Source organism: Streptomyces sp. NBC_00385 (genome assembly GCF_035917155.1).
Taxonomy (GTDB): Bacteria; Actinomycetota; Actinomycetes; order Streptomycetales; family Streptomycetaceae; genus Streptomyces; species Streptomyces poriferorum.
Genome location: NZ_CP107951.1, coordinates 8375774 through 8433444, shown reverse-complemented (window position 1 = coordinate 8433444; position 57671 = coordinate 8375774). Strand labels below are relative to the sequence as shown.

The following is a 57671-nucleotide window of genomic DNA, read 5'->3' as shown; positions in this document are numbered from 1 at the left end:
GATGTGGCGGTGACCGACAGCCTCTTCACGGCCGGGCGCCGGGGCACGGGAGCGACCCTGTTCGTCGAGAAGATCGCCGGGGCCGCGGCGCAGGAGGGCGCGCCGCTGGACCGGGTGGCGGCCTTCGCGCGGCAGGTCAACGAGGCGTCGCGGAGCTTCGGCGTGGCACTGACCTCGGTCACCACGCCCGCCAAGGGCTCCCCCACCTTCGATCTCCCGCCGGGCGAACTCGAACTCGGGGTGGGGATCCACGGCGAGCCGGGACGCGAGCGGCGCCCGATGATGACCTCGCGGGAGATCGCCGACTTCGCGGTCGACGCGGTGCTGGAGGACCTGCGGCCGCGGGGCCCGGTCATCGCGCTCGTCAACGGGATGGGCGCGACACCGCTGCTGGAGCTGTACGGATTCAACGCCGAGGTGCAGCGGGTGCTCTCCGAGCGCGGCGTGGTGGTGGCCCGTACCCTCGTGGGCAACTATGTGACCTCGCTCGACATGGCGGGCTGTTCGGTGACGCTCTGCCAGGTCGACGAGGAGCTGGCACGGCTCTGGGACGCGCCGGTGCAGACACCCGCACTGCGCTGGGGCCGCTGACCCGCCCGCCCCCTCGCGGGGATGCCGATTACCCGACACACCGAGGAGCGCATGTGCTCGACGCCGAATTCTTCCACCGCTGGATGTCCACGACCGCTGCCTCGGTCGAACGGGAGGCGGCCCGTCTGACCGAGCTCGACTCCGCGATCGGGGACGCCGACCACGGCAGCAATCTGCAGCGCGGGTTCACCGCGGTCTCGGCCGCACTGGACAAGGAGCCGCCGCAGACCCCCGGCGCCGTACTGATGCTGGCCGGGCGGCAGTTGATCTCGACCGTCGGTGGCGCGTCGGGACCCCTGTACGGGACGTTGCTGAGGCGTACGGGCAAGGCGCTGGGTGACGCGCCCGCCGTCACCGCCGGGGAGCTGGCGCGCGCGCTCGGGGAGGGGGTGGCGGCGGTGGCCCAGCTGGGCGGGGCACAGGCCGGTGACAAGACGATGCTCGACGCGCTGCTGCCTGCCGTCGAGGCGCTCACGACGTCGTTCGAGGCAGGAGCGGACGCCGCCCGGGCGGGCGCGCTGGCGACCGTACCCCTGCAGGCGCGCAAGGGCCGGGCCAGCTACCTGGGTGAGCGGAGTATCGGGCATCAGGATCCGGGGGCCACGTCGGCCGCGCTGCTGATCGCCGCGCTCGCGGAGACGGCCGCCGCCGCGGGAGGTGACGCATGAGCGCGGACAAGCAGGTCGGGATCGTGCTGGTGTCGCACAGCGGAGCAGTGGCCGAGGCGGTCGCCGAGCTGGCGAAGGGGCTCGCGGCCGGCGGTGCCACCGCGCCGGTGGCCGCGGCCGGCGGCAACTCCGCGGGCGGGCTCGGGACCAGTGCGGAGCTCATCGCGGAGGCGGCCCGGACCGTGGACGGCGGTGCGGGGGTCGCGGTCCTCGTCGACCTGGGCAGTGCCGTGCTGACGGTGAAGGCGATGCTGGCCGAGGGCGATGAGCTCCCGGACGGGGCACGCCTGGTGGACGCGCCGTTCGTGGAGGGGGCGGTGGCCGCCGTGGTCACGGCGTCGGCCGGCGGCGACCTGGACGCGGTGGCGGCCGCTGCCTCGGAGGCGTACGGCTACCGCAAGGTCTAGGACGGCCTGTCGTCCGGGTGCTCACCGGCCGCCATGCCCACACTTGACGGCATGACACCCCGCGAACCCGGCAGGCGCAGTGCCGGTCTCCTCCTGTTCCGCCACCGCGGCACCGGCTTCGAAGTCCTCATCGGGCACATGGGCGGGCCGTTCTGGGCACGCCGGGAGAGTGCGGCCTGGTCGGTGCCCAAGGGCGAGTACGGCCCCGAGGAGGGAGCGGAGGCGGCGGCCCGGCGGGAGTTCCAGGAGGAGTTCGGGCACCCGGCGCCGGACGGCGCGTGGCTGTCGCTGGGTGAGTCACGGCAGGCCGGCGGGAAGACCGTGACGGTGTGGGCCGTGGAGGGCGACCTCGATCCGGCGGCGGCGGTCCCTGGGACGTTCACGATGGAGTGGCCCCGGGGTTCCGGTGTGCGGCGGGAGTTCCCGGAGATCGACCGGTTCGCCTGGTGTACACCGGAGGCGGCGGCCGAGCGGCTGGTCAAGGGGCAGCGGATCTTCGTTGACCGGCTGCGGGACCAGCTGGCCGGCGGGCAGGGCCCCGCCGTGCCCGACGACGGGGCCTGAGAGCCGCACCCGTCCGTCGTCGCGCGTGGCCGTGGTCAGGCGCGGGCGGCGGGCCCGCCTGCGTGGAGCTCCAGCCGGTCGCCCGTGAAGCGGCTCCGGAAGCTGCGGTCGTGCGAGACGACCACGACGGCTCCCTCGTAGGCCGCCAGCGCCGCCTCCAGTTCCTCGACCAGGGCCAGGGCGATGTGGTTGGTCGGTTCGTCCAGCACCAGCAGGTCGGCGGGGCGGGTGACCAGCCGGGCCAGCGCCAGCCTGCGCTGCTGTCCGGCGGAGAGCGCGGAGACCGGGACGGACAGGTCCTCCTCCCGGAACAGACCGAGCGCGAGGAGCATGTCGGTGTACTCGTCCGCATGACCGGGCCGCCCTGCCGCGAACGTCGCCAGCAGGGTGCGGCGGGTCGGCCGGGCGGGGAGTTCCTGAGGGAGGTAGCCGATCCGGGCCCGGCGGCGCACCGTGCCCGTGTCGGGGGCGAGGTCACCTGCGAGGACCCTGAGAAGCGTCGACTTTCCGGCCCCGTTGGGCCCGGTGACGAGCAGGCGCTGCCCGCTGTCCACCCGCAGCGCGGACACGTTCAGCCGGTCGCCCACCGCCACGGAAGCGAGCTCCACCAGTGGCCCGGGCTGCCTGTCGCCGCCGGAGGCCAGGGTCGGTCCGGCGGCGAACCGCAGCGGCTGGGGCGGTGCCGGTACGGGCTCCCTGCGCAGCCCCTCCAGCCGGGTTCTGGCCGCTCTGACCTGGCCGGACAGCTTCGCCTCGTGCGAGCGGCGGTGCTTGCCCCAGCCCTCCCCCGGGTCCTTGCCGGTGGCGGCGAGCCGTTGTCCCGCCGCGTTCACGAGTTCTTCGGTACGGGCCAGTTCGTCCAGCCACTCCTGGTGGTCCTGCGCCCAGCGGCGGCGGGCGGCGGCTCTTGTCGTGCGGTAGCCGTCCCAGCCGTCGCCGTACCGGACGACGCTGCGCAGATCCCGGTCGACCTCGACGATGACGGTGGTGGTCCGTTCCAGGAACGCGCGGTCGTGGGTGATCACGACGAGGGTGCCGCGGTGGGAGCGCAGCTGGTCCTCCAGCCAGGTGACGGCCCGGAGGTCGAGGTGGTTGGTCGGTTCGTCGAGGAGCAGCAGTTCGGGGCCGGACGCCAGGACGCAGGCGAGCGCGAGCCTGGACTGTTCGCCTCCGGAGAGGCTGCCGAGCGTGCGCTCCCGGGTGAGGTGCCCGAGTCCGAGGCCGTGCAGTGCGGCCTCGGTGCGGGCATCGGCCCGGTATCCGTCGCGCTCCTCGTACTCCGTCAGCAGGTCTCCGTACGCGGTCAGTCGCGCGTCGTCGTCGCCGCCGGGGGCGGCGAGTGCCGCTTCGGCGGCGCGGATCCGCCGCTCCAGTGCGCGCAGTTCGGCGAGGGCCGCGTCGACGGCGTCCTGGACGGTGCGGGTGGGGTCGAGGTCGAGCGTCTGGGAGAGGTAGCCGGTGCCGCCGTGGAAGCGGACGGTGAGCTCGCCGCTGTCGGGCGTCTCGGCACCTGCGATCAGCCGCAGGAGGGTCGACTTCCCGGATCCGTTCTCGCCGATGACACCGACGTGGTCGCCGGGGCGGACGGTGAGCGAGACCTGGTCGAGGACGGCGCGGTCCCCGTAGGCCTTGGAGACGTCCTTGAGGGTCAGCTGGGCGCGGTCGTACGGGAGGGGCATGGCGGTGGTTCCCTGGGGTCACGTGCCTCGCCGGCCCGGGACGGGGCGCGGCGGGCTGGGCTTCCGGACGGTCAGAAGAGGGCGGCACGCGGCCTGCCCGGGCGTCACGGGATGACGGCCCGGCGGAGTGCGGCGGCTGCCCCGGCCGGAGTCAGCGGAAGAAGTAGTACGAACCCATGAGGCGAGTGTAACGGGGGTGGCGCGGGGCCTTCCAGGTGTCCGGGGTGGCGCGGGCCCTTCCATGTGTGATGTGGCGTCGGGCGCGGCGGCGTACGGCGGACCGTCATACCCAGGTCTGGCAGGAGAGTCCGGTCCCCGGTCCGATGCCCCGGGCCGGGTGCACCGGGCGGCTGCCGGCGAAGCTCCGGGCGCGTGATCGTGCGCAGCTGGTGATCGTGGCCTGCGAGACCGGCCTGGTGGGCGGATGCCGGGCCCGTGAGCGGGGCCGCGCGTCACCGCTGTCGCAGGCGGATGACGGCGAGGCCGCCGTCGAGGTCGACGGTGGAGCGGTGCGGCGGGGCGCCGTCCTGCTCGTCGTCGCGCAGCAGCAGCGCGCTCCGGCGTTCCTTGAGCTCGCTCTGCTTGCCGGGTGAGAACGTCGCGTGCAGCTGCTCGAACCCGGTCGCCGAGATCTGGCCCTGCCGGGCACTGTTGCGCCACGGCAGCAGACCGGCGCGTCCTGCCCGGAGCATCAGCTGGTCCAGGAGAGCGACGACGGTCAGGCCGATGACCAGTACGGGCAGCGTCATCAGGGCAGCGAATTCCATGCGGGCAGTGTCCCGCCGTGCGGTGCGGGGTGCATCGGTCGCGGGTATGACGATGCGGGCCGGCGCACGGTGTGTGCGACGGCCCGCATGGTCACGGAAGGGCAGCCGGTGTCGGTCAGCCGTGGGGAAGGATGACCGCCCGGCCGTTGATCCGTCCGTCGTGCAGCCGCTCGTACGCCAGCGGCGCCTCGTCGAGTGAGAACGTCTCGACGTGGACCTTCACCGCTCCCGCGTGGGCCAGGTCGAGGACTTCGGCCAGCTCGGAGCGGGATCCCCAGTAGGGGGCGGTCACCGTCGTACTGAACGGCAGGGAGCCGAAGCCCACCGGCAGGCTTCCGCCGCCGATGCCGACGATGGTGACGTCGGAGTCGATGGAGGCACAGGCGCCGGCCGTGGCGACGGTCGGGGGCGCTCCGACGAAGTCGAGGACGACCTGGGCGCCGATTCCGCCGGTCAGTTCGCGGATCCGGTCCGCGGCGTGCTGGTCGGACAGGACGGTCTCGTGTGCTCCGACCTCGCGGGCCAGGGCGAGCTTGTCGTCCGTGACGTCGAGGGCGATGACCCGGACCGCCGTCATGGCGCGCAGGAGCTGGATGGCGACGTGACCGAGGCCGCCGGTACCGATGACGACGGCGGTCGCGCCGGGGACCAGCTTCGGCAGGGAGCGCTTGATCGCGTGGTACGGGGTGAGGCCGGCGTCGGTGAGCGGTACGGCCTGCACGGGGTCGAGGTCACCGAGCGGGACGAGGTGGCGCGGGTCGTCGACGATCATGTACTCGGCCATGGCCCCGGGCGACCCCAGCCCGGGCGGGTTGATGCCGAGCTCCTTGGCGCGCAGGCAGTAGTTCTCCTTGCCCTCGGCGCACTTGACGCACGTGCCGCAGCCCCAGGGGCCGTAGACGGCCACGGACTCGCCGACCTCGAGACCGCCGACGCCGTCTCCGAGAGCGGCGACGGTGCCCACGCCCTCGTGGCCCAGGGTGAGCGGCAGCGGGTAGGGGAACTGGTCGGCGGGCCAGCTCATCACCGCGATGTCCGAGTGGCAGACGCCTGCCGCGGTGACCTTCAGCAGCACCTGTCCGGGGCCGGGTTCCGGGTCGGGAACGGTGACGACCTCGGGTGCGGCGCCGACTTCGCGGTACTGAACGGCTTTCATGGGGTCCTCCTTGACCTCTCCTGCTCTATTTCTCGCCCCCCTGTCCCCCGTCCGCCACTCAGGAGGCGGAGTAGCCGCCGTCCACCAGGTGGTAGCTGCCGTGGATGAAGGAGGCGCGGTCGGAGAGCAGGAAGGCGGCGAGCTCCGCCACCTCCTCCGCCGTGCCGAGGCGCCCCGCCGGGTGCAGCGAGATCAGGTGGTCGCGGGCCGGGCCCTCGGTGTTGCGCAGCAGAGGGGTGTCGATGAAGCCGGGGCCGACCGCGTTGACGCGCACGTTCTGTGCGGCGTACTCGAGGGCCGCCGTCTTGGTGAGGCCGACGACCCCGTGCTTGGCCGCGACGTACGCGGGTGAGCCCGCGAAGCCGTTGGTACCGAGGATCGACGACATGTTGACGATCGCGCCGCCGCCCGCGGCGACGATGGCGGGGAGTTCGTAGCGCATCGAGTAGAAGACGCCGCTCAGGTTGGTGGCGACGACCCGGTTCCAGTCCTCGACGGCGTACTCGCCGGTCGGGCTGCTCGGTCCGCCGATGCCGGCGTTGTTCACAGCGAGGTGCAGGGCACCGAAGGTGTCGACGGCGAACCGCACACCCGCTTCCACGGAGGCGGGGTCGGTGACGTCCATCGCCACGGCTGCGGCCTTGGCTCCGGCGCTCTCCAGCTCGGCGACGGCCTTGCGGGCGCTCTTCTCGTCGTAGTCGGCCACGACGACGGACGCGCCGGAGGCGGCGAGCCGGTGGGCCAGCGCCAGGCCGATGCCGGACGCCCCTCCGGTGACGAGGGCGGTGCGGCCGGCGAATTCCTGGTCGGCGGGGATGGGGGTGGTGCTCATGGTGTTCCGTTTCCTTCCGTGGTGCTGTGTGACGCCGGTCCGGCGGGCTCCTGGACGAGCTCTCCCGAAAGGGCGCCGAATGCCTGCTCGACCAGTCGGGGCAACTCGTCGGGGCAGCCCCCGCGCACCCAGGCGGCCTGGGCGGCGAGCAGCGCTCCGGCTCCGGCGGCGACCGTCACGGCGGGGCGGATGTCCTGCCGCGGGTCGACTCCGAGCCGGGCGGCGACGATGGCGACCGAGTCCTCCTGGGCGTCCACCCGGATGTGGTGGAACGCCGCGTAGAGGGTCGGTTCCCGCTCGGCGAGGACCAGCAGTTCGAAGATCCTCGGGCGGCGGTGCCAAGCCTCCGCTTCGGGGTCCACCAGCCAGTCCAGGACGGCCCGGCGGTACGCGGTGAGCGGGGGTTCGCCGGCGGGCCGGGCCCGCAGCGCGTCGTTGATCCGGTCGCCGTCACCCCGGACGGAGTCCAGGACGGCGGCTTCCTTGCTTGTGAAGTACCGGCTGAAGGTGCGGCGGTCGACATCGGCGCGTTCCGCGATCTCCTCGACCGTGACATCCCGCAGGCCCTTGTCGAGCACGAGCTCGAACGCGGCCTGGGCCAGTGTGTCCCGGGTCCGGCGCGCCTTGCGGCTCCGCCTCTCCGGGGTCTTCCGTTCCCGGTTCATGTCTGCACCGTACACCTAAAAATGTCCCGACGCGACATACGTCTCGTCGGGACATTAATGGTGGATCCTGCCTGCATGTTCGGGGGACGATGCGGCGCCGCTAACGGCCGCTGGACACCTCTGCGGCTCGCCTCGCGCCGCGGTCCGAGTCCTCGGGCCGCAACGGGCCGTCGGACGGCTCCCGCCGCACGGCGAGCACGGCGATGTCGTCACGCCGCACGCCGCCGGAGAACTCCTCCAGGTCGCGGTGGAGCGCGTCCAGCAGTTCCCGGGGTCCGTGGTGGGCCCAGTGCCCCAGCCGGGTGTCCAGCGGGTAGAAGGCTCCCGCCGTATCACGGGCCTCCGTCACTCCGTCGGTGAACATCAGCAGCGTCGAACCGGCCGGGAAGTCCAGCCACTCGGTGACACGTGCCTCGCTGCTGAGCTCGGCCAGGCCCAGCGGCACCGAGGTACGCCGCAGCGGGACGGGGCAGGCCACACCGTCATGCAACAGGCGGGGCGGCAGATGTCCGCAGTTGACGGCCTGGACGCGTCCCTCACCGTCGAAGCCGAGCACCAGCGCGGTGACGAAGCGCTCGATCTCGCCGGTCTGCGCGGAGAAGGCGTTGTGCCGGGCGACGGCGTCCTCCAGGGCGTCGACGACCCCGGTCAGGCTGGGCTCGCGGATGGCCGCCTCACGGAACGCGCCGAGCACGGCGAAGCCGGCCCCGATCGCGGCGAGCCCCTTGCCCTGGACGTCCCCGATGATCACCCGGGTTCCGTAGGGCGACGACACTGCCTCGTAGATGTCTCCGCCGACCAGGCGGTCCTCCTCGATCGGCGCGTAGGTGCCGTGGGCGACGACCTGGTCGGTCACGATCGGCAGCGGGCGCAGGATCTGGCGCTGCAGCGCGACGGCGGCGGACCGCAGCCTGGCTATCTCGGTGGCGTGGCGGATGCGCAGTGCGCAGGCGCCGACGCCGAGGAAACAGGCCAGCACCGTGAAGACGAGGCTGCTGGTGACGTCCCAGAACGTCCCGCCCGTGACCAGGCGCGAGGTGACGACCACCACCATGATCCACGAGGCCACGCCCACGGTCTGCCGGATCGTCCCGAACACGGAGACGAGGGCGGGCACGACGACCAGCAGCGGCACGATGCGCAGCTCGTCGCCGGACCCCATGTCGAGAAGGACGATCACGGCGGTCAGCAACGCCAGGCCGCCGAACAGCGCCCCGTTGCCGACCCTCGGCGCCCGAACGGCCGCCTCGCCCGCCTCCGCGCCCTTGAGCTCCGCTCCACGCGTCGCCGTCAGCTGCTGGAGCCCGATCGCCACGGCCATCTCCTCCCGGGGTCAGCCGGCCCGGCGCCGGCGTTCCGCACCAGTGCACCCGAGACGCGACGGGTGGCACACGAGGCTTACGGCCTCACACGCCGCGCCGAAGGTCCCGAGAACCGTGCCGGCAGGGGCCTTCGGCCCGCAGTTCACGGGCCGGAGGCGAGGGCACGGGCCTTCCGCGCCCGGATGTCCCGGGACCACTCGGGATCAGCGCGTGGCCGCCTCACGGACGTCGTCCCGGTCGGTGCCCGGCACGCGTACCGGCGGGTTCCCCGGGACGAGGGCCGAGAGGAACGGCGTGCGGCGGCGGAGGGCGAAGCCCAGCGACTCGTAGAGCCGGACTGCGTTGGTGTTGGACGCGGCGGCGTGCAGGAAGGGTGTTTCGCCGCGCGCCCGGATCTCGTGGGCGACGGCCCGCACGAGTCCGCCGGCGAGTCCCTGCCCGCGGACCGACTCGTCCGTGCAGACGCCGCTGATCTCGCTCCAGCCGGGCGGGCGCATGCGCTCACCGGCCATGGCGACGAGCACTCCGTCGCGCCGCACACCGAGGTAGGTGCCGAGCTCGATCGTGCGGGTCTCGAAGGGGCCGGGGCGGGTCCGTGCGACCAGGTCCAGCATCTCCGGCACATCGGCGGGGCCGAGCCGGACGGCCTCCGCGCAGGGGGCCGCCTCGACCGCCACGTCGACCAGCTGGACGCCCTCGGCGTCGAAGACGACCTCCCAGTCCTCCGGCGGCCGCTCACGGAAGGCGGTGACGGTGACGATGCCACCGGGTCCGGCGAGCACGGCCGCATCGGCCCAGTCGGCGGCCTCGGGCCGGTCCGGAAGGGCGAGCCAGGGGGTGACGGACGGCGGATAGCGCAGGATGCGGCCGCGGCGCTCGGCGAAGTGGGCGTGCGGCCCCCGCAGCGCCGATCCCACCGGGTCGTCGAGGGGGTGCAGAGCGCTGTCGGAGGCCGGGGACGCGGTCATGCGGTCACCTCGATCACGGTCTTCCCGAGGGCATGGCCCTCCTCCACCGCACGCAGCGCCTCGCGCGCCGCCGTGAGCGGGTGGGTCCGCGTGACGTGCGTGCGCAGGGCGCCGGAGACGACGAGGGCAGCCACCGCGTCGAGCACCGCGGCGGTGCGGGCCCGTTCGACGGGCGCCCCGCCGAGCTCGGCCACCAGCGGCTTGTCGCCGGCGCTGATCAGCCGGGCCGGGTCCGCGAGCAGCGAGGCCGCTTCGCGCAGGGTGTCGCCGCCGGCCAGGTCGAAGACCGCGTCGATGCCGCCGGGTGCCGCCGCCCGTACCCGCTCGGCGAGTCCCGTGCCGGATTCCACGTGGACCGCGCCGAGCGACTCGACGAACCCCTTCTTGGCCGCACTCGCGACGCCGATGACCTGGACGCCCGCGTGGTGTGCGAGCTGCACCGCGGCGCTTCCCACCCCTCCGCCGGCTCCTGTGACCAGCAGCGCGACCCCCGGGGCGAGGCCGAGCTGGCGCACCCCGTCATAGGCCGTGGCCGCCGCGACCGGCAGCACCGCCGCGTCGGTGAACGGGAGGGAGGCCGGCTTGTGGGCGGTGACGGCAACGGGCAGCAGGGTGTGCTCGGCGTACCCGCCCGTCACCGGGTTGCCGAAGACCTCGTCCCCGACCGCGAATCCCTCGACGCCCGGGCCGGTCGCCTCGACGACCCCCGCGGCCTCGCTGCCGAAGACCGTGGGAAACGACTGCGGCACGCTGCCGGGCCGGGTGTACCCGGTGCGCAGTTTCCAGTCCACCGGGTTGACCCCGGCCGCCCGGACGGCCACGAGCAGCTCCCCTGGACCGGGCGTGGGCGTGTCCTGTTCGACGAGGGCCTCCACCTCCGGTCCGCCGTTGCGGGTGAACACGTACGCCTTGGACATCGGCTCCCTCTCCGTTCATGGCCGGGGCATCCGGGCCGGACGCCGGTTGCCCCAGCAGCAGGAAGTCCGTTCGCCACGCACGTATTCCCCGCTGCGGGGTTCACGGGTCGACCAGGGAATCCGCCCATCGAGAACAAGGCGAGCTGTTCACCCCCTTATGCGGCATAAGCACCCCCCGCCCGTCCATCCCTTGGACGGTCATTAGGCACCCTTTGACGCGCTCAAAGCCCTTCGGATACTGTCCACGCCCAGTTGGGCATCAACAGTGGACAAAGTGAGATGGGTGGTTCCCGATGACCTCGGAACCGGGTGGCAACCTCAGCCGACGCCGACTGCTGCGCCTCACCGGCGCCGGCCTGGGTGTCCTCGCCGCGTCCGGTGTGCTCGCCGCGTGTGCGCCCCCGCCCGCGAAGGAGTCAGGTGACGGCGCGACGGACTCGGGTGCCGGTGCGCAGGGGGCGGACGTGCCGATCGACTCGCTCACACTCGCCCTGCCCTCCTCCCTCTCCACCCTCGACGTGGGCCGTGAGTCCGGCGTCCTCAACTACCTGGTCGCCGTGCTCGCCCAGGAGTCCCTGCTCTCGGTCGATCCGTCCGGGAAGCTCGGTCCCGGGCTCGCGTCGTCCTGGAAGCAGCCCGACGCCAGGACGTACGTGTACACGCTGCGCCGCGGCGTCACGTTCACCGACGGCACCCCGTGCACCGCGGACGACGTGGTGGCGTCGATCGACGCGATCCGGGACCCGAAGAACGGCTCCGCCCTCGGCTACGCGTACGCGGGCGTCGAGTCCGTGAAGTCCACCGGCGACCACGAGGTCACCATCCGGCTGAAGGCCCCGGACGCCATGTTCGCCTGGACGACGACCGCCGGCGGGCTCCTCGTCAGCAGCCGCACCTTCCTCACCCGTAACAAGGGCCGGATCGGCACGGCGAAGACGCTGCTGCTCGGCACCGGCCCGTACCGGATCACCGAGTTCGCCGCCGACGACCATGTCCTGCTGGAGCGCAACGACGCGTGGTGGGGCGAGAAGCCCGCCGTGCGGAAGCTGAAGCTCTCCTTCGTCCCCGACGCCGGCACACGGCTGGTCGCGATGAAGTCCGGTGCGGTGGACGGCGCCCTCGGCCTCGCCTCGGACGAGGCCCGCGGCTGGGAGTCGACCGCACGCGTCACGTACACCGCCGACCGGTCCGTGGTGTCGCTGGCGTTCGACACCGCGAAGGCGCCGTTCGACGACCTCCATGTCCGCCGTGCCATCGCCCACGCGGCCGACCGCGAAGGCATGGTCGAGGGCATCCTGCACGGCAAGGCCGAGGTCGCCGACGCGCTGCCGTCCCGCGAGATGTGGGGCGACCTGATGCCGGCGTCCGAGGTCGGATCCGGCTACGACGCCATCCCCGCGCTGTCCTTCGACCTGGACGCCGCACGGGCCGAACTGGACAAGTCGTCGGCGAAGGACGGCTTCACGGCCGAACTCCACTACCCCAACAGCGGTCCTCAGCTGGGCAAGGCGGCACTCGCGCTTGCCGCTTCGCTCAAGAAGATCGGGATCATGCTGAACGTCAAGGAGATCACCCTGGAGCAGTGGGTGGCGGAGCTCGGCTCCGGCAAGCAGCCGCTGCAGTTCCTGTGGTACTTCCCCGTCACGGGCGACCCGGCCGAACTGGCCGACCCGTACCTCAACGCGGCGGCCACCTCGACGGACATCGCGCACTACGACAACGGCGCGGTCAACACGGCACTGGACACGGCGAAGTCCGCCACGGACAAGGACGTGCGTGCCCGGGAGCTGATGAAGGCCGTGCAGACCGCCGGCGCCGACCTGCCGTACCTCCCGCTGTGGTGGGCCCGGACCGCGTCCGCGTTCTCCAAGGAGTTCGTGCTGCTGGACCAGGGCCCGTTCGCGTTCATCGGCCCGTGGGCGACCCGGATCCGCAAGTCCGCCTGACCGCCACACCTTCGAGGAACGGAAACCCATGCCCAGTACCGCTGCGATCGTCGTGCGGCGCGTCCGCGAGGCGATGCTGCGCCTGGTCCACCCGGTGGAGGCCCGGATCAGCCCGGACGGCCGCGCGGTCGCCGTGGCGGCGGCGGGCCCCGAGCGGGCCGAGCTGGTCCTTGCCCCGGTCCCCGCCGCACTGACCGGCCGGGCCGCGGACGCGCCGGCCCCCGTGCTGCGCGCGCCGTCGGGACCGGCCACGCCGACGGACCGTCACAGCCCGCGCTGGCTGCCCGACTCCCGCACCCTGCTGCACATCGCCGAGAGCCACGGCCCGTCCGGGGCCGAGGTACGGCTCGCGGCCCTGGACACACGCACCGGAACGGTACGCACCGTCGTCCGGGCACCCGGCGCCGTGGAGGAGCTCCTGGTCTCCGACGACGGGAGCCAGGCACTGCTGCTCTGCGCGGCGGACGGCGCGGAGCGTGACGGCATGCACCTCGGTCTGCCGGTGCGGCTCGGGGCCGTACCGGCGCCGGAACGCTTCGCCCCGGGTACCGGCCGCCGTTCCCTGCATCTCGTCGGCCTCGCCGACGGCTCGCTGCGCGAGGCCGGGCCCGCGGGGCTCACGGTGTGGAACGTCGCCTGGCGCGGCGGTGCGACCGCCGTCGCCACGGTCTGCGAGGACACCCTGCCGGCCGGGTACTACGGTGCCCGGTTCGCCGCCCTGGATCTCGATGCCCGCACGTCCAGGACCGTGTACACGCCCCAGGGCCAGCTGGGCGCCCCGGCGCTCGCCGCCGACGGCCGGTCGGCGGCGGTCTGCGAAGGCATCTCCATCGTCGCCGGACGCCCGGTCGTGGTCGGCCTGGCCACGGGGAACACCACCGTGGTGGCCGGCGTCGAGGACGCGACCTGGCTGCGGTTCGACGACACCTCGCCCGGCGGCCTGTGGTTCGCGGGCTGGGACGGGACGGGGTCCCGTGTCGGGCACACCGGTCACCCCGAGGTCGTCCGCTGGTCGGGGCCTGCGACCCTCGGCGGGGCCTGCTACCAGCCCGGGCTGTCGCTCAGCCGCGACGGGCTGCTGGCCGCGACCGTACTCGACGCACCGGGCCGTCCGCCCGAGGCCGTCGTCGCCCGCACCGAGGGACCGGCTGCCTGGAACTGGACACCGGTCACCGCGCTCAACACCCCCGCGGACCCCGAACTCGCCGGTCTCCGTACCGAACAGACCCACTGGTCCGCGTCCGACGGCCGCACCGTACAGGGACTCGTCCTCTCCCGGGGCGACAGCACCGGCCCCCGCCCCCTCGCCGTCCTCGCGCACGGCGGTCCCGCCTGGCTCTGGTCCGCCGGGTACGCGCCGGGCGACGTGCTGGGGCTGGCGCCCGCCCTGGCCGCCGCCGGGTACCTGGTACTGCTGCCCAACCCCCGCGGGAGCAGCGGCCGCGGGCTCGAACACGCCCGCGCCGTGGTCGGCGACGTCGGCGGCGCCGACCTGGACGACGTGCTGTCCGGTGTGCGCCACCTGACCGACGCCGGTCTCGCCGACCCGGACCGCACCGCGGTTCTGGGCCACAGCTACGGCGGATTCCTCGCCGCCCAGGCCGCGGCACGCACCGATGCGTTCCGGGCCGCTGTCGTCGTCTCGGCGCCCACCGACTGGCTGAGCTTCACACACACCAGCAACATCGGCGGCGGCTACGACCGGACGTACGCGATCGGCGGCCCGGACGCCCCGCAGGAGCTGATCCGGCGCTCGCCGGTCTTCGCCCGCGGCGGCAGCGGCACGCCGACGCTCATCGTCCACGGCTCCGCGGACCGGGTCACACCGGTCGGGCAGGCCCAGGAGCTGTACCGGTCGCTGCTGCGCACCGGCCGCGCCCCCGTCGAGCTGTACGTGTACCCGGACGAGGGCCACGAGTTCACCGACGGCGGGCATCTCCTCGACGCCGCGGCCCGGGTCGAACAATGGCTCGCCACCCACCTGGCGCCGCGTGCCGCGGCCGCCCACCCGACCGCCGTGCCGGGGGACGCTTCCCCCGAGCCGATCCCCGGCACGGCCTTCCCGGCGGGGCCGGAGGACGTCACCCTCCTGACACCCTCCGGTCCCGCCATCCCCCGCCCGGCTTCCGCCGGCCCCGCCGGAGGCGAGCGATGACGGCCACCACCCGGTCGCGGCTGAGCGCCGCGCTCCCCGCCGGGCTCGTCGTGCGCCGCCTCGGCGGAACCCTGGGGCTGCTGTTCGTCCTGTCCGTCGCCGTGTTCGCCCTGCTCCAGGCCGCGCCGGGCGACCCCGCCCAGACGCTGCTGGGTCCGCGCAGCGCCACCCCCGAGGCTCTGGCGGCCGTCCGGGCCCGCCACCATCTCGACAGCCCGATGGCCGTGCAGTACTGGTACTGGCTGAGTGACGCCGTCCGGCTCGACCTCGGTACGTCGATCCGCACCGGCGAGAGCGTCGCCGCCGCACTGGGCGACCGCCTGCTGCTCACCGGGCAGCTGGTCGGCCTCGGCTTCACCGTGGCGCTGATCCTCGGGATTCCGCTGGGCGTCCTGGCCGGCCTGCGCAACCGGCGCGTCACCGACCGGGCCGTGCAGAGCCTCGGCGTGGTGGCGCTGTCCACCCCGGCGTTCGCGGGCGGACTGGTGCTCATCTACTTGTTCTCGCTGATGCTCGGCTGGTTCCCGGCGTACGGACCGGGCGAGGGCGCTGGCACGGACCGGCTGACGCACCTGGTGCTGCCCGCCCTGGCGCTCGGACTCGCCGTGACCGCCGTCCTGCTGAAACTGACCCGGGCGGCGGTGATCCGGGAACTCGGCCGGGAACACGTCACGTTCGCCCGCGCCCGGGGGGTGCGGGAGCGGGACATCCTGCTGCGGTACGTGCTGCGCGGCACCGTCGTCCCTGTCCTCACCGGCATCGGGCTGATCCTCGCCTACCTCCTGGCGGGAACGGTCATGGTGGAGCAGGTCTTCGCGCTGCCGGGGCTCGGCTCCCTGCTCGTCGACTCGGTCACCTTCCGGGACGTGCCGGTCGTCCAGGCCGAGGCGCTGCTCATCGCCGCCCTCGTCTGTCTGGCCAACCTGGTCACCGATCTCGTACAGCCGCTGCTGGATCCGCAGTTGCGGAGCGCACCGGCGGCCAGGACCCCGACCACGGCGAAGGTGTCCGCCTCCGCCCTGCCGTCCGGCGCCCATGAGGAGGAGAACGCGTGAAATCCCGTACCGTCCGCAGGTTCTCCCCGCTCACGGTGTGCTGCGCCGTCCTGCTGGTGCTGTTCGCACTGGCCGCGGCCGTCGGCCAGCTGGTCCTGCCGGACTGGGACGCCCAGGATCTCGCCACGGGCGCGGCCATGCCAGGTGGCGGGCATCTGCTCGGCACCGACGAACTCGGCCGCGACATCGCCCGGATGGTGGTCGCCGGTGCCCGGTCCACCCTGGCCGGTGCGGCCCTGGTAGCGGTCGGGTCGATGGTCATCGGCAACGTCCTCGGTCTGCTGGCCGGCTACCGCGGCGGCTGGATCGACACCGTCGTGCGACGCTGGGCCGACCTGCTGCTGGCGCTGCCCGCGCTCCTGGTGACGATCGTCGTGGCCGGGATCGGTGGGGGCGGCTACGCGCTCGCCGTCGGTGTGCTCGTCGTGCTGACGTCGCCCGCCGACATCCGCCTCGTCCGGTCCGCCGTGCTGGAGCAGCGGCACCGCGCGTACGTCGAGGCGGCACAGACCCTGGGCCTCTCCCCCTTCACGGTGATGACCCGGCACATCTGGCCCAATGTGCTGCCCGTCGTGGTGGCGAACACGCTGCTGAACTTCGCCGGGGCGATCGTGGCGCTGAGCTCCCTGTCCTTCCTCGGCCTCGGTGTCCCGCCGGGTGCCCCGGACTGGGGCCGGATGCTCTCCGAGAACCGCACCCTGCTGTACGACAACCCGTCCGCGGCCCTGGCTCCTGCCGTACTCATCGTCGCGGCGGCCGTGGCACTCAACCTCCTCGGCGACCGGCTGTTCGAGGCGTTCTCCGACCGTGGGAGGTCCTGATGACAGCGCGTGCGGCCATGGCCGGCCCTACCGCCACCGCTCCACCGGCCACCGGCCGCCTGCTGGCCGTCGACGGCCTCCGGGTGGCGGCGACGGCCGGGCCGGGCGGGCCGGTCCCGATCCTGGAGGGCATCTCGCTGGACGTGGGCCGGGGCGAGTGCATCGGCATCGTCGGCGAGTCCGGCAGCGGCAAGTCCCTGGCCATGCGGGCCGTGGCGGGGCTGCTGCCGTCCGGGACCGGGGTGACGGGTGGCTCCGTACGCATCGACGGCCGGGAGGTCCTCGGTCTTTCGCCGCGCGAACACCACGCGTTGCGGGGGCGGCGCGTCACGCTGCTGATGCAGGATCCGTTCACCATGCTCCATCCGCAGCTCACCTGCGGACGTCAGATCGCGGACGGTCTGCGCGACCTCGACGGCGGACGGAACCTGCGCCGGGCGAAGGCGGCCCGGCGCGCCGAAGTGGAGCGGCGGCTGGCCGAGGTCGGCCTCGGCCCCGATGTCGCCGACCGCTGTCCGCACGAACTGTCGGGCGGGATGCGTCAGCGCGTCGCGGCGGCCGCGGCGCTCGCGGGCGATCCCGAACTGCTGATCGCGGACGAGCCGACCACGGCGCTGGACGCCGCCAGCCAGGGTGCCGTACTGGATCTGCTGCGTGGCCTGCAGCGGAGCCGGCACATGGGGCTGGTCCTCATCACGCACGATCTGCGGGTCGCGTTCTCCGCCTGCGACCGGGTGTACGTGCTGTACGCGGGCCAGGTCCTGGAACACGGCAGCTCGCAGGAGCTGGAGTCCGGACCGCTGCATCCGTACACCGCGGGCCTGCTGGCCTCCGAACCGTCGGTGCACGAGCGGTTCGCGGAACTTCCGGCCATCCCCGGCTCCGTGCCCGCCCCGGGTTCCCGGGGACCGGGCTGCCCCTTCGCCGGCCGCTGTGCCCACGCGGACCCGGTGTGCCGCACCGAACCGGTCGAGCTGCTGCCGCCGGTGGGGGCCGGGACGGCGGACGGAACGGGCCGGTCGTCGGCCTGTGTGCGGCTGCCCGAGATCGGCGGCGCGCTCGTCGCACCATCGGCGCGCACGGTGGCGGAGCCGGCGGCGGTGCCCGGTCGGGGAACCGGCGGGGAACCGGCCCCGGACGCGGCGCTCGTGGCCACGTCCGTCGACCGCACGTTCCGCTCGTCGGCCGGGGACCACACCGCACTCCTCGATGTCAGCCTCACCGTTCCGCGCAACACGGTCGTCGCCCTGGTCGGCGAGTCCGGCTCGGGCAAGACGACGCTCGCCAGGATCGCGGTCGGCCTGGAGACCTTCGACCGGGGCGCGGTGTCCGTGGGCGGGATCACCCTGCCCCCGGGGCGTCGTCCCACCACGGCTGACCGGCGGCGTCTGGCGGAACAGGTACAGATCGTGTTCCAGGACCCGTACTCCTCGCTCAACCCGCTGCGCACCGTGGGCGCGACGCTGCGCGAGGCCCTGGCCGCCACCGCGGGCGGGCGCGGGCGGGGCGACGCGCCCGGGGTGGACGACCTGCTCGCACAGGTCGGGCTGCCCGGGGCGTACGCGTCGCGTCGTCCGGCCGCGCTCTCCGGAGGCGAGCGTCAACGGGTCGCCCTGGCACGCGCCCTGGCCGCCCGGCCCCGGCTGCTGATCTGCGACGAAGCGGTGGCGGCGCTCGATGTGTCGGTCCAGGCCCAGTTGCTCAACCTGCTGGTCACGCTTCAGCGCGAGGAGGGCTTCGCGGTGCTGTTCATCACCCACGACCTGGGCGTGGTGCGGCAGATCGCGGACCTGGTGGCCGTGATGCACCGGGGGCGGATCGTCGAGCAGGGGGTCGCCGCCCAGGTCCTGGACGACCCGCGGCACCCCTGGACCCGCCGCATGATCGACGCGGTTCCCGGGGACGCCGGAGACAGTCGTCACCCCTGACCGGACCGCGCCGGCGCGGGTAGAGTGTGCCGCTGACCTGCGCGTACCACCGAGAGCGAGGAGGAACGGTGTCCGAGACGACCACCGACGCCGGACCGCCCCCGGCCGCGCGCCCGCCGGAGGCGGGGAAGTCCGCCTCCGGTGTGCGGGCTTCCCTGGCCGGAAATCTCAACCGTCGTCGGCTCGCCAGGGGTTGGAGCCTGCGTGAGCTGTCGGCCGCGACCGGCGTCAGCAAGGGGCTGCTGTCCCAGATAGAGCGGGCGGAGGCCAATCCGACCGTTGACGTGCTGGTCCGGATCGCCGACGTGCTGGGCACCAACTGCACGGATCTGCTGCGCCAGCCGCTGCTGGAGCCGGAGATCATCCGGGCCTCCTCGCTGGACGAGCCCGAGGACGAGACCTCGGTCAGCCTGCTGTACTCCGGTCACGAGCAGGGCCGTCTGGAGATCTACCGGACCAGGCTCCACCCGCACGCGCAGAGCCAGGTCAGTTCGCACGGCGCGGATTCGGTGGAGTACGTGCTGGTGATGTCCGGTCAGGTGACGCTGGTGGTGAACGACGTTCCGTACCTCCTGGAGGCAGGGGACACCGCCCGTTTCTCGGCGCAGTGCAGCCACTACTACACCACCGAGGACTCCCCCGCGGTCACCCACACGGTCGTCGGATATCCGCGCGACTGACGACCCCGCCCAGGGCCGGGACCGCCTCGGCGCACCGTCGATTTCGACTCAACTACCGCCGGATACGCGTCGGCCCGTCCCCTGGCGGCCGCGGCTGTGGCACTCTGGTGATGACCGCCCCACCGGGCTCCCCCGTACCGGTGGGGCGGTTCTGCGTGCCGGGACGCCGAGCCCCGCCCAGGAGGCAGAAGGGCCGTCGGCTTCCGGCCATTGACGTCAAGTCACTGATCAAATTCCGTTTGTGCGCATGGGAACCACCTGACGGGGCAAGCGTCTACACCTGATGGCCTACCACCAGGGGAGCGTGACGAGATGACGACGCACACTGCGCGGACTGCCGGTGCGGAGCGAGCGGAGAGTGCACGGTCGGCACCGGCCGGCCAGGGAGCAGCCGTGCAGGCTCTCGCCGGGCAGGACGAACTCACGGGCACCGGGCCTGCCCCCATGGATCTCGGCGACCTGCCGTGGATCGAGGACGCGGGCAAGGTGGCGCCCGCCGACGCACGGGAACTCTCCCGGCTGTTCTTCGACCGCCTCCAGGTGCTGGAGGAGGGGACGCACGCCCATCAGTACGCGCGGAACACGCTCATCGAGATGAACCTCTCCCTCGTGCGTTTCGCCGCCGGCCGGTTCAGGAACCGGGGCAGCGGCGACATGGAGGACATCGTCCAGGTCGGCACGATCGGGCTGATCAAGGCCATCGACCGGTTCGACCTGTCCCGCGAGGTCGAGTTCACCTCCTTCGCGGTTCCGTACATCACGGGGGAGATCAAACGATTCTTCCGTGACACCAGCTGGGCGGTCCATGTTCCGCGCCGGCTCCAGGAGTTGCGGGTCGACATCGCCAAGACCAAGGAGGCCCTGGCCGGCGAGCTCGACCGCGACCCCACCGTTCCCGAGCTCGCCGAGCACCTGGGGCTGAGCGAGGACGAGATCACCGAGGGCATCGTGGCGGCCAACGGGTACACCGCGGGTTCGCTGGACATGCCGGCCGCCGCGGCCGACTCGGGGAACCACAGCACGACGGGGCGGACCTTCGCCGATGTGCTGGGCGGCCCGGATCCGGCCATGGAGACGGTCGAGAACCTGCACGCCCTGGCACCGCTGCTGGGCGATCTGGACAAGCGTGAGCGTCGCATCATCGACATGCGGTTCGGCCAGGAGATGACGCAGTCGCAGATCGGCGCCGAGCTCGGCATCTCGCAGATGCACGTCTCCCGGCTGATCAGCCGGATTCTGCACCGGCTCCGTGACGGGATGACCATCGAGGAATGAGCGTGACGTGTGGGCTCCGGGCCGCCTCGGCGGCCCGGAGCCCACACGTGTGTCCGGACGCAGTCCTCGCCGGGACCTGCCGTCGCGGCCGTCCGAACATTGCGGCCCGATGAAATCCACACCCCCGGGAGCACCACCGGCCCCCTCCCCCGGCCCGGCGAGCCGGATCTCCCCGGTGCCGCGTCCGCGCAGGTCGAAGCCGTGCCGGGGGCCCGCGCCGCGCTGCGCACGTCGGCCGGTCCGGTCCTCGTACGTTCCCGGCAGGTCCTGGGGCCCTGCGGGAGTGCGTTGACGCCCCGATGGGCCGCTGACACGCTCACCCGCATGCCCGCGAACCCGGCCTCCTCGCGGCGGCACATGGGTCCGGGACGCCGCGCACACCCGCGTCCCTGATCCCCTCTGCCGCCCCGCTCTCCTCTCGCCCCTGGAGTCGTCCATGAGATCCGTTCCGCCGTCCGAGGCCTCCTACGACCGGATGCGGCTGCGCCAGTGGGCGCGCGGTACCGCGCGCTCCGCGGGGATCGAGCGCCGTGATCTGCTGCGGCTGGTCGCGGCGGCTTCGGTGGCGGCCCCGCTCGCCGGGCTCGCCGCTCCCGCGCACGCGGCGTCCGCTGCCGCCGCCCCCGGCATCGTGAAGCCGCTGCCGCCCGAGGTGTTCACGGTGCGCGGCACCAACGCGGAGACGAACTTCGCCGCGCTGCGCTCGACCGGGCTGCTCACCCCGGCCGAGCGGTTCTTCGTACGCAACCACACGGTGACGCCGCGGATCGAGGCGGCCGGCTGGCGGCTCAGGGTGTGGGGCGACGGACTCGGCGGCCCCGCGGTGGAGTTCACGTACGACGAGCTGCGCGCGCTGCCGTCGGTGACCCGTACCGCGTTCGTCGAGTGCGCGGGCAACGCCCGCAGCTACTACACGGCACAGCAGGGGCAGCAGGTCAGCGGTACCGCCTGGACCCTGGGGGCGATCGGCACTGCGCGCTGGCGCGGAGTGCGGCTCGCCGACGTACTGCGCCGCGCGGGCATCACCCGGCACGCCGTCGACGTGCTGCCGCGGGGCCTCGACGACGAGGTGGTCAGCGACGGAATCAACCTCGGGCATGTGCGGCGGCCGCTGCCGGTGGCGAAGGCACTGGACGACGTGCTCCTCGCGTACGAGATGAACGGCGAACCGCTGCCGCCCGATCACGGCCATCCGGTGCGGCTGATCGTGCCGTCCTGGATCGGGATCGCGAACATCAAGTGGGTCGGCGACATCGAGGTGAGCGCCCGGCCCCTGGTCTCCCCGTGGAACACGGGCCTCTACCGGCTGTTCGGCCCCGGCTACCCGGCCGAGGGCAGTGCACCGCTGACCCGGCAGACGCTGAAGAGCGCCTTCGAGCTGGCACCGGATGCCGAGTTCCCCGCCCATCGTCGCCAGGTACTGACCGGACGGTCGTGGTCGGGCGGGGCGCCTGTGCGCACGGTCGAGATCAGCACGGACGGGGGAACGCGGTGGCGCCGGGCGCGGCTGCGTGACGAACCGCGGAGCGGCAGCTGGGTGCGCTGGTCGGCCGACTGGGTGCCCGGGGCACGTGGCCCGGCCGTCCTGCTGGCGCGGGCGACGGACCGGTCGGGCCGCGTCCAGCCGGACGTCACCGCGCACAACACACAGGGCTATCTGTTCGACGCGGTGGTCCGGCACCAGGTGCGGGTCGTCTGACGGGCACCGGCACCGGGCACGCGCGTGATCAGTCGCCGTCCTTCTCCGCGGGGCGCCCGGCGTAGTAGGTGGCGATCATGTCCTCCCCGCCGTGCCCGGCCGCCTCGGCGCGTTCGAAGCGGGCGGCCGACGCCTTCGTCAGGTCCAGCCGGACGCCGGAGTGTTCGGCGGCTTCGAGGATGAGGCGGGTGTCCTTGAGGGCCGTGGACAGGGCGAAGCTCGGGGTGAGGTCGCCGGAGAGGACGGCGGCGGATTTGCCGTGCAGGTAGGCGGAGTCGAGCGGCCCGCCCTTCATCACGTCCAGGAACGTCTGCGGGTCCACCCCGAGCCCCTCGGCGAGGTTGAGGCATTCCGCGACGCCGCCCACCATGTTGATCACCCAGGTGTTGACGACGAGCTTGAGCCGGGAGGCCGCTCCCGGCTCCTCGGCGACCCAGACGGTGCGCTGCCCGATCGCGTCGAGCGCCGGTCCGGTCACCTCGCGGGCGGCAGCGGGCCCGGAGACGAACACGGTCAGCGCGCCCTGCTCAGCGGGCTGCCTGGTGCCGGAGACCGGGGCGTCGAGGTAGACGAGGCCGAGGTCCGCCGCGCGCTGCGCCAGTTCGGCGGTGGCGTCAGGACCGACGGTGGAGCTCTGCAGGAGGACCTGGCCCCGGTGCACCCCGTCGGAGGCTGCGGTGAGCGCGGCGGCGACGGCGGTGCTGTCGTTGAGCGCGGTGAGGATGATGTCGGCGCCGCGTACGGCTTCCGCCGCGGTGTCCGCGACGGTGGCGCCGTCGGCGGCGAGCGGTACCGCCCTGGCGTGCGTACGGTTCCAGACGCGGACGTCGAGACCGGCCCTGAGCAGGCTCCTGGCCATACCCGAACCCATGATTCCGGTGCCGAGGACGGCGACGGCCGGCCGCTCGCGGACTGTGTCGGCTGCTGAGGTCATGAGTACTTTTCCCTTCGTCGGGCGCGCGGAGACCGGCCCGCGGCACTTCGGATGGTCAGGATTGCCGCAGCGCTCCTTCGAGAACCGCGGCGTGCACGGCCCTGGCGAGTCGTGCGCCCCAGCGGGAGCGGGGCCCCGCGAACGGTTCACCGGCTCCCGTGTCCGGGGAGGGGGCGGGTACGGCGACGCAGACGGAGTCGGTGGGCGTGCCGGAGCAGTCGAGTCCGGCGTCCAGGAGGGCCTGCACCTTGGCCTCGGTGGCGGTGGCGACGGCGTTGACGAGCGCGGCGTCGGTCAGCGGGGCGGGGAGTGTGACGACGATGTTGACCGTCCCCGGCGGCTGCGGTCCCCCGCGTCCCCCGGCCGCTGCCGCCGCCCAGCCCCGTACGCCGAGACCACAGGTGGCGGTCGCGGTGACGCCCTCGTCGGCGGCGACGGTGTACGCGGTGACGTCGGCGGCCGTCATCAGCCCGGCGCCGGGTCCGGTGAGGCGTTCGGCGGCCGCGATCTCGGCGAGGTGGCGGTCGGGGTCCATACGCGGATAGCCGCCGGGCACCTGCGCGTTGAGGATCCAGTCGCGCGGGCCGATGCCGCCGCCGAGTACCGCGCTGCTGCACACCCGCCACCCGGGTCCCAGCCGCCACACGAGGTGGTGCAGTTCCAGGCCGTCCTCGCGCCGGGCCAGCAGTTCACCGCGCTGTTCGGGCAGCCGGATACGTACGGAACGGATGGGATACCCCCGGTGGTGCGGCAGGACGGTGATCGGCGTGTGGTCCGTCGATCATAGGCACCGGGCCTGGCTCCCCCGGGGGCGCCATGCCCGGTGCCGGGGGTCAGGCCTCGCCGCGGGCCATGGAGATCAGCCGGTCCAGTACGGCCGCGTCGGCCCGGACGCCGTCGTGGGCGTAGGCGTCGGTGACCCAGGTCCGCAGTCCGCGTACGGCACCGGCGGTGGCCAGGGCCTGCTTCCGGTCGACGTACATGTCGTCGTGGTAGACGGCGGCCACGACGGGGACGTCGTTGGCGGCGAGCCGGTCCAGGTCGTACAGGGCCGGCCAGTCGGTACGGGCGGCGAGCGCCTCGGCGGCGGCCCGCAGCGGTACGAGCGCCGGGTCCTCCTCGAACTGCCAGGGGTAGACCATCTCACCGGTGAACCGGAGCGGGCCGCCGCCGGTGGCGTCGAAGGCCGGGAACTCCTGGCGGATCCGGTGTGCGGACCAGTCGGTGGGGCGCCCGCCCTGGGCGTAGATCGGCTCGTGGAGCGCGGCGTACAGGGGGCGTTCGGCGAAGGACACGGCGGCATCGACGCCGCGCAGGAAGGTGTCGGTGAGTTCCGGTCCGTCGGCGCCCTCGGTGAAGGCGGTCTCCAGGAGGTAGTGCAGCGAGTCGAACTTGGCCGCGGTGCCGAAGGTGATGCCGAGGCTCTGGAAGCGGCGCACGGTGAGGCGTTCTCCGGCCGGCATCCGGACGTCGTGCGTGTCCAGGTGCGCGGCGACGGCCTCGGCGAGGGCCTGGTCGCCGGGGTAGCGCGCGAAGTAGCGCTCGTTGTGGGCGAGGGTGCGGGCGTACGCGGCGCGGTAGACGTCGTCTGCGTGGCCGGTGAGCGTCGGCAGTCCGCCGGTGATGTACGCCTGGGTGAGGCCTTCGGGGGCGAGCGAGAGATAGGTGAGGGTGGAGAATCCGCCGAAGCTCTGGCCGAGGACACTCCACGGCTCCTCGCCCTGGAGGTGGCGGCGCAGGTGTTCGGCGTCGCGCACGATCGAGTCGGCGCGGAAGTGCGCGAGGTAGTCGGCGGCGGCCTCGGAGTCCGTGCCGAAGCGGGCCAGGGTGGCCCGGTCGGCGGGGGTGGAACGGCCGGTGCCCCGCTGGTCCAGGAGGACGACGCGGTAGTCGGCGAGGGCGCGGCGCAGCCAGGCACCCGCGGCGTTGGGGCGCTCGGCGCGGCCACCGGGGCCGCCCTGGAGCCAGAGCAGGCGGGGCAGGTCCTCGTGCTCGCGTCCCTCGGCGACGACCTCGCGGGCGAACAGACGGATGGCGGGGCCGTCCGGGGTGTGGTGGTCGAGCGGCACGTCGAGGGTGTGGTCGGTGCAGACCAGGCCGCCGTGGCGGTAGGAGACGGGGGCGGGGGTGGTCATGGGCGCTCCTTGCGCGTCTCGGTGCGGTTGACGGGTGCCGGGCGGGCCCGCACCGGGAAGGTGCGGGCCCGCCCGGTGGCCGGCTCAGTAGCCGGCGACGCCCAGGTCGCGGCAGATCCCGACGAGCTCGGGGTGCACGTAGCGCCCGTTCTCCTCGATGGCGACGCCGTCCAGGTAGATGGACGGGCCGAGGACGCTGCCGTCGGTGTGGGCGGCGGCGACCCACGGTTCGCCGCCGATCCAGGCGCCCTTGGTGCCGATGCCGAGTTCGACGCAGCCGAAGACGCGCTCGTCCTCGACGATGCGGCCGGTCGGGGCGAGGACGCCGGGGTTGAAGCCGAGCGACCAGTGCGCGATGCGGAACATGTTCGGGTCGTCGAAGGACTCCATCCAGCGGCGGAAGGTGTCCGCGTCGGCGTCGCCCTCGATCTTGGTGACGACACCCTTCTCGACGGTGCAGCGGACCGGGGAGCGCAGCAGGCCGAGCTCGTCCGGCGGCCACAGGGCGCCGTCGAAGACGAGGACACCGTCCTGGGTCTCTTCGAGGGGGTTCCAGGAGATCTGGCCGGAGAGCATCACGGTCTCGCCGGGCTTCTCGGCGGGCTTGCCTCGCAGGTTGATCGGCCGGTCGCCGTTGCGGCCGACGAGGTCGGTGCCGTTGGCGGAGGTGATCCGGACCTCGTCGGCGGCCTCCAGGAGGGCGACGAGTGCCTTGCCGAGGCGGATGACGCCCTGGAAGTCCGGTCGGCCGACGGTGGCGACCAGCATCTGGACGTCCATCGCGGTCAGGTTGGTGTAGCGGCAGCCGTTCGCCATCGCGGTGCGGAAGGCGTCGGAGTGCATCAGGTACGAGACGGCGAACTCGATCCACACGTCGGCGTCGGCGATGGCACCGGCGACGGGCCGGGGCGGCTCCATGGAGGCGCCGGGCAGCGTCTCGTACCAGACGACGACGGGGTGCGCTCCGGCAGCGGCGACCGCCTGGGCGGTGGCCTCGATCACGCGGCGGTCGCTGCTGGTGTCGCCGGTGAGGACGACATGCTCGCCGCGCTTGACCAGCATGACCTCCTCGACGAGCTTGCGGGCGGCCAGGGCGAGTTCGAAGCTGAGGTACTCGGGGCGCGGTTCGAGCCTGCTGTACATGTCCACGGGGTGGTTCTCCTTGCCATGCGGGTGGTGCTGAGTGGTGCGGGGTGTGGTTCAGGGGGCGGCAGCCGTCAGGTCTTGAGGATCTGGGCCGAGTCGCCGAGCGAGCTGCCCGCGATGAGTCCGGCGCCGACCAGGTTGAGTTCCTCGTCGGCGGCGGGACCGCGCAGCTTCCGGTAGCCGACCCGGACGACGAGGGCGCCGAGGACGAGCCAGCAGGCTTGCGGGGTGAGGATGAGCAGACCGGTGGCGAGCATGACGCCCATCTGCCGCCGGGTGCCGCCGAGCAGTTGGATGGCCGCGCCGGGAATGGCCCAGAGCAGCATGGTGCGTACCGCGTCCGGGTCGCTGAGCCCGCTCTTGATGGTGTCGGCGTACACCTTGGCGACGGGTGGGATGAGTCCCTGTCCGAAGTAGGAGCGCCAGGCGAGGGCGACGACGACGAGGGCGACGGCGAATCCGATGAGGGCGGCCATGAACTGCTGGCGGCGGCCTTCGCGCTCGAACGCGTCCCAGGGACGGTGCTCGCGCCGCAGCAGCCAGCCGGCCTTGAGGTCGTAGCCCATGTCGGCGAAGGCGGGGCCGGTGGCGGACACGTATCCGACCAGCAGGGCGAGCGGCACGGACGGGATGCCGATGGCGAGGCCCAGGATGAGGAAGATCAGGGTGACGGCGAAGGACGGGAACCAGCCGGACTGCATGGCGGCCAGGCCGACGATCAGTTCGTGGACCAGGGCCGCGAAGGCGGCGAACAGGACCCAGCCGACGATGCCGAGGGGGCTCATGTCCCCGATCAGGCCGCCGAGGACGGCGAGGACGACCGCTCCCCCGGTGAAGAGCGCGAAGCCGCGGATCAGGGAGGTCCGCAGGGCCCGTTCGTCGACGGTGTAGGCGGTGGTCGGGTCCGTGTCCTGGACGGTCGCGACGCTGGAGGCCTCCGCGGCGGCTTCCTTCCGCTTGCGTTCGCGTCGGCCTATGAGCAGGTGGACGGCCTGGCCGAGTGCGACGATCCCGGCGCCGACCATGACGCCGTGCGGGATGTAGCCGGCGCCGAGATCGGTGTGGAAGACGTCGGGGCTGTACTGGCGCAGCATCAGGCCGATGCCGAACATCATCAGCGCCCAGACGTTGCCGAGGAAGGCCACACCGGCGGCGGAGAGCGGCAGGCTGAAGAGCGTCCCGGCGAGTCCGACCGCGGTGCCGCCGGCCAGGATCAGGGCGCGGCGTCCTCCCCGGTCGCCGGCCTTGATCGTCTCGGCGGCGGCGGTGCCGGGCGGCCAGGCGGCGTCGGCCGGCAGCAGCCGGGAGCCGAAGGCCCGGTAGAGGACCCAGGCGTCCACGAGGAGGCCGATGAAGGCGCCGGCGAGCATCGGCCAGACCAGGTCCTCGCGGCCGAAGACGTACGGGACGGCTACGGAGGTGAGCAGCGCGTTCGCCGAGGCGAAGGTCGCGGCGGAGATGGCGCTCTGGGCCAGGTTCTGGCGGTGTACGGAACGCATCCGGCGCAGGAAGCCGAGGGGAATGCGTCCGATCAGCATGGCGACGAGTGCACCGACGACCGAGGTGTTGGCGGAGATTCCCAGCTTGGAGACGAGATCGATGCCGATGACGGCGCCGACGGCGGAGAGCACGACGAGGATGACCAGCAGGACGGGTTCCGTCGCCCTCGGATGCGACCGGGGCTCTTCGGGACCCGGCGGCGGCGGGGCAGGGTGCGGCGCGGAGACGTGGTGCGCCATGGGGCACCCCCTTCGGTGAGCAGGGCGGGGATCTCGGTGTGTCCCCGGTGGGTGGGCGGCCGGGCGGGGCCGGGGCAGGCCGGCGGCGCGGGAGGGCCGCGGTGGGGCGGGTTGGTTCGGGGCGCGCGGGCTCAGCCGCCGAGGGCGGCGGTGATCTCCGCCGCTCCGGCGCGTACCAGCGTCACGAGGGTGTCGGCGGCCCGCTCCACGCGGTGGGACGGGCCGATGACGGTGAGGGAGGCGGGGACGCCGTCCCCCTGGAAGACGGGGGCGGAGACCGCGGTCACCGCTTCGTCGTACTCGCCGTGGCTGATGCAGTAGCCGTCGGCGCGGACCTGCGCGTAGCAGGCGAGCAGGGCGTCCAGGTCCGTGATGGTGCGGTCGTTGAAGCGCGTCAGTCCGGTGGCGCCGAACATCTGCCGGATCTCGCGCTCGGGGTGGTACGCGAAGATCGTGTGCCCGGACGCTCCGGCGTGGCCGGGCATGACCGCGCCGATGATCGCGGTGTAGCGGACGGGCCCGGTGCCGTCGACGGCGGCTTCGCAGCGGTAGCTGCCGCCGTGCGGGACGTTGAGGACGATGCTCTCGCCGGTCTCGCGGAGCAGCCGGGCGAGTATCGGGCGGGAGATCGAGGACAGTACTCCGCTGTGCTCGCTGACCCGGGCCAGCCGGGACAGGGCGGGACCCGGGCGGTAGCGGCGGCTGTTGTCGTCGCAGAGCAGGAAGCCGCGCGCGCTCAGGGTGGTGAGCAGGCGCTGCACGACGGCCTTGTCCCAGCCGTGGTGGCGGGCCAGTTCGCTGACGCCCCATTCGGGGCGCTGCTCGGTGAACGTGAGCAGCACGAGCAGGGCCCGGTCCACGGTCTGCAGCACGGCGGGGGCCTGCTGTCCGGCCGGAGCCGGAGTGGTGGTGTCCGTGCCGTGCTCAGCCATGGGCCGGGCCTCCTTCGTCCACGTCATCGATCTTCCGGTGCGGAAATCGCAACGCCGTTGCGATTTCTGGCGAAAGGATGCGGGCACCCCCAGCGGGTGTCAAGGGTTTCCCGGAAATTCGCCCCCGGTGGGAACGGCCTGTTCAGAGGCGGTGGAGTGCGGGCGCCCGACGAGGGCGGGTCCGATGCCGGGTGAAGGCGGAGAACGCGGTCCGTTCCGGGTGCCGCACGGTGCGGCCGTTCCGCCCGGCCCTCCGGTGGGCGGGCCCACGTGACCTCCCCGCCCCCGTTCACTCGATTGGCCTAATCGGGCCGGCAGCCCCACAGCCGCATCGCACGGGGCCTGCACCGACGTGGGGCGGGTACGGCGGCCGGCGTCCGTCGGCCGGGCGGTTGCAGCGCCCATCCGGGTGAGGCGCGATGGAATCCGGACGCGCCTCCCCTGCTGGACCCACCCACAGGACGCGCCCGGGCGAGGAGGAATCGGTCATGGGAGCCGCTGACGGTTTCACGGATTCCGGAGAGCTCGACGGCCTGACGGTGTACGACACCGAGGGCGAGAAGATCGGCAACGTGGGGCGGGTGTATGTCGACGACAACACCGGCCGGCCGGACTGGATCACGGTGAAGACCGGCCTGTTCGGTATGAAGGAGAGTTTCGTGCCCCTCGCCGGAGCCCGTCGCGTGGGCTCCGACCTGCACATCTCGCATCCGAAGGACCGGGTGAAGGAAGCCCCCCGGGTGGACGCGGACGCCCATCTGTCCGTCTCCGAGGAGGAAGAGCTCTACCGGCACTACGGCCTGAGCCGGAATACCAAGGCCAACCTCGGTGACCGCGCCGGGGCCGCCGGCACCACGAGTGCCGACGCACCGACCACGACCGGCACGGGCACCATGGGCGCGGCCGGAGCCGGCGCGGCAGCCGGGGCCGGGGCCATGGGCGCCGCGGGCACGGGCCGCACGACCGACAGGACCACGTCGGCCGGCATGGCCGGTGCGGGCACCGGGACCGGCAGGCACCGCGACACCGAAACCTCGGGCACGTCCCGTCCGCTGGTCGGAGCCGGTGCGGGAGCGGAACGCTCCAGCGCCGACCTCAGCGGCAAGGAGGAACTGATCCGCTCCGAGGAACAGCTGCACATCGGCACCGAGGAGTACGAGAGCGGCAAGGCCCGTCTCCACAAGTACGTCGTCACCGAGAACGTCACCCGGACCGTGCCCGTCACGCACGAAGAGGTGCGCGTGGTCCGTGAACCGCTCCGTCCGGGCGACAAGGCGGCCGACCGGTCCGACATCACCGAGCAGGACGTGGAGGTCACCCTGCACGCCGAACGCGCCACGATGCGCAAGGAGACCGTGCCGGTCGAGCGGGTGCGGATGGAAACGAAGAAGGTGACCGAGCAGAAGGAAGTCTCCGCCGAGCTGCGCAAGGAGCAGATCGACTACGCGGACGGCACCAGCAAGAGCGGCAAGGACATGGGCGGCAAGGACACGGGCGGCGAGTTCGGCCAGGGCCGGCACCGCTGACCCCCGGCACACCGCGCCGGACGGCCGTACCGCACCGCGAGGGGCGGGCCCCGCACCGGGGTCCGCCCCTCGCGCTCCGCGGCGGGGGCAACCCCGCGGCGGAGCGCCTCAGACCGACGCGGACGCCGCGGGAACCTCGGGCCGCCCCGGACGAAAGCGCACCGAGGGCCGCCCCTGCGGTCCGTCCGGGGTCACGACGGCCCGTACCCGGTAGACGTCGGCGATGAGCTTCTCCGTGATCACTTCCGCCGGAGTGCCGCCCGCGACGGCCTTTCCCCCGTCCATCACCACGATCCGGTCGCAGAACATCGCGGCCAGATTGAGATCGTGCAGGGCGACGACAGCGGTGAGCGGCAACGCGGTGACCAGGGCCAGCAGTTCGAGCTGGTGCTGGATGTCCAGATGGTTGGTCGGTTCGTCCAGGAGCAGTTCGCGCGGCTGCTGGGCGAGCGCGCGGGCGATCTGGACGCGCTGGCGTTCACCGCCGGACAGCGTGTGCCAGGACTGGTCGCGGCGTTCCGCGAGACCGGTCCGCTCCAGAGCCTCGCGCACCGCCCTCTCGTCGGCCGCCGTCGGCGCCGACCAGGCACGGCGGTGCGGGATGCGGCCCAGGCGTACGACGTCCACGACGCTGAGCTCGACCTGGGTGACGGCGTGCTGGTCGACCACGGCAACGCGCCGGGCCACGGTGCGTCGGCCGACCGCGGTCAGCGGATCGCCGTCGAGGGTGACCAGGCCCGCGTCCGGGGCGAGGACCCCGGCCAGGATCCGCAGGAGGGTGGACTTCCCGGAGCCGTTCGGGCCGATCAGCCCGATGGTGGCGCCGGGCGGCGGTGCGAGCGAGACACCGTCCAGGATGAGGCGGCCGCCCGCCTCCCTGCTGACCCGGTCGGCCCGCAGGCCGCCGGGGACGGCCCGGGTCACGGGGTCCGCCGGGTGCGGTGGAGGACCAGCACGAAGGCGGGGACCCCGATCAGTGCGGTGACGACTCCCACCGGTACCTCCTGCGGATCGAGAACGGTCCGGGCGAGGGTGTCGACCCAGACCAGGAACACGGCCCCGGCGAGTGCGGTCACCGGCAGCAGTCTGCGGTGCCCGGAGCCGGTGAGCGCCCGGGCCGCGTGCGGCAGCACCAGCCCGACGAACCCGATGGCACCGGCGGAGCTCACGAGAGCGGCGGTCAGCAGTGCGGTCGTGCACAGCAGGACGATCCGGGTACGGCCGACGTGGACGCCGAGGGTGGCCGCCGCGTCCTGGCCGAAGGCGAAGGCGTCGAGCGTACGGGCGTGGCCGAGGCAGATCAGCAGGGTCACTGCGAGCACGGCGGAGCAGATCCACACATCGCTCCAGCCGACGCCGCCGAGCGAGCCCAGCAGCCAGAACAGCACGCCTCGGGTCTGTTCGGCGTCGGCGGCGGTCATCACGACGAAGGAGGTGAGCGCGGAGAAGAGCTGCATGGCCGCGACGCCGGACAGGACGACCCGGTCGGTGCTGCCGCCGAGGGTGTGGCTGAGCAGCATGACCAGGGCGAAGGAGCACAGGGCCCCGATGAACGCCCCGGCCGACAGGGAGACCGCTCCCCCGCCGACCCCGAGGACGACCACGACGACGGCGCCGGTCGAGGCTCCGGAGGAGACCCCGAGGACGAACGGGTCGGCGAGCGGGTTGCGCAGCAGCGACTGCATGACCGTGCCGCAGACCGCGAGCCCCGCGCCGCAGACGGCGGCGAGCAGGGTGCGCGGCATGCGCAGGTTCCAGATGATGCCGTCGCGGATCGGGCTGAGCCGCGACTCGCCCGCGCCGAGGTGGGAGGCGACCGCGGACCAGACGTCGGCGACGGAGATCCGGGCCGGGCCGATCGTGACGGCGACGGCGACGGACAGGGCGAGCAGCAGGAGCCCACCGGTCCACAGGAGGCCTTCGCGGATACCGCGGACGCGCCGGAGGCCGGGCCCGGTGCGCGCGGCCGTGTCCTCGCGCTGTACCGCGGCCTGTTCGGTGTCCGTCACCCCGCGAGCCCGAAGGTGCGCAGGGCTGCGGCCACGCGCTCCACGCCCTCGACGGTCCGGATGGTCGGGTTCATCGCCTGGCCGCTGAGCAGCACGTAGCGCTTGTGCCGGACGGCGTCCATGTTCTTCGTGACGGGGTTGGACTCCAGGAAGGCGATCTTCTTCGCGGCACTCTCGGCGGTCTGCGACTTGCGGGTCAGATCGCCGATGACCAGTACGTCCGGGTTGCGGTCGGCGACCGTCTCCCAGTTGATCTGCGGCCATTCCTCGTGAGTGTCGTCGAAGGCGTTCTTCGCGCCGAGTTCCCGGGTGATGATGCCGGGCGCACCGCAGCAGCCGGCCAGGTACGGGGCCTCGGAGTTGGCGAACCAGTACAGCAGCGAGGCCCCGGAGGCGTCGATGCCGCTCGTCGCCTTCCGTACCCGGGCGCGCAGCCCGGCGACGAGTTTCTCGCCGCGCTCGGGAACGCCGAACACCTGGGCCAGTTCGCGCACTTCGGCGTAGACGCTGTCCATGGTCAGGGCGCCGGTGCGGACTCCGTCGCCGTCCATGCTGTTGTCCTTGGCGGTGCAGTCGGCGGGCGAGACGTAGGTGGGGACGCCCAGCTTCTCGAACTGCTCGCGCGGTGCGACACCGCCCTTGGCGAGGGTCGATTCGAAGGAGGCGCTGACGAAGTCGGGCTCCCGGTCCAGGACCTTCTCCGACGAGGGGCGGTTGTCGGAGATCCTCGGGACGCCCGCGTTGGCCTTCTCCAGGCCCTTCAGCACCGGGTCGGTCCAGGTGGCCGTGGCGGCCAGCCGGTCGGCGAGACCGAGCGAGAGCAGGATCTCGGTCGATCCCTGGTCGACCGGTACGGCGCGCTTCGGCGCGGCGTCCACGGTGACGGTCCGTCCGCAGTTCCTCAGTGTGACCGGATAGCCGTCGGCCTTGCCGGACTTGGCTGCGGTGCTGTCCTTGCCGCCGCCGCAGGCCGTCAGCAGGATCAGGGCGGCGGTGAGCAGGGCGGCGGAGCGGGCGGGGCCGGCTATGGGCGGCACGGAGTACCTCGGCGTCTCTGGGCCCATGCGCGGGGCCCGTACGGAGTTCCGCGGCCCGGTGCCGGACCGCGGGTGCCAGCAGGTCTTCGGACTCGGGTTCATGCGGACGGGACGCCTTCCCGGGAAACCGTGGGTCTCCCAGTGGCCGTGGCCCCGCCCGTCCCCCTCACCGCTGCGCGTCAGTTCCGGATTCGCACCGGATTCCCTGACCCCTACGTGGAGTTCGACTGGCTCCGGGCACGCTACCACGAGCCTCCGCGCAGCTCAGCGGCGGTGCGGGGCGGTGCGGTGGCCGGGGCGGCGTGCCGCGCACCGCCCCGGCCACCCCACCGTTCCGGGGCGGCCCGGTACCGGTCACGCGTTGCGGTGAACCGATTCGTCACCGGGGGTGCGCGGACCGGTGGCTTCCGGGGCCGCGGCGATGTGCCAGGAGGCGCCCGGATCGTCGTAGGCGTCGGTGTAGCGGGCTCCGGTGATGGGCCAGTCGGCAAGCAGCTCACCGGGCAGCGCGAAGGACGCGGCCAGTTCCGGCAGATGGCCGCTGACCGCGGTGACGAGCTGTTCGGTGGCATCACTCAGTCCGTCTACCTGACCGGGGGTCAGGTGGCCGGCCGCGAGCAGGTCCCCGCTGTTGTGTGCGACCCAGCGCAGCGCGAACAGCCGGGCCAGTTCGTCCAGCCGCTCGCGGGCCTCGCCGCCGGGCAGCGCCGCGAGCGCGTTCTCGTACGCGTGGGCCGCCTGCCGGTACCCATGGGCCTCGACCCCCCGCAGCGCGGGCCCGGATGCCGCGTTCCAGCGCTCCAGCGGGCCACCGTCCGCCGCCCGCGCCATCCGTGCCGCCGCCCGGGCGAACCAGATGCGCTCCACCTCGTCCAGGAGGCGGCCGAGGAACCGGAGGTCGGCGAGGTCACCGCCCGTGGCGCCGGCGGCCGGTTCCTCCTGCGGGGCCCGTGACGCGTCGAGGAGGAGTCCGGCCGCCGCCCGGGAGTGAATGGCCAGGTTGTCACCCTCGGCGGTGATGGCGCCCTCGATCCCGGTGACGAGTTCGGTCATCCCGTTGTTCTCCAGCAGCCCCTGGGCGCCGCACCGCTCCCGGCATTCGACGATCACGGACCGGGCCTGCCAGGTGATCCACCCCTTGGCGATGTCGACCAGCCGCTCGTCCGCCTCCCGCTCCGCGGGCGGCCGGGCCGCCGCCTTCTCCCAACGGTCGAGTACGCGCCGGTGCAGCAGGCTCATCGCGAAGACGGTGGCCATGGCCTCGGCGAGCGGACCGTGGTGGCTGCGGTGGGCCACCACCGGCACCGGGGGCGCCGCGCGGCCCCCCGAGACGAAGCGATGGCCGCCGTAGCGGACGGCGACGGCCAGGGTGGTGCGGGCGGAGCCGACCGCGCTGGCGCTCATGCAGATCCGGCCGGTGGTGACCCGCCCGATCGAGGTGAGGAAGCGGCGCCTGCGTCCCTCGGTGCCGCTGCGGAACACCCCGTCGTCGCCGACCCGCCCCTGCGCGCCGCCGAGCAGTGCCCCGCGGTCCACGAAGACCTGGTCGAAGGAGGTCAGGCAGTGGTCGACCGGACTGCCCATCCGTGCGGGAAGCCGGCGCACCCGGATTCCGGGCAGGGCCCGGGACGCGTCCGTGAGCGGCACCAGCAGCAGGAAGACCCCCTGATCACGGCCGTCCACGATCAGGCGGGCAGCGACCAGACCCGACTTGGGGCCGCCGGCCGGACTGGTGTTGGGCATGAACTTCTGTGCGCCGGCGTGCGGGGTGTGCAGCACGAACCCGTCCCGTCCGCGGTCGTAGGTGGCGGTCGTCTCGATGGCGGCGGCGTCGTTGCCGTGCGCCACCTCCGTACAGAGGAAGGTGCCGATCCGTCGCAGCCCGAGGAAGTCCGACAGATCACGGGGGCGGTCGGCGTCGTGGTCCAGAAGGCTGCCCAGGAACAGGTTGTAGTGGATGCCCGCGACTGTGGCGAACGCCGGGTCCACCGGGGCGAGCCACTCGTGCAGTGCGGCCAGGGCGCGGGGGTCGGCGGCGGGCCGGGCGGCGCTGTCCAGTGCGCTGTTGAGCGTGCGCAGCCGCGCGTGGGCCAGGGCGAGGCGTTCGTCGGGCGTGGGGCCGGGAGGCGGCCAGAGCGGCCGGCGGAACGGCTCGGTGGCGACGAGCCGGCGCCAGAAGCCGTGCTCCCGGCGGGCGTCCGGACCCAGGAGCACGGTGCTGAGCGGACCGGTGACCGGCCCGGTCCCGGCTTCCGATGTGTGGGCACTGTCGAAAATGGTCTTCATAAAACCGGGAACGATCAGGAATCGTCCAGGACACTCCACGGGCCGGTGTCCGGACCGGACTCCCCGTCGCCCGACGAGGCCCGGCACGACGACGGCCCGGCGGCCGCCCCTCACCTGTTTGCAGCAATCCGCCGCGCTGTACGGGCGGACAGGACATCCCCTTGGTTCATGGAACGGCACCCCGATCAGCCCGCGGCACAGGACGAGCACGCCGAACTGGAAGCCCTGCGGGCCCGGGTGGCGCAGTTGGAGGAACGCGCCCCGGCTCGCTCACGGCTGCGTCTGCGTTCGTTCTTCGCGGTCCTGCTGATCCTGGTGGCGGCCGTGCTCACCCCGCTGAGCGTCCTGTCGAGCTGGGCGAGCGGCGTAGCCGGGGACACGGACCGCTATGTGGACATGATGGAGCCGCTGGCCTCCGACCCCGATGTGCAGGCGGCGGTGACCGCACGCGTCACCGCCGCCGTCATGACCCATCTGGACGTCGACGCGCTGCTGGCGGACGTCGCACCCGCCGACCGGCCCGTGGTGGACAAGGCCCTGGAGAAGCTCGGAGGCCCGCTCACCACGGGCGTCACGAACTTCGTGCACGGCACCGTGGAGCGCTTCGTCACCAGCGACGCCTTCGAACGGGTGTGGAGCGACCTCAACAGGCGCGCCCACGCCTCCGTCGTGAAGGCCCTGACCGGCGAGGGCGGTGGCGCGGTCAAGCTGGCCGGCGACACCGTGACCCTGGACCTCGCCCCGGTCATCGACCGGGTGAAGCAGCGCCTCGTCGACCGCGGTCTGACGGTCGCCGAGAAGATTCCCGAGATCCACACCGACTTCACCCTCCTCACCTCGGACTCGGTCGGCAAGGCCAAGAAGGGCTTCAGAGCCCTCGAACTCCTCGGCTTCTGGCTGCCCGTGTTCACGCTGGTGGTGGCGGCGGGCGGGGTGCTGCTGGCGGTGCGCCGCCGACGGGCGCTGGTCACAGCGGCGCTGGCCGTGGCGGTGGGGGCCGCGCTGCTCGGGCTCGGGCTGTGGGCAGGGCGCGCGTTCTACCTCGACAGCCTCCCCCCGGACGTCTCCCAGCCTGCGGCGGGGGCGGTGTTCGACACGCTGGCCGGCTATCTGCGCGCCGGGGTCCGGCTGGTGGTGACCGTCGGCGCGCTGGTGGCGCTCGCCGCCTGGCTCACGGGCAGCGGCCGCGCGGCGGGCCGGGTCATGGCGATGTGGAGCGGTGGCATCGGGGCCGTACGGGACGCGGCAGGATTCACCGGCGGCCCGGTCGGCCGGTGGGTGCACCGGGCGAGGCGGCCGCTGAACTGGACGGTGGTCGTGATGGCCGTCGCGGTGCTGCTGGCCTGGGACCGGCCGACGGGCCTGGTCACGGTGTGGATCGCCCTGTGTGCCCTGTTCGTCCTCGCGGTCGTCGAGTTCCTCGATGACGACAGCACTCCGCATCTGGCGGCGCCGGCGTAGCCCTGCTGCCGCGGGGCCGCCTTGTAATGCCCGAGTAACGGGCGATGGGTACAACGGTGCCGTGCCGGTGACAGCTGGGCGGTGAGGGATGGGCAGCATCTCCGGAGCCACCGACCCAGCGACTCCTCGTCGGCTCGATGGCGGTGCCGCCGTCCCCGTGGGGGGTGACGGTGGCACCGCCGCGTTCACGTCCGGCCCAGTGCCGCGTCCAGTTCCGCCTCGTCGGGCGGGTTGGCGCCCGCCCGGGCGACGGTGACGGCAGCGGAAGCCGCCGCGTGGCGCAGGACGTCCGTCACGGTGGCCCGGTCCAGTGCCCGCAGCCGCTCCCGGCCGGCCGGCCCGAGCAGTCCGTGCGCGGCCAGTGCGTGCAGGGTGCCGGACATGAACGCGTCCCCCGCCCCCACCGTGTCGACGACCTCGGCCGGCAGCGCCTCGACGGTCACCGGCCCGCCTGGCAGGACCGCGCAGGCCCCGTCGCCTCCCCGGGTGACGAGAACGACCGCCGGGCCCGAGGTGAGCCATCGCCCGGCGGCCTTCACCGGGTCCTCGCCCGGATACAGCCACTCCAGGTCCTCGTCGCTCGCCTTGACGACGTCGCTGAGCGCCACACAGAGCTCGGCCCTGCGCACGGCGGCCTCGTGGTCCCCCATCAGCCCCGGTCGCACATTGGGGTCGTAGCTGACCGTCGCGGCGGCCCGCAGCGACTCGACAGCGGCGAGGACCTCGGACGCGCCGGGTTCCGTGATCGCGGCGATCGAGCCGGTGTGCACATGGGCGGGCGTCCGCTCCAGGGATACCGGGCCGAGCGACCACGTGATCTCGAAGGCGTACGCGGCCCGCCCCGCGCCGTCCAGGGTCACGACGGCGGACGGGGTGGGAGCGGTGGAGCCGTCGGTACGGACGTCGACCCCGGCCGCGGTGAGGTGGTCACGGATCAGCCGCCCGTTCCCGTCCGCTCCGAGCTGGGTGAGCAGGGTCGCGGAGTGTCCGAGCCGGGCCAGGCCGTACGCGACGTTGGCCGGGCTGCCGCCCGGATGGACCCGGTCGGCCGTGCCGGGCTCCCGGACGATGTCGGCGACGCACTCGCCGATGACCAGCAGGTCGAGTCTGTCGGGCATGAGGGTGAGGTCTCCTGTTGTGCGGTGGCATGGGCGTCCGGGCGGACGGCACGGCGCCGCCTGCGAACGCGTCGACCCCGATCCTGCCCTGTGCGGACCGCTCCCGTGGCGCCGAGCCGCCGGCACGGGCGGTGCGGCCCGGCTACGCCTCCAGCGCCTCGGCCACGAGTGCGAGGAAGCGCGCATGGGCTCGCGCGCTGCACACCGGCTCGGGGTTCCAGGGGACCACCCGTACGGAATCCGCGGCCGACGCCCACGGACCGTCGCTCCGGAGCTCGTCGAGCGGGGTGGCGTGGGCCCGGATGTCGGCGAGCACGACGGCCGGTCTCAGGGCGGCGGCCTGCGCCCAGCCGACCGTGGACCAGTTGGCACCGGGGCCCTCGGCGGGTTCCACCAGGCCGACGCCGAGCTCGGCCAGCACCCGCAGCTCGGGCCACATACGGGGGCGGGCCAGATGCGCCTGCTCCTGGCCCGCCGGTGACAGGGCGAGGACCCTCGTCCGGTCCGGGCCCGAGGTGAGCGCGCGCAGCCGGTCCCTGGCCGCGTCCAGCTCCTGCGTGGCCGCCGCGGGCTCCTCGGCGCCGAGTGAACGCGCCAGCTCGGCGAACCGGTCACCGATCTCCGTCAGGGTGCGGGCCTGGCCCACGTCGATGACCACGACCGGAACGTGCCCCTCCAGGTGCTTGGCCGTCTCCGGATCGAGGCCGTAGACCTGACCGCCGCCGTAGCTGACGGCCACCACGAGGTCCGGTTCCCCGCTCAGCAGCCTGTCCACGTCCAGCGTGGCGCCCGCCCCGGCGTACGCGACGCCGTCCAGGGGCAGCGATCCGGTCTTCGCCGCGTCCGGCGCCGCGGGGTCGTCGTGCCCCGAGCCGAATATCCCGCTCGGGCGGATGCCGTGGTCCCATAAGGTCGCACCGGCCTGGACATAGGCGAGGACCCGTGTCGGGCGCCTCCCCGCGGTCGACACCTGTCCTCGGTCGTCGCAGAACTCCCACACGGTCCGCTCTCTCACGTCACACCTCTCGCCACTGGTTGCCCGCCCCCCGTAGCGGTCTCTTCCAGGACTACCTGCCCAGCGAACCCGGGCGGCACCCGCGGCTCCGGCGACGGACTACAGGTCCGCCGCCGTGGAGCGCACGAGGTAGGTGACGGGCCCGGGGTCCGGTATCTCGGTCTCGGCGAATCCGAGCCGGTCGTAGAACGCCCTGGCCCGGGTGTTGGACGTGAGCATGCACAGATGCACGCCCTTGACCCCCTTGGCGTCCAGGGCCGCGAGGAAGGCACGCATCAGCTCCCTCCCGTACCCCCTGCGCTGCCAGTCGGGCAGCAGGTCGATGTGCAAGTGGGCCGGGTAGGGCGCGAGTTCGGGAAGGACCATGCGCTCGGGGTCGTGCAGGAGGGCGATCATCTCGTCGCTGGGACTGCGCGGTGCCGCCTCCGGCCGCGGATAGCGGTCCTCGACCAGGGGCAGCCAGCGCCCGCGGAACTCCGTGACGAAGCGTGGGGTGTCGGCCGTTCCCAGGATGTAGCCGACCGCCCGGCCCGTTCCGTCGTCGATGACGAAGGCCAGGTCGGGTTCGAGGTGGGCGTACGGCGCGGCGAAGATCGACGGCATCAGCTCCGGGTCCGGGTACAGATGGCGGGAGTCACCGCCGTTGTCGGCGGTCCGGACGCAGATGTCGGCGAGCGCGTCGCGGTCACTGGATCGGTAGGCCCGCAGGCCGGGAAGCAGGGTCACCGCTTCATCCTGCCGACCCTGGGAGCGCTCCCACAAGAGCAGGGAACGTATTCAGCCGACGCTGTCGCCGGCATCGACGTCGCCTGCTCCGCCAGTCGTTCAGTCGTTGACGGCCGTCAGCAGCACCGCGGCGTCCTCCAGGGCGAGCAGTCCGTGCCGCTCCTGGGGGATCGGGTACAGCTGTCCCGCGACGAGTTCCACATCGCCCGACGCGGCCGTGAGCCGGACGGAGCCGCGCAGCACCTGGAGGGAGGCTGCGGGCGGGGCGTTGTGCTCGTCGAGGGCGCGGCCCGCGGCCAGCGCGATGACGGTCTGGCGCAGCGGATCCTCGTGGAGCAGCAGATGGGCGCTGCGGCCGTGCGGGGAGGTGCGGGCCGCGGCCAGGTGCTCGTCGGCCAGGGCGTTCAGATCGTTCGGTGCGTCCATACGCCCCACTGTGCCGCAGCCCCCGCTCCCCCGCGATCCTGCCGGACCCGGCCGTGCACCGTATACGGCCGGATCCTTCGAGGTGCGTCTTCGGCCGGACCGTCACACCCGCAGCCAGACCGCGGTGTCCTGCGGCAGCCTCCCCGTACGGTCGAGGGGGCCGCTGGCCAGCAGCACTGCGGTGTGCGGAGGCAGCTCGGCGGGTTCGGCGGCCAGGTTGACGACGCAGACGAGGCCTTCGGTCCGCGTGAAGGCGAGCACCTCGGGCGCCGTGTCCAGCCAGGTCAGTCTGTCTATTCCGGGCCGGCCCGCCGTCTCGAACCCCGGTTCGCTCCGGCGCAGCCGCAGGGCCTCGCGGTACAGGCTGAGCATGGAGTCCGGGTCGTCGCTCTGGAGGTCGGCCGCGTACGCGGACCAGCCGGCCGGCTGCGGCAGCCAGGGTGCGGTGGTGGCGCCGAATCCGGCGTGCGGCTCCCGCGCCGACCAGGGCAGCGGCACCCGGCAGCCGTCGCGTCCCGGGTCGGTGCCGCCCTTGCGGAAGTGCATCGGGTCCTGGATGCGGTCCAGGGGGATGTCGGCCTCCGGCAGCCCGAGCTCCTCGCCCTGGTAGAGGTAGGCCGCGCCGGGAAGGGCCAGCGAGAGGAGGGCGGCGGCGCGGGCCCGGCGGGTGCCGAGGGCGAGGTCGGTGGGGGTGCCGAAGGTCTTCGCCGCGAAGTCGAAGCCGGTCTCCGCGCGGCCGTAACGGGTCACGGTGCGTGTCACGTCGTGGTTGCACAGGACCCAGGTGGCCGGGGCGCCGACCGAGGCGTGCTCGGCGAGGGTGTCGTCGATCGCGGTCCGCAGGAGTGCGGAGTCCCACGGGCAGGCCAGGAAGTTGAAGTTGAACGCGGTGTGCAGTTCGTCGGGCCGCAGGTAGCGGGCGAACCGCTCGGTGTCCGGAAGCCACACCTCGCCGACGAACACACCGTCGTACTCGTCGGCTATGGCGCGCCAGGAGCGGTAGATGTCGTGCAGTTCGTCGCGGTCGACGAAGGGGTGCGGGTCCTGGCCCACGACGAAGTCGGGCAGTGCGGGGTCCTTGGCGAGCAGGGCGGCCGAGTCGATGCGTACGCCGGAGACACCGCGCTCGAACCAGAAGCGCAGCACGTCCTCGTGCTCCTGGCGGACCGCCGGGTGAGCCCAGTTGAGGTCGGGCTGCTGGGTGGCGAAGAGGTGGAGGTACCACTCCCCGTCGTCCAGCCGGGTCCAGGGTGTGCCGCCGAATTCGGAGACCCAGTCGTTGGGCGGGATCTCACCGTCCACGCCGCGGCCTGCGCGGAAGTGGAAGAGGTCGCGCTCGGGGCTGCCGGAGCCGGCTTCGAGGGCGGCCCGGAACCAGGCGTGCCGGTCGGACACGTGGTTCGGCACGATGTCGATGATGGTGCGGATCCCCAGCCCTCGGGCTTCGGCGATCAGCTTCTCGGCCTCGGCGAGGGTGCCGAACGCGGGATCGATGGTGCGGTAGTCGGCCACGTCGTAGCCGCCGTCGGCGAGCGGTGACAGGTACCAGGGGGTGAACCAGAGTGCGTCCACGCCCAGTTCGACGAGGTAGGGCAGCTTGGCCCGGACCCCCGCGAGGTCGCCGGTGCCGTCACCGTCGCCGTCGGCGAAGCTGCGTACATAGATCTGGTAGATGGCGGCGTCCCGCCACCAGTTCGCGGTGGCCTCGGACGGACGGTTGGCTGCCACGTGACGTTCCTTTCGGGCAGGTGGTACTCCGCCGCCGGCCCGGCGAGCGGGGCAGGATGGGAGGGCCGGCGGCGGAGTGCTGAGGGGAAGACGGCCGGACGGGGCCCCGGACGGGCGGGGCGCGGTCCTGGGAGGGGTGCTATCCCTTGAGGCCGCCCGCGGTCAGACCGCTCATGATGTTGCGCTGGAAAAGCAGGAAGATGAGCAGCGTCGGGATCGACGCGATGGTGAGCGCGGCGATGAGGACGTTCTCGGGTACGCCGCTGGCCAGTGAGTAGATACCCACGTTGAGCGTCTGCTTGCTGGGGTCGGGCAGGGTGAGCATCGGCCAGAGGAAGTCCTTCCACACCCCGACCACGGCGAAGATGGAGACGACACCGAGGATCGGCCGGGAGATCGGCAGGACGATCGAGCGCAGGGTGCGCAGGGGCGACGCGCCGTCGATGGAGGCGGCGTCGAGGAGTTCGCGCGGGATGGAGTCGAAGAACCGCTTCAGCAGGAAGATGTTGAAGGCGTTGGTGACCGAAGGCAGCCAGATCACCCAGGGCGAGTTGACCAGGTTGCGCTGGAAGATCGGCACGTCCAGCACCGTGAGGTACTGCGGGACGACCAGCACGGTGGCCGGGATCATCAGGGTGGCCAGCATCATGCCGAGAATGACCTTGCCGAACACCGGCCGCAGCTTCGAGAGCGAGTAGGCGGCCGCGACGTCGAAGATCAGCTGGAACGCGAGCGCGCCGAAGGCGTAGTACAGGGTGTTGAAGAGCAGCTTGGACAGGTCCATCACGGTCCAGGCCTGGCTGTAGTTCTCGGTGTGGAGCGAGCTGGGGAATGCGGTGGGCGGGCTCTGCACGACTTCCTGCGTGGTCTTGAGTCCGCCGGTGACCATCCAGTACAGCGGTCCGAGGAAGGCGACCGTGAACAGGATGATGACCAGGGTGAAGACGATCCAGTAGAAGGCCTTGCCGCGGGGCCTGCCGAGCTGGGCCGGCGAGATCAGGGTCCGCTGGCGCCCGACGTCGGCGGGGCGTGCCGCCCTGCGCCGGCCGGTCTTGCGTACGTCGCTCCCGGGCCGGGAGACAAGCGTGTTCGATGCCATGGTCGTGCTCCCGTCCTAGTCTTCGCTGCTGCGGCTCAGTCGTACGTACACCGCGGAGAATCCCGCGAGGACGACGAGCAGGACGAGGCCGAGTGCCGCCGCGCTGCCGTAGTTGTTGAAGTTGAAGGCGTACTGGTAGATGAGGTAGACGACGGTGGTGGTGGAGCCCTCGGGGCCGGCGCCGTTGGTGAGCAGGAACGGCTCGGTGAAGACCTGCATCGTCGCGATGACCTGCATGAGGAGCAGCAGGGAGAGGATGAGCCGGGTCTGCGGGATGGTGACGTGCCAGACCTTGCGCAGCAGTCCGGCGCCGTCGAGTTCGGCCGCCTCGTACAGCTCGCCGGGGATGCCCTGGAGGGCGGCCAGATAGATCAGGGTGGCGCCGCCCATGTTCATCCAGGTCGCCGCGATGACGACCGAGAGCATGGCCGTGTCGGTGTCCTGGAGCCACTGCTGGGCGGGCAGGTGGAAGACGTCCAGGATGCGGTTGAAGAGTCCGTATCCGGGGTCGTAGAAGTACTTGAAGAGCAGTACGGAGGCGACGGGCGGCAGCATCACCGGGAGGTAGACCAGCAGGCGCAGATAGCCCTGTCCGTGCCGGAACTCGTTGAGCACGACGGCGACGACGAACGGGACGACGAAACCGAGCAGCAGGGCCAGCACGGTGAACAGCAGGGTATTGCGCCAGGCCTGCCAGAACGCCGGGTCGTTGAAGACATAGGTCAGGTTGGACCAGCCGGCCCAGGTGGTCTTGCCGTCCTCGGTCTTCTGGAACGCCAGGATGAACTCCCGGACCATCGGATACCAGGAGAAGAGCGAGAAGCAGAGCACGGCTCCGATCAGGAACCCGTGTGCGGAGATGTTGCGGCGCACGGCACGCAGGAAGTCCTCGCGGGCGGAGTCCCGGCGGGCGGGGCGCGAATGTCCCGGGCCGGGCGTGGGCGCCTTGCGGGAGGACAGGGTAGGGGCCGACATGGTGTTTCTCCTATGTGCCGGTGAACTCAGGGGGGCCGGAGGCGGGGCCGGGTCCGCGTGACCCGGCCCCACGCGTCCGTTACTGGTTCGCCAGAACCTGGTTGACCTGCTGCTCCGCGGTGGAGAGCAGCTTGTCGATGTTCGCGTCCTTGTTGGTCAGCACACCCGACATGGCGTTGTCGAGGATCTTGTAGATCTCCTGCGCCTTCGGCGGTTCGGCCTTGCCCGGAACGGGGTTGTCCATGAAGGCCTTGAAGTTCTCGACGGGCATCGTCGCGTTCGCGGCGCGCGCGGCGTCGTCCTTGGTCTTGCTCTCACCCAGGAAGAAGTTCGGCTGCGGCAGCCCGACGGGGAGTTGGTCGGCCTTGGTGCGCGCCCAGTCGAACTGCCCCTTGCCGACCGTGAGGTTCTTGAAGTTGAGCCAGGCGATGCCGGCCTTGATCTGGTCGGGCGAACTGCCCTTCTTGATCAGGTAGTTGTTGCCTCCGAAGAGGGTGCCCTTGGCGCCGGGGATCGGGCCCAGGCCGAAGGTCTCGTACTTGGCGCCGAGCTGCTGCACCATGTAGGCGATGTCGTCGGGGGCGGCGAGGAACATACCGAGCTTGTCGCTGGCGATCTGCTTCTGGAGGTCGCCCCACTTCAGCAGCTGCGTCTTGCCCATGCTGTCGTCCTCCCAGCGCATGTCGTGCAGCTGCTGGAGGACCTGCTTGCCGGAGGCGTCGTTGAAGGCCGCCTTCTTGCCGGACGCGTCGACGATGTCACCGCCGAGGCCGAACTGGGTGGCGGCGAAGTGCCAGCCGCCGTTGTTGCCGGCGCTGTACTCGCCGTAGCCGGAGATGCCCTTGCCCAGGCCCGCGATCTTCTTGGCCGCGGTGCGGACCTCGTCCCAGGTGGCCGGCGGCTTGTTCGGGTCGAGACCGGCCTCGGTGAACAGCTTCCGGTTGATCATCAGACCCATGGTGTAGTTGCTGGTCGGCAGGCCGTAGAGCTTGCCGTCCTTGCGCGCCACGTCGACGACCTGGGTCTGTATGTCCTTGAGCGCGGGCACGGTCTTGTCCGTGACGTACGCGGAGATGTCCTCGGCACCATCGTTGTCCAGCACCTGCTGGAGGTCGCTGAAGTAGGCGTAGAAGACGTCGGGTTGCGACTTGCCCTTCAGCATGGCCGTGAAGCGGGGCGGCTCGTTGCACTGGCCGGGGGTGGACTTTCCGTTGATCTTGACGTTCGGGTAGGTCTTGTTGAACGTCTTGATGTCCTCGTTCCACTCGCGCAGCTCCGCGGCCTTGGCCGCCGGCGGCATGCAGTCGATCGAGATCGTCACCTTCGCCTTCGGGTCGAGCGGGGCGGACGGGTCGGACGATCCCTTGGACGCGCTGTTCGTGTCCTCGTCCTTGCTGCTGCTCGTTCCGCAGGAGGCGAGCGAGGTCAGGGCAAGTGCGGTGACAAGGGCAGCCGCGGAGGCACGGCTGATACGGCGTGTGCGGCGCAACCCAGCACTTCTCATCGATGGTCCCCTTTGGGCATGAGCGTGGATGGCCCTCGGCCGACTCTCTGCCGGGGCGAGGCACACTCAACCAGCGTCGACATGTGAACGCAATATCTCGCGCAGTTTTCGTAAAAGTTTGACAGTGCTCCGCACGCGGCGTGCGGGGCCCGGCGGGCGCGCAGCACGGAGCGCCGTCCGGCGGACCGGACGGCGCCCCTGGTTGCGGTGCCGGTTACGGGTTGATGTTGATCTTCATGGTGGACGTCGTGTTCTTCACGTCCAGGGCGTTGCCGCTGAGCTTCAGACCGTTGAAGGTCACCTCGCCGACAGCGGGCCCCTGGCCGGCCTCGGGCATCTCGTTGGCCCACAGTCCGAATCCGGACTTGGCGTCGTAGGCGTCACCGCTCTTGCGTGCGCCGGAGATCGAGATGTCGGTCAGGATCGTGTCCTTGATCGGGAACTGGGGCTGGCCTCCCACGTAGTTGGTCTGGAACATGATGCCGCTGTACGTCGGGTCGACGATGTCCACATGGTTGATGCGGATGCCCTGGAAGACCTTGGAGGCGGAGAACAGCCAGATGCCGGGGAAGGTCTGCGACCCCCAGAAATGGCCTCCGGAACGGAGTACGGAGACGTTCTCGACCGTGGTCGGACCGGTCCCGAAGCCGTTCATCGGGTAGCCGAAGTCCAGCGAACTGACCGTGATGCCGGAGTAGACCAGGGTGTCCGCGATGAGGATGTTGCGGAAGGTGTTGTCGTAGCCGCCGTAGACGGCGACGCCCGCAGCACGCCAGGTCAGCAGCGACGTGAGGTTCTCGTAGACGTTGTTCTTCATGTCCGCGCCGCCGGAGTCGATGGCGGAGAACAGCGCGAAGCTGTCGTCTCCGGTGGCCCGTGACTCGTTGTTCACGACGTGGTTGTCCGTCGAGCCGTTGGTCATGTTGATGCCGTCGGCGAACGTGTTCCGGATGCGGGAGTTCTTGATGGTGACGCCGTCGGTGTTCGCGCCCCAGTAGAGGCACACCTGGTGCTCGTTCCAGACGTTGTCGATGACGATGTCCGAGACGTTGGAGAAGTCGAACACCTTGCCGGGGCCGTCGATGCGCGAGGTGTAGTTGCCGAAGTACGCGAAGTTCGCGAACGTCGAGCCCTTGGCACTGGCCTCGGCGCGGAAGCCGTTGTCGGTGTTCTCCTGGGACGAGGGTGCGAAGAACCTGGTGTACCAGGGCCCCGCGCCGACGACCTTGACGGCCTTCCCGTAGACCTGGAACTTGCTCGCGGTCTGGTAGTCACCGGCCGGCAGGTAGACGCCCACCAGCTTGCCCGTGGTGTCCATCCGCACCTTGTCCAAGGCGTTCTGGACGTCCTGGTGAGTGAAACCGGCGGGAACGGCGTAGGCGGCCGCGTCCGGGTTCGGGATCTGCGTGGCCTGTTCCAGGCTGACGAAGTCGATCGCGTACGTGCTGGTGTTCGCGGCGTCCTTCTGCAGCCGGATCTTGCTGCCCGCCGGAACGGTCCTGCCCAACAGCATGTTCGCCTCGTCGTAGATGTGCCGCGGCGAACCCGAACCCGGGGAGTTGCCCGGACCGGTCTCGGCGCCGTACAGCCACGCGTACTTGGAGGTGAGGTCAATCGCCTTGAGGAAGGTGCCGTCCACGTAGACGTTCAGCTTGGAGTCGATGCCCCCGCCGCCCGCGGAGTCCGGGATGGAGAAGCGGGTCACCAGCGAGTTGGTGCTCGCCCTGGTGGTGAACTCGACGTAGTTGCCGGTGCTGTTGAGGGTGACGGCCTTACGGCCGGACGCCTCGCCCGCGACGTCGCCGACGGTCCTGTTCGGGCCGACGACCTGGGCGCCGCCGCCGGTGACACCGTCCTCCGCCTCGTACATGTCGTACGGCATGTTGGCACCGCGTCCGACGAAGAGCGAGCTGGTGGCGGTGTTGTTCTCGCGCTTCACCGGGAGTTCGTTCGTGTCGTCCGCGATGACCGTCCGCACGGAGTACGAGCCGTTGGCCGCGGTCCAGCTGCCCAGGCTCACCGGGGCGCTCGTCGCACCCGCGGCTATCGCCCCGGTGTAGGTGCCCGTGAGGGTCTTCACCGTGGCGCCCTTGGAGTCGAGCAGGGTCAGCGTGATGGCGTGGCCACCCGCCGCGGAGGCCACCGAGCCCTGGTTCTTGAGAGCGACGGAGAACGTGACGTTCTGACCGGCGGACGGGGCCGACGGGGAGGTGCTGACCCCCGTGGAGACCAGGTCCGAGCTGGCGACCGGCTTCACGACGAGACCGGTCGTGCTCGTGTAGGTGTTGTCGGTCTCGTTCTGCTCGATGATCTCGTTCGCCGGGTCGGCGACCGCGCTCAGTGCGTACGTGCCCGCGTCACGCGCTCCGATGCCGGCGCTGACCTGGGCGGAGGCCCCGCCCGCCAGCGCGCCCACGGACGCGGTGGCGACCTTGGAGCCGCCGAGCCGGAACTCGACCTTGCTCGCCGGTGCCGCGACCGAACCGCTGTTGCGCACCGTCGCGGTGAGCGTGACCGGGTCCGACTCGACGGGCGCGGCCGGAGCCGACGTCACCGAGCTGACCTGGAGGTTCGGATTGGGCGCCGGGGCACCCAGTACCTGGAACTCGGCTACCTGACCGGCGCCCGAGCCGGTGTTGGAGTTGAACTTCAGCTGGACGTCGGCGACCCGGCCGCTGACCGGAATGGTCACCGTGTTGCCGCTGCCCGGGCTGAACGCGTAGTCCTTCGCCGCGGCCAGGCTGGTGAACGCCGAGGCGCTCTGCTCCCGGCCGAGGACCTGGATGTTCTGGGTCCTGGCGCCCCAGCTGCTGTCCGGGTTCAGCTTGACGACGACGTTCTCGGTGTCGGCGTTGGCACCCAGCTTCACGGTCAACGTGTTGGGGTAGCTGCCCCCGGCGCCTTCCCAGTAGGTGGTCACGCTGTTGTCGTTGGCGTTCTCCGCGACGAACGTGTGGACCACGGACGAGGCGGTGATGGGCTTGCCGATCGCGAGGTTGGACGCCGTGCCCGTGCTGCCGTTGCGGGTGACGGTGTTGCTGTCGCCCGATACGTTGCCCGCCGCGTCCTTGGCCCGGACGGTGTAGGAGACGGTGGTGCCGGCGGACTGGGTGTCGGTGTAGGTGGTGACATCGCCGGCCACGCTCCTGCGCAGCACGTTGTTGGCGTAGATGTCGTACCCGGTGACGCCCTTGTTGTCGGTGGACGCCTGCCAGACCAGCTTGATCTGACCGGCGGTCGTCTCGGTGAAGCCCAGGTTCGCCGGTGCGGTCGGCGCCTGGGTGTCACCGGTGCCCCCGGTCCGGGTCACGGTGTTGCTGTTCCCGGAGACGTTGCCCGCCGCGTCCTTGGCGCGGACGTAGTACGACACGGTGGTGCCGGCCGGGCGGGTGTCGGTGAACGTGGTGACGTTGCCCGCCACGCTGGTGAGCAGTGCGTCGCCGGCGTAGATGTCGTAGCCGGTGACGGCCGTGTTGTCCGTCGACGCGTTCCAGGTCAGCCTGATCTGGCCGGTGGCCGGTTCGGTGTACGCCAGCTGCGAGGGTGCGGTGGGCGCCTGGGTGTCACCCGACTCGGGTCCGTAGACCTCCAGCTCGGAGACCTGGGCGCCCGGCTGGACGGAGTTGGCACTGACGAGCACGCGCACATAGCGGGTGGTGGTGGCGTCGAAGGAGATCGTCGCCGTCTCACCTGCCGTGGGGCTGAAGGTGTACGCCTGGGACTGTGTCACGTCGCTGAAGTCGGTGCCGTTGGTGCTGCTCTGGATCTTCAGCGTCTGACTGCGGGTCTCCCAGCCGTCCGGCAGCCGCAGGACCACCCGGTCGACCCGCACCGAGGACCCGAGGTCGGCCTGGATCCACTGGGGCAGGGCGCCGTTACGGCTCTCCCAGTAACTGCCCGCGTTGCCGTCGTTGGCGTGAGCGGCGATGTACGTCTCGGTGTAGCTGCTGGCCGTGAGCGTGCGGCCGGCCGCAAGGTTCACCGACGACTCCGCCGCCGCGCGCACCTCCAGCTCGGCGAGCTGGCCGTTCTCCGAAGCGGAGTTCGCGGTGATGTTCGCCCGTACGAACCGGGCGCGGGTGGCCGGGACGGCGATCGTCACCTTGTTGGAGCTGCCCGGTGCGAAGGTGTAGGCGGCCGAGGTCTTCAGTGTGGTGAAGCTCGTGCCGTCGGCACTGCCCTGGAGCGAGAGGGTCTGGCTGCGGCTCTTCCAGTCCTCGGGAAGCTTCAGGGTGACCTGGTCGATGCGGGTGACCTTGCCCAGATCGCTCTGCACCCACTGGGGAAGGGAACGGCCCGACCCTTCCCAGTACGTCGACTGTTGTCTGTCGGCGATGTTCCCGGCGTCCCTGCCGCTGCCCGCACTGCTCGCGGCCGTCCTGTGACCGGCGGCGATGTTCGGGCCGCCGGCGGCCGACGCGTTGAGCGCCGGCCAGCCGACCATCAGCAGGCTGGTGGTGAGGGTGGCGGAAAGGACCCGCCATCGGCGGTGTTGCGTTCTCATTTGTCCCCGATCTCATCGGCCTCGGCGCAGGGCGCGACCAAGGCGCGGCTCTGTCTGCGTGCCCGTTGGTCATGACTTTCTGCACCAACGGGAATGGACTTTTGCGTTTTGCGGTCAGAGAATTGCAGAGAAGTGACGCCTCGTCCACTGCTGTGACACAAGAAGGAGTCCGGGCCGACTCGCACATTCCGCCCTAACTCACCTGATGCGCGCGCTATTTGAGTGCTCAGCAATCAGGCGATGACCCGGTGGTTCCAACGCAAGCCTTTTGCGTATTTATGAAAGGCGCTGAAAGGTGCCAGCTCGCAGGGGAGGCGGGATGCAGCCCGACGCCCGGCCATGGTGCGTAGGGTCGGCCGTTCGTACACCCGAACTCTCGGGAATCCTGTGCTCGGTGACGGAGTCGGCGTGGGGCACGCGTCCCTGCTCCACGCCGGCACTGGACGGTTCCAAGCGATGCCACGGGTCAGCCCATCAGCACGCAGGCGGCCCTGCGCGGTCCGCCGGGCAGCGAAAGAGACACGCCGTGTCGTCGGAGACCTACCGCACGCCGCTCCGCACCCCCGGTGCCGCAGCCTTCTGCCTCACCGCCACCACCGGCCGCCCGGGCATCGCCATGACCGGTCCCGGCATCATCTGGCTCGTACACGACCGAACCGGCTCCTACGCCGCCGGACTCGTGACCAGCGGATTCGCCGTCGCGGAGTCCCCGACCGGGCCGCAACTCGCCACGCTGGTCGACCGATTCGGCCAGACCCGCGTGCTGCCACCTGTTCTCCTCGCCCACGCCATCTCCGTGGGCACCCTGCTGACCCTCGCCGAGAACACCAGCCCGCACGGGCTGCTGACAGCGGCCGGAGTGCTCATGGGCGCCACGATTCCGCAGCTCGGGGCTATGTCGGCCGCCCGCTGGTCAGCACTGCTGCGGGGTCGGCGCGCCGCATCGCCGCCCACCGCCTTCGCCCTGGAATCCCTCGGCAACGGGCTCTGCTGCCTGGCCGGGCCGGCCCTGATCACCGCGGTCGGAGCGAGCAGCGACCCGGCCCACGGCATGGCACTGGCCACGGCCTTGGTGATCGGCCGCGGACTCGCCCTCGCCACGCAGCGCGGCACAGCGCCCCCTACGTCCGGCGCCGCCGAACTCAGGGTCGCACGGCCGTCTCCCCGATCCTGGTGCTCTCCTCGGTGCTCACCACGGCGGCGGTGGTGGAGCGCGTTGCTCCCACCGGGCGTTCACGTGCCCGCCCGGTTCAGCCCGCCGGGCTCCAGCGGTATCTGACGTCCGGCTCGTTCTCCTCGTTGCGGCTGCCGTCGTCGAACCCGACGGGAGCGAACCCATGTCGCTCGTAGAAGGCCCGCGCACCGGAGTTGCGCCGGAAGGTGTACAGGGCGAGCCCTTGCGGGCTGCGCTCCCTGGCCTTCGCCAGCAGCAGTGTGCCGATCCCCCGGCGCAGCATGTCCGGTCGCAGATAGAGGTGTTCGAGCTCATCGCCGTCGAGCGAGACGAAACCGACCGGCTCCGGCGCTCCCCCGCCCTCCCGGACCTCGGCCACCCAGACGTCCGTGCCGGGCAGTACGACATGGGTCATCCAGCCAAGTGTCGCCTCGTCACTGTGCACCCTGGTCAGGTACGGCATGGCTGCGGCGCGCGCATCCAGAAAGAGGCGGGTGAGGCGGTCGGCGTCCTCGACGCGTGCCTCCCGCAGCTGTGCCGCGTCCGGGCGCGGGTGGCTGTCCGATGACATCCGGGGTCTCCTGTCCGAAGGGGCCGGGTGGCCCGGGAGTCCGCCGCAGCTCGTGAACGCGCTGAACCGGCCACCCTGTGATCGAACGTACGTCTACCCCTGTCCGGATCTCCATAGGATATCCGTGACCGCTCCGCCGTGACACGTCCTCACGGCTCCCGCCCGGCGAAGGAATCGACGTAACGGTGTACCAGCCCAACGTGTTCGCGTTCCCCGAGGACGGCCACCGGATCCCCGCCCCCCTCTTCCCGCCCGGCTCCCCCGCGCTGTGGCTGGTGGACGCGGAACGGCAGAGCGGGCACGCGCAGCGGCTCGCGCCGGGAATCCTGGATGCAGGCGAACTCGACAGAGCCGCACGCCTGGTCGTCGCGGCCGACCGCAGGTGCTACGTCGCCGCGCACGTGGCCCTGCGGCTGCTGCTCGGGGCGCGGCTGGGCGTCGCTCCGGACGCCGTGCGCCTCGGACGGGAGCCGTGCCCGTCCTGCGGCGGCCCGCACGGCCGCCCCGCGACCGACGGCGGTGTGCACTTCTCCCTGTCGCACACCCGTGGGGTGGCGTTGCTGGCGTTCGCGGACAGGCCCGTGGGTGCGGATGTCGAGCTCGTCCCGAAGCTCGAAACCGTGTCCGAGATAGCCGGTCAGCTGCATCCGGCGGAGACCCGCGAGCTGGCGGAGCTTCCCGGGGAGCAGCGTCCTGCCGCCTTCGCCCGGGTGTGGACCCGCAAGGAGGCCTATCTCAAGGGCGAGGGCATCGGCCTGGCCGACGGACTCGCGGCCGAACACGTGGGCACCGGTCCTCACCCCCGGCCGGGCCCCACGGGGTGGACGGTCACCGATGTCGGGGTCCCCGCCGGGTACGCGGCGGCGGTGGCGGTCCGCGCGGCGGGGCAGCCGCCCGCCCGTGAGGGCGAGCGGCGAAAATGACGGGGCGGGCAGATCGCACGGAACGACCGATACGGAGGAGTGGCAGATGCCGCAGACACGAGCCGGGCAGCAGGCACGCCCGGAGGACCTGACCGATGTGGCGCGGCTGGTGACGGCGTACTACACGCTGCACCCCGATCCCGCCGAACCGGGGCAGCGGGTCGCCTTCGGCACCTCGGGGCATCGCGGATCGTCGACGGCCACCGCGTTCAACGAGGACCACATCGCGGCGACGAGCCAGGCGATCAGTGAGTACCGGGCACAGCGGGGCACGGACGGGCCGCTCTTCCTCGGGGCCGACACCCACGCGCTGTCGGAACCCGCGCGGGTGACCGCCATCGAGGTGTTCGCCGCGAACGACGTGACCGTGCTCATCGACTCCGCGGACGGCTACACGCCGACCCCCGCGGTCTCGCACGCCATCCTCACGTACAACCGGGGCCGCGCCTCTCACCTCGCCGACGGGGTGGTGGTGACGCCCTCGCACAACCCGCCGGGGGACGGCGGGTTCAAGTACAACCCGCCGAACGGCGGCCCGGCCGGGTCCGAGGCGACCGGCTGGATCCAGGAACGGGCCAACGAGATCATCGCCGGCGGCCTCAAGGACGTGCGCCGCATGCCGTACGTCCGGGCGCTGGCAGCGGCTTCGACCGGTACGTACGACTTCCTGGGCAGCTATGTGGCGGACCTGCCGTCCGTGCTCGACCTGGACGCGGTGCGCGCGGCCGGCGTACGGATCGGCGCCGACCCGCTGGGCGGCGCGTCGGTCGCGTACTGGGGCCGCATCGCCGAGCAGCACCGGCTCGACCTGACCGTCGTCAATCCGCTCACCGACCCCACCTGGCGCTTCATGACGCTGGACTGGGACGGCAAGATCCGGATGGACTGCTCCTCGCCGTACGCGATGGCCTCGCTGATCGGGCAGCGCGACCGTTTCCAGATCGCCACCGGCAACGACGCCGACGCCGACCGGCACGGCATCGTCACCCCGGACGCGGGGCTGATGAACCCGAACCACTACCTCGCCGTGGCCATCAACTATCTGTACGCGCACCGGGACCAGTGGCCCGCTGGTGCGGGTATCGGCAAGACCCTCGTGTCGTCCGGCATGATCGACCGGGTCGCCGCCGGTCTCGGCCGGCAGCTGGTCGAGGTACCGGTCGGCTTCAAGTGGTTCGTGGACGGCCTGGCCGACGGGTCGCTCGGCTTCGGCGGCGAGGAGTCGGCCGGGGCCTCGTTCCTGCGCCGTGACGGATCGGTGTGGACGACGGACAAGGACGGCATCCTGCTGGCCCTGCTCGCCTCCGAGATCCTCGCGGTGACGGGCGATTCGCCGTCCCGGCACTATCAGGCGCTGACCGCCCGGTTCGGTGAGCCGGCCTACGCCCGGATCGACGCCCCCGCCGACCGCGATCAGAAGGCCGTGCTGGCACGCCTCTCCCCCGAGCAGGTCAGCGCCGACACCCTGGCGGGCGAACCGGTCACCGCCGTCCTGACCTCGGCGCCGGGCAACGGGGCCGCGATCGGCGGAATCAAGGTGACGACGGAGAACGCCTGGTTCGCGGCGCGCCCCTCGGGCACCGAGGACGTCTACAAGATCTACGCGGAGTCCTTCCGCGGCGCCGAGCACCTCGCCCGTGTCCAGGAGGAGGCGAAGGCCGTCGTCTCCGCAGCCCTGGAGGCCTGACGGAAGCCGTCTCCCCTCGCACGACCGGTGCGGGGGGAGACGGTCCGGCTCCTCCCCGCACGCCCCGCGCACCGCCGACTGGTCGGGCACATAACCGTACCGGTCGATAGAATTCGGGCATGGGAGAGCCGCCGGCCGCACCGACTGCACCCGAACTCGTACTCGAAACCGACGCAGGACCCACGGTGATGAGTCCGGGCCGGGAGTACCACGTCGGACGCGACCCCTTGAGCGACATCGTGATCGACGACGTCCGGGTCTCGTGGCACCACGCGGTGCTCAGGGCGCCGGACGGCCACTGGTCGATCGAGGACGAGGGCAGCACGAACGGCACCTACGCCGGTGGCCGGCGGATCCGTGAATCGGACGTCGGACCCGGCACCCTCCTGCGTTTCGGTCATCCGGAGGACGGCCCGCAGGCCGTGCTGAAGGCCAGGCCCGCGCCTGCGCCGACGCCCTCACCGGAACGTCCCTCCGCCGTCTCCGTGCCCGCCGCGACCGGCACCTTCCGCCGGCCGACCACCGTGAGGCCGCTGCCGTCCCGCACCGTCCGGATCGGCCGCGGATCCGGGAACGACCTGGTCGTCGACGACCTGAGCGTCTCCCGCCGCCACGCCGAACTGCTGGCCCATACGGACGGCACGTACGAGATCGTCGACCTCGGCTCGCACAACGGAACCTTCCTCAACGGTCAGCCGGCCGACCGCGCACCCGTCTCCCCCGGAGACATCGTCGGCATCGGCCACTCCGCCTTCTGCCTCGTCGGGGACACGCTGCAGGAGTTCGTCGACACCGGTGAGGTGTCGCTCGACGTCCAGGACCTGGCGGTCACCGTCGACAAGGGACGTAAGACGCTGCTCGACCACGTGGCCTTCCCGGTGGGCCAGAAGTGCCTCCTGGGGGTGGTGGGGCCCAGTGGTGCGGGCAAGTCCACGCTCCTGAACGCCCTGACCGGACTGCGCCCGGCCGACGAGGGGACCGTCCTCTACGACGGCCGCGATCTCTACCACGACTACGCCGAACTGCGCCAGCGCATCGGCCTGGTACCGCAGGACGACATCCTGCACGCCCAGTTGACCGTACGCCGAGCGCTCGGTTACGCGGCGGAGCTCCGTTTCCCGCAGGACACCGCCAAGTCCGAGCGTCAGGAACGCGTCACCGAGGTGGTGCGCGAGCTCGGACTCGAACAGCGCGCGGGCCAGCCGATCCACAGTCTCTCCGGAGGCCAGCGCAAACGGGTGAGCGTGGCCCTGGAGCTGCTGACCAAGCCGTCACTGCTCTTTCTCGACGAGCCGACGTCGGGGCTCGACCCCGGTATGGACCGCTCGGTCATGCACATGCTGCGCGGTCTCGCCGACGACGGCCGCACGGTCATCGTCGTCACGCACAGCGTCCTGAGCCTGGACGTGTGCGACCGGCTGCTGGTCCTCGCGCCGGGCGGGAGGATCGCCTACTACGGTCCGCCCGGGGACGCGCTGGCCTTCTTCGGATTCGCCGAGTGGCCGGAGGCGTTCGAGGCCTTCGAGAACGACCGCGACCGTCCCTGGGCCGAGGAGTTCGCCGCCTCCCCTTTCCACCGGCAGTACATCGCCAACGCCAGTTCGCAGCCCCGGCTGCCGCACGCCGCTGCCGCGGAGGTCGCCCCGCCGCCCAAGACCCGCAGCTGGGGTGCGCAACTGCGGACCCTCGTACGGCGGTACGCGGCCGCGCTCGGCGCCGACCGGACGTTCCTCGTCATCATGATCGCGCTGCCGTTCGTGATGGGCGCCATGACACGGGCCCTGGCCGGAAGCAAGCTGACCCAGGAGACGGCGATGAACGCGCTGCTCATCCTGTGTGTCGGCGGCGTCCTGACCGGCGCCGCCAACGCGGTCCGGGAACTGGTCAAGGAACGGGTGATCTACCAGCGGGAGAGAGCCGTCGGCCTGTCCAGATCCGCGTATCTGATGTCCAAGGTCGTGGTGCTGGGCACCATCACGGTGCTCCAGGCCGTCGTGCTGACCCTGGTCGGTCTCGTGGGCGTCGATCTCAACGCCCCGGGCGGTAAGGGGGTGCTGCTGCCGCCCCTGGCCGAAATCACCCTGACGGTGGCGCTGTTGTCCTTCACCGCGATGATGCTCGGCCTGCTGGTGTCCGCACTGGTACGCAAGGAGGAGGTCACCATGCCCCTCCTGGTGCTGCTCGCGATCGTCCAGGTCGTCTTCTGCGGCGCGCTGCTGAAGCTGCACGGGGTCCCCGGCATCGAGCAGTTGTCCTGGCTGATCCCCTCCCGCTGGGCGCTGGGCGCCATGGCGGGGACGATCGACCTGGCGAGGATCGTTCCCGGGAAGCTGACCGCGGACCCCCTGTTCGAGCACTCCGCCGGAATCTGGCTCCTCGACATGGGAATGCTGGTCGTGCTCTCCGTCGTCTTCGGATTCGCGGTGGCCCGGCTCCTGCGCCGGCACGAGCCGGCCATCATGCGGAAGTAGGGGCGGCCCATGGAGACCGAGGACTTCCGCCCCACCCACGTCGTTCCCCAGGACGGGCTGCCCGCCTGGGAGGCGCCCGACGTGTCCCGGCCCACCGAGCCCCTGGACCCGCTGCTTCCCGTGCAACTGCTCGACCGGCGCGGCGACTGGGGCCAGGTCCTGTGCGCCAACGGCTGGTCCGCCTGGGTCGACGGCCGGCTGCTCGTGTCCGTACCGCACGACCCGCCGCAGGCCGGTCAGCCGATGGCCCGCACGGCGGACCCGCGGCCGCTGCTCGCCCGCGTCCAGGAGTCGCTGGACCGTTTCCGCCGGGCATCCGAGGAACTCGTCGAAGGCCGCATCGACGGCGAGACCTTCCGCCGTCGCACCCAGGGGCTGCGGGCCGGAGTGGTCGTCGACGGCGAGGCCGTGTGGCTGTTCGACGCGGAGCACGAGCGCTGGGTGTACACG

General features: G+C 72.0%; 47 protein-coding genes and 1 riboswitch (2 of these 48 running past the window's edge). Of the genes, 19 read left to right on the top strand and 28 right to left on the bottom strand.

What is annotated here, in order from left to right:
• The 4 genes in view from dhaK to OG959_RS37215 are tightly spaced (at most 53 nt apart) and all read left to right on the top strand, a layout consistent with a single transcriptional unit that may run on beyond the window.
• A protein-coding gene (dhaK, locus tag OG959_RS37230) for a dihydroxyacetone kinase subunit DhaK (RefSeq protein ID WP_326665696.1) crosses the window boundary here: on the top strand, positions 1-591 show its 3' portion. It extends 396 nt beyond the left edge of the window; only the last 591 of its 987 coding nucleotides appear in the window; the start codon falls outside the window, past its left edge; the stop codon is at positions 589-591.
• 53 nt (positions 592-644) lie between these two features.
• Positions 645-1259, top strand: coding sequence for a dihydroxyacetone kinase subunit DhaL (dhaL, locus tag OG959_RS37225; protein WP_326665695.1), 615 nt, complete (start codon positions 645-647; stop codon positions 1257-1259).
• Positions 1256-1666, top strand: coding sequence for a PTS-dependent dihydroxyacetone kinase phosphotransferase subunit DhaM (locus OG959_RS37220; protein WP_326665694.1), 411 nt, complete (start codon positions 1256-1258; stop codon positions 1664-1666). Before dhaL ends, OG959_RS37220 begins: the two co-directional genes overlap by 4 nt.
• Positions 1667-1717: 51 nt before the next feature.
• Positions 1718-2230, top strand: coding sequence for an NUDIX domain-containing protein (locus OG959_RS37215; RefSeq protein ID WP_326665693.1), 513 nt, complete (start codon positions 1718-1720; stop codon positions 2228-2230).
• A gap of 35 nt (positions 2231-2265) precedes the next feature.
• Here the strand turns inward: OG959_RS37215 and abc-f are convergent, their stop codons facing one another.
• The 8 genes from abc-f to OG959_RS37175 form a co-directional block, all read right to left on the bottom strand.
• Positions 2266-3909: a ribosomal protection-like ABC-F family protein gene (gene abc-f / locus OG959_RS37210; protein WP_326665691.1), complete on the bottom strand. Its 1644-nt coding sequence runs from the start codon at positions 3907-3909 to the stop codon at positions 2266-2268.
• Between the two features lie 452 nt (positions 3910-4361).
• Positions 4362-4676 carry a DUF6191 domain-containing protein gene (locus OG959_RS37205; protein ID WP_326665689.1) on the bottom strand — a complete coding sequence of 105 codons (315 nt, stop codon included), beginning with the start codon at positions 4674-4676 and terminating at the stop codon, positions 4362-4364.
• A gap of 115 nt (positions 4677-4791) precedes the next feature.
• Positions 4792-5832, bottom strand: coding sequence for an NAD(P)-dependent alcohol dehydrogenase (locus OG959_RS37200; RefSeq protein WP_326665688.1), 1041 nt, complete (start codon positions 5830-5832; stop codon positions 4792-4794).
• Between the two features lie 58 nt (positions 5833-5890).
• Positions 5891-6664, bottom strand: a complete 774-nt coding sequence (locus OG959_RS37195; protein ID WP_326665686.1) for an SDR family NAD(P)-dependent oxidoreductase — start codon at positions 6662-6664, stop codon at positions 5891-5893.
• Positions 6661-7329 (bottom strand): TetR family transcriptional regulator, encoded by a 669-nt coding sequence (locus tag OG959_RS37190; RefSeq protein ID WP_326665684.1) that lies wholly within the window; start codon positions 7327-7329, stop codon positions 6661-6663. The genes OG959_RS37195 and OG959_RS37190 overlap by 4 nt, the downstream gene beginning before the upstream one ends.
• Positions 7330-7429: 100 nt before the next feature.
• On the bottom strand, positions 7430-8644 hold the full coding sequence (locus OG959_RS37185) for a PP2C family protein-serine/threonine phosphatase (protein WP_326665682.1): 1215 nt from the start codon (positions 8642-8644) through the stop codon (positions 7430-7432).
• Between the two features lie 210 nt (positions 8645-8854).
• Positions 8855-9619: a GNAT family N-acetyltransferase gene (locus tag OG959_RS37180; protein ID WP_326665680.1), complete on the bottom strand. Its 765-nt coding sequence runs from the start codon at positions 9617-9619 to the stop codon at positions 8855-8857.
• Positions 9616-10536 carry an NADP-dependent oxidoreductase gene (locus OG959_RS37175; RefSeq protein WP_326665678.1) on the bottom strand — a complete coding sequence of 307 codons (921 nt, stop codon included), beginning with the start codon at positions 10534-10536 and terminating at the stop codon, positions 9616-9618. The genes OG959_RS37180 and OG959_RS37175 overlap by 4 nt, the downstream gene beginning before the upstream one ends.
• A gap of 293 nt (positions 10537-10829) precedes the next feature.
• Between OG959_RS37175 and OG959_RS37170 the strand changes: the two genes are divergently transcribed.
• The 8 genes from OG959_RS37170 to OG959_RS37135 all read left to right on the top strand — a co-directional run bounded on the left by OG959_RS37170 (position 10830) and on the right by OG959_RS37135 (position 22095).
• Positions 10830-12482 carry an ABC transporter substrate-binding protein gene (locus OG959_RS37170; RefSeq protein WP_326665676.1) on the top strand — a complete coding sequence of 551 codons (1653 nt, stop codon included), beginning with the start codon at positions 10830-10832 and terminating at the stop codon, positions 12480-12482.
• 28 nt (positions 12483-12510) lie between these two features.
• Positions 12511-14637 (top strand): alpha/beta hydrolase family protein, encoded by a 2127-nt coding sequence (locus tag OG959_RS37165; protein WP_326665674.1) that lies wholly within the window; start codon positions 12511-12513, stop codon positions 14635-14637.
• The gene (locus OG959_RS37160) at positions 14634-15692 is read left to right on the top strand and encodes an ABC transporter permease (RefSeq protein ID WP_326665673.1); all 1059 of its coding nucleotides are present in this window, start codon (positions 14634-14636) and stop codon (positions 15690-15692) included. Before OG959_RS37165 ends, OG959_RS37160 begins: the two co-directional genes overlap by 4 nt.
• The gene (locus OG959_RS37155; protein ID WP_326665671.1) at positions 15689-16513 is read left to right on the top strand and encodes an ABC transporter permease; all 825 of its coding nucleotides are present in this window, start codon (positions 15689-15691) and stop codon (positions 16511-16513) included. The genes OG959_RS37160 and OG959_RS37155 overlap by 4 nt, the downstream gene beginning before the upstream one ends.
• Positions 16513-18441 (top strand): ABC transporter ATP-binding protein, encoded by a 1929-nt coding sequence (locus tag OG959_RS37150; RefSeq protein WP_326665670.1) that lies wholly within the window; start codon positions 16513-16515, stop codon positions 18439-18441. Before OG959_RS37155 ends, OG959_RS37150 begins: the two co-directional genes overlap by 1 nt.
• Before the next feature lie 68 nt (positions 18442-18509).
• The gene (locus OG959_RS37145) at positions 18510-19121 is read left to right on the top strand and encodes a helix-turn-helix domain-containing protein (RefSeq protein WP_326665669.1); all 612 of its coding nucleotides are present in this window, start codon (positions 18510-18512) and stop codon (positions 19119-19121) included.
• Between the two features lie 312 nt (positions 19122-19433).
• Positions 19434-20396 carry an RNA polymerase sigma factor SigF gene (locus OG959_RS37140; protein ID WP_442805708.1) on the top strand — a complete coding sequence of 321 codons (963 nt, stop codon included), beginning with the start codon at positions 19434-19436 and terminating at the stop codon, positions 20394-20396.
• Between the two features lie 436 nt (positions 20397-20832).
• Positions 20833-22095 carry a sulfite oxidase gene (locus tag OG959_RS37135; RefSeq protein ID WP_326665668.1) on the top strand — a complete coding sequence of 421 codons (1263 nt, stop codon included), beginning with the start codon at positions 20833-20835 and terminating at the stop codon, positions 22093-22095.
• Between the two features lie 28 nt (positions 22096-22123).
• Here the strand turns inward: OG959_RS37135 and OG959_RS37130 are convergent, their stop codons facing one another.
• From OG959_RS37130 to OG959_RS37105, 6 genes are all read right to left on the bottom strand, one after another.
• Positions 22124-23029, bottom strand: coding sequence for an NAD(P)-dependent oxidoreductase (locus tag OG959_RS37130; protein ID WP_326665667.1), 906 nt, complete (start codon positions 23027-23029; stop codon positions 22124-22126).
• Positions 23030-23084: 55 nt separating this feature from the next.
• The gene (locus tag OG959_RS37125) at positions 23085-23693 is read right to left on the bottom strand and encodes an adenosylcobinamide amidohydrolase (RefSeq protein WP_442805768.1); all 609 of its coding nucleotides are present in this window, start codon (positions 23691-23693) and stop codon (positions 23085-23087) included.
• Positions 23694-23862: 169 nt separating this feature from the next.
• Entirely contained in the window at positions 23863-25164 is a 1302-nt protein-coding gene (locus OG959_RS37120; RefSeq protein WP_326665666.1) for an alpha/beta fold hydrolase, read from the bottom strand.
• A gap of 84 nt (positions 25165-25248) precedes the next feature.
• Complete coding sequence (locus OG959_RS37115) at positions 25249-26307, bottom strand: hypothetical protein (protein ID WP_266787589.1); 1059 nt, start codon at positions 26305-26307, stop codon at positions 25249-25251.
• A 74-nt stretch (positions 26308-26381) separates the two neighbouring features.
• Positions 26382-28049, bottom strand: coding sequence for an OPT/YSL family transporter (locus tag OG959_RS37110; protein ID WP_326665664.1), 1668 nt, complete (start codon positions 28047-28049; stop codon positions 26382-26384).
• Between the two features lie 131 nt (positions 28050-28180).
• Positions 28181-28981: an IclR family transcriptional regulator gene (locus tag OG959_RS37105; RefSeq protein WP_326665662.1), complete on the bottom strand. Its 801-nt coding sequence runs from the start codon at positions 28979-28981 to the stop codon at positions 28181-28183.
• 488 nt (positions 28982-29469) lie between these two features.
• Here OG959_RS37105 and OG959_RS37100 point away from each other — a divergent pair, with 488 nt between their 5' ends.
• Positions 29470-30507, top strand: coding sequence for a PRC and DUF2382 domain-containing protein (locus OG959_RS37100; protein ID WP_326665660.1), 1038 nt, complete (start codon positions 29470-29472; stop codon positions 30505-30507).
• A 108-nt stretch (positions 30508-30615) separates the two neighbouring features.
• On the opposite strand, the gene OG959_RS37095 is transcribed toward OG959_RS37100, so the two are convergent.
• The 4 genes from OG959_RS37095 to OG959_RS37080 form a co-directional block, all read right to left on the bottom strand.
• On the bottom strand, positions 30616-31431 hold the full coding sequence (locus OG959_RS37095) for an ABC transporter ATP-binding protein (protein WP_326665658.1): 816 nt from the start codon (positions 31429-31431) through the stop codon (positions 30616-30618).
• Positions 31428-32435, bottom strand: a complete 1008-nt coding sequence (locus tag OG959_RS37090; protein WP_326666827.1) for a FecCD family ABC transporter permease — start codon at positions 32433-32435, stop codon at positions 31428-31430. Before OG959_RS37090 ends, OG959_RS37095 begins: the two co-directional genes overlap by 4 nt.
• Positions 32436-32512: 77 nt before the next feature.
• On the bottom strand, positions 32513-33553 hold the full coding sequence (locus OG959_RS37085) for an ABC transporter substrate-binding protein (RefSeq protein ID WP_326665656.1): 1041 nt from the start codon (positions 33551-33553) through the stop codon (positions 32513-32515).
• Positions 33554-33613: 60 nt separating this feature from the next.
• Positions 33614-33800: riboswitch (cobalamin riboswitch) on the bottom strand.
• A 107-nt stretch (positions 33801-33907) separates the two neighbouring features.
• Positions 33908-35839, bottom strand: coding sequence for an acyl-CoA dehydrogenase family protein (locus OG959_RS37080; RefSeq protein ID WP_326665654.1), 1932 nt, complete (start codon positions 35837-35839; stop codon positions 33908-33910).
• A 168-nt stretch (positions 35840-36007) separates the two neighbouring features.
• On the opposite strand from OG959_RS37080, the gene OG959_RS37075 reads away from it, so the two are divergent.
• A complete protein-coding gene (locus tag OG959_RS37075; protein ID WP_326665652.1) occupies positions 36008-37300 on the top strand; it encodes a hypothetical protein in 1293 nt (430 codons plus the stop codon).
• Between the two features lie 185 nt (positions 37301-37485).
• On the opposite strand, the gene OG959_RS37070 is transcribed toward OG959_RS37075, so the two are convergent.
• The 9 genes from OG959_RS37070 to OG959_RS37030 form a co-directional block, all read right to left on the bottom strand.
• Complete coding sequence (locus tag OG959_RS37070; protein ID WP_326665650.1) at positions 37486-38418, bottom strand: carbohydrate kinase family protein; 933 nt, start codon at positions 38416-38418, stop codon at positions 37486-37488.
• Between the two features lie 142 nt (positions 38419-38560).
• A complete protein-coding gene (locus OG959_RS37065; protein ID WP_326665648.1) occupies positions 38561-39433 on the bottom strand; it encodes an ABC transporter substrate-binding protein in 873 nt (290 codons plus the stop codon).
• A gap of 99 nt (positions 39434-39532) precedes the next feature.
• Positions 39533-40159 (bottom strand): GNAT family N-acetyltransferase, encoded by a 627-nt coding sequence (locus OG959_RS37060; protein ID WP_326665646.1) that lies wholly within the window; start codon positions 40157-40159, stop codon positions 39533-39535.
• A 99-nt stretch (positions 40160-40258) separates the two neighbouring features.
• The gene (locus tag OG959_RS37055) at positions 40259-40585 is read right to left on the bottom strand and encodes a cupin (RefSeq protein WP_326665644.1); all 327 of its coding nucleotides are present in this window, start codon (positions 40583-40585) and stop codon (positions 40259-40261) included.
• A 102-nt stretch (positions 40586-40687) separates the two neighbouring features.
• Positions 40688-42313, bottom strand: coding sequence for a glycoside hydrolase family 13 protein (locus OG959_RS37050; RefSeq protein ID WP_326665642.1), 1626 nt, complete (start codon positions 42311-42313; stop codon positions 40688-40690).
• 139 nt (positions 42314-42452) lie between these two features.
• Positions 42453-43412, bottom strand: a complete 960-nt coding sequence (locus tag OG959_RS37045; protein ID WP_326665640.1) for a carbohydrate ABC transporter permease — start codon at positions 43410-43412, stop codon at positions 42453-42455.
• A gap of 15 nt (positions 43413-43427) precedes the next feature.
• Positions 43428-44387 (bottom strand): carbohydrate ABC transporter permease, encoded by a 960-nt coding sequence (locus OG959_RS37040; RefSeq protein ID WP_326665638.1) that lies wholly within the window; start codon positions 44385-44387, stop codon positions 43428-43430.
• 79 nt (positions 44388-44466) lie between these two features.
• Positions 44467-45891 (bottom strand): extracellular solute-binding protein, encoded by a 1425-nt coding sequence (locus tag OG959_RS37035; RefSeq protein WP_326665636.1) that lies wholly within the window; start codon positions 45889-45891, stop codon positions 44467-44469.
• A gap of 214 nt (positions 45892-46105) precedes the next feature.
• The gene (locus tag OG959_RS37030) at positions 46106-50395 is read right to left on the bottom strand and encodes a discoidin domain-containing protein (protein WP_326665634.1); all 4290 of its coding nucleotides are present in this window, start codon (positions 50393-50395) and stop codon (positions 46106-46108) included.
• A 526-nt stretch (positions 50396-50921) separates the two neighbouring features.
• Between OG959_RS37030 and OG959_RS37025 the strand changes: the two genes are divergently transcribed.
• The gene (locus OG959_RS37025) at positions 50922-51674 is read left to right on the top strand and encodes a hypothetical protein (RefSeq protein WP_326665632.1); all 753 of its coding nucleotides are present in this window, start codon (positions 50922-50924) and stop codon (positions 51672-51674) included.
• Here OG959_RS37025 and OG959_RS37020 read toward each other — a convergent pair.
• Positions 51646-52140: a GNAT family N-acetyltransferase gene (locus OG959_RS37020; protein WP_326665630.1), complete on the bottom strand. Its 495-nt coding sequence runs from the start codon at positions 52138-52140 to the stop codon at positions 51646-51648. The genes OG959_RS37025 and OG959_RS37020 overlap by 29 nt on opposite strands.
• Positions 52141-52325: 185 nt before the next feature.
• Here OG959_RS37020 and OG959_RS37015 point away from each other — a divergent pair, with 185 nt between their 5' ends.
• The 4 genes from OG959_RS37015 to OG959_RS37000 all read left to right on the top strand — a co-directional run.
• Positions 52326-53063, top strand: a complete 738-nt coding sequence (locus OG959_RS37015; RefSeq protein WP_326665628.1) for a 4'-phosphopantetheinyl transferase family protein — start codon at positions 52326-52328, stop codon at positions 53061-53063.
• A 46-nt stretch (positions 53064-53109) separates the two neighbouring features.
• Entirely contained in the window at positions 53110-54750 is a 1641-nt protein-coding gene (gene pgm, locus OG959_RS37010; protein WP_326665626.1) for a phosphoglucomutase (alpha-D-glucose-1,6-bisphosphate-dependent), read from the top strand.
• A gap of 119 nt (positions 54751-54869) precedes the next feature.
• On the top strand, positions 54870-57221 hold the full coding sequence (locus OG959_RS37005; RefSeq protein ID WP_326665624.1) for an FHA domain-containing protein: 2352 nt from the start codon (positions 54870-54872) through the stop codon (positions 57219-57221).
• 9 nt (positions 57222-57230) lie between these two features.
• Positions 57231-57671 carry the 5' portion of a hypothetical protein gene (locus tag OG959_RS37000; protein ID WP_326665622.1) on the top strand. 147 nt of this gene lie beyond the right edge of the window, so the window shows 441 of its 588 coding nt (coding positions 1-441); the start codon lies at positions 57231-57233; its stop codon lies off the right edge, out of view.

Excerpts from the sequence above, each read along its gene's own strand:
- OG959_RS37195 (WP_326665686.1), bottom strand. The coding sequence starts at position 6,664 with ATGAGCACCACCCCCATCCCCGCCGACCAGGAATTCGCCGGCCGCACC.
- OG959_RS37040 (WP_326665638.1), bottom strand. The coding sequence starts at position 44,387 with ATGTCGGCCCCTACCCTGTCCTCCCGCAAGGCGCCCACGCCCGGCCCG.
- OG959_RS37100 (WP_326665660.1), top strand. The coding sequence starts at position 29,470 with ATGGGAGCCGCTGACGGTTTCACGGATTCCGGAGAGCTCGACGGCCTG.
- OG959_RS37180 (WP_326665680.1), bottom strand. The coding sequence starts at position 9,619 with ATGACCGCGTCCCCGGCCTCCGACAGCGCTCTGCACCCCCTCGACGAC.
- OG959_RS37005 (WP_326665624.1), top strand. The coding sequence starts at position 54,870 with ATGGGAGAGCCGCCGGCCGCACCGACTGCACCCGAACTCGTACTCGAA.
- OG959_RS37115 (WP_266787589.1), bottom strand. The coding sequence starts at position 26,307 with ATGTACAGCAGGCTCGAACCGCGCCCCGAGTACCTCAGCTTCGAACTC.
- OG959_RS37020 (WP_326665630.1), bottom strand. The coding sequence starts at position 52,140 with ATGTCATCGGACAGCCACCCGCGCCCGGACGCGGCACAGCTGCGGGAG.
- OG959_RS37055 (WP_326665644.1), bottom strand. The coding sequence starts at position 40,585 with ATGGACGCACCGAACGATCTGAACGCCCTGGCCGACGAGCACCTGGCC.
- OG959_RS37190 (WP_326665684.1), bottom strand. The coding sequence starts at position 7,329 with ATGAACCGGGAACGGAAGACCCCGGAGAGGCGGAGCCGCAAGGCGCGC.
- OG959_RS37135 (WP_326665668.1), top strand. The coding sequence starts at position 20,833 with ATGAGATCCGTTCCGCCGTCCGAGGCCTCCTACGACCGGATGCGGCTG.
- OG959_RS37105 (WP_326665662.1), bottom strand. The coding sequence starts at position 28,981 with ATGGCTGAGCACGGCACGGACACCACCACTCCGGCTCCGGCCGGACAG.
- OG959_RS37120 (WP_326665666.1), bottom strand. The coding sequence starts at position 25,164 with ATGACCACCCCCGCCCCCGTCTCCTACCGCCACGGCGGCCTGGTCTGC.
- OG959_RS37110 (WP_326665664.1), bottom strand. The coding sequence starts at position 28,049 with ATGGCGCACCACGTCTCCGCGCCGCACCCTGCCCCGCCGCCGCCGGGT.
- OG959_RS37160 (WP_326665673.1), top strand. The coding sequence starts at position 14,634 with ATGACGGCCACCACCCGGTCGCGGCTGAGCGCCGCGCTCCCCGCCGGG.
- OG959_RS37070 (WP_326665650.1), bottom strand. The coding sequence starts at position 38,418 with ATGCCCGACAGACTCGACCTGCTGGTCATCGGCGAGTGCGTCGCCGAC.
- OG959_RS37220 (WP_326665694.1), top strand. The coding sequence starts at position 1,256 with ATGAGCGCGGACAAGCAGGTCGGGATCGTGCTGGTGTCGCACAGCGGA.
- OG959_RS37130 (WP_326665667.1), bottom strand. The coding sequence starts at position 23,029 with ATGACCTCAGCAGCCGACACAGTCCGCGAGCGGCCGGCCGTCGCCGTC.
- OG959_RS37035 (WP_326665636.1), bottom strand. The coding sequence starts at position 45,891 with ATGAGAAGTGCTGGGTTGCGCCGCACACGCCGTATCAGCCGTGCCTCC.
- OG959_RS37175 (WP_326665678.1), bottom strand. The coding sequence starts at position 10,536 with ATGTCCAAGGCGTACGTGTTCACCCGCAACGGCGGACCGGAGGTGGAG.
- OG959_RS37170 (WP_326665676.1), top strand. The coding sequence starts at position 10,830 with ATGACCTCGGAACCGGGTGGCAACCTCAGCCGACGCCGACTGCTGCGC.
- OG959_RS37150 (WP_326665670.1), top strand. The coding sequence starts at position 16,513 with ATGACAGCGCGTGCGGCCATGGCCGGCCCTACCGCCACCGCTCCACCG.
- OG959_RS37200 (WP_326665688.1), bottom strand. The coding sequence starts at position 5,832 with ATGAAAGCCGTTCAGTACCGCGAAGTCGGCGCCGCACCCGAGGTCGTC.
- OG959_RS37205 (WP_326665689.1), bottom strand. The coding sequence starts at position 4,676 with ATGGAATTCGCTGCCCTGATGACGCTGCCCGTACTGGTCATCGGCCTG.
- OG959_RS37215 (WP_326665693.1), top strand. The coding sequence starts at position 1,718 with ATGACACCCCGCGAACCCGGCAGGCGCAGTGCCGGTCTCCTCCTGTTC.
- OG959_RS37140 (WP_442805708.1), top strand. The coding sequence starts at position 19,434 with ATGACGACGCACACTGCGCGGACTGCCGGTGCGGAGCGAGCGGAGAGT.
- pgm (WP_326665626.1), top strand. The coding sequence starts at position 53,110 with ATGCCGCAGACACGAGCCGGGCAGCAGGCACGCCCGGAGGACCTGACC.
- OG959_RS37165 (WP_326665674.1), top strand. The coding sequence starts at position 12,511 with ATGCCCAGTACCGCTGCGATCGTCGTGCGGCGCGTCCGCGAGGCGATG.
- abc-f (WP_326665691.1), bottom strand. The coding sequence starts at position 3,909 with ATGCCCCTCCCGTACGACCGCGCCCAGCTGACCCTCAAGGACGTCTCC.
- OG959_RS37030 (WP_326665634.1), bottom strand. The coding sequence starts at position 50,395 with ATGAGAACGCAACACCGCCGATGGCGGGTCCTTTCCGCCACCCTCACC.
- OG959_RS37075 (WP_326665652.1), top strand. The coding sequence starts at position 36,008 with ATGGAACGGCACCCCGATCAGCCCGCGGCACAGGACGAGCACGCCGAA.
- OG959_RS37045 (WP_326665640.1), bottom strand. The coding sequence starts at position 43,412 with ATGGCATCGAACACGCTTGTCTCCCGGCCCGGGAGCGACGTACGCAAG.
- OG959_RS37080 (WP_326665654.1), bottom strand. The coding sequence starts at position 35,839 with ATGAAGACCATTTTCGACAGTGCCCACACATCGGAAGCCGGGACCGGG.